A 57520-nucleotide genomic window follows, 5' to 3' on the forward strand; every position below is an offset into this window, starting at 1 on the left:
CGCTGCTGTCAACACCTCTTTTTCTCCGCTTTCGACCGAGAGGATCGAAACGTTAATAGAGCCAAACAACACTGCTCTACCAACTCCTTCTGGGCTTCGATGAACTGAAGCAACTCGCTGTCGAATCTCGCATAACTCTTTGTTTACCAAGGAGTTTTCCGTTTCGACTGCGCCGGAAGTGGGGCGAATTATAGACAGATATAAATCGCCGTCAACACTTAATTTCAGGTTTATTCGGATTTAAGCGTAATACGCGCAAATGCCTTCTTTCCAGCCTGGCAAACGTGAGTAGCACCCAGCTCGCATATAAAGGTGCGGTCTACAACCTCACCATCTATACGCACACCACCGGAACCCAACAAATCACGCGCAACCGCCGAGTTCTTCACCAAGCCCGCCTTATTAAGGACAGCAGCGATCGGCATCGCCTCGACAGCGGACAGCTCAATCTCCGGCAGATCATCCGGCAGCTCGCCATCCTTCATACGATTACCCGCCGCACGGTGAGCACTGGCCGCAGCCTCTTCACCATGGAAGCGCGCAACGATCTCTTCCGCCAGCTTGATTTTCACGTCACGCGGATTAGTGCCTGCTTCTACGTCAGCACGCAGCGCATTGATCTCATCCATCGAGCGGAAGCTCAGCAACTCGAAGTAGCGCCACATCAGCGCATCAGGAATCGAAACGAGCTTGCCGTACATCACACCCGGCGCTTCCTGGATACCGACATAGTTGCCCAAGGACTTGGACATCTTCTTGACGCCATCCAAGCCTTCCAGCAACGGCATGGTCAGAATGCACTGAGCCTCCTGCCCATACGCACGCTGCAGTTCACGCCCCATCAAGAGGTTGAATTTCTGATCAGTGCCACCCAGCTCAACATCAGCACGCAACGCTACCGAGTCGTAGCCCTGAACCAGCGGATAGAGGAACTCATGAATGGCGATCGGCTGGTTGGTGGAGTAACGCTTGTCGAAGTCATCACGTTCAAGCATGCGCGCAACGGTGTACTGGGAGGTCAAGCGAATGAAATCCGCCGGCCCCATCTGATCCATCCAAGTAGAATTGAACGCCACCTCGGTCTTGGCCGGATCAAGAATCTTGAACACCTGTGTCTTGTAGGTCTCGGCGTTATCAAGCACCTGCTCACGAGTCAACGGCGGACGCGTGGCACTCTTGCCACTTGGGTCACCGATCATCCCGGTGAAATCACCTATAAGGAAGATGACCTGATGCCCCAGCTCCTGGAACTGACGCAGCTTATTAATAAGCACGGTATGACCCAGGTGCAGATCCGGCGCCGTCGGATCAAAGCCAGCCTTAATACGCAGGGGTTGACCACGCTTGAGCTTTTCGATCAGCTCAGCTTCGACCAACAGTTCTTCCGCACCACGTTTTATCAGCGCTAGCTGTTCTTCAACCGACTTCATAACAGACCCGCAAGGCTCAGATTCAAAAGGGAACCAACCATACAAGATCAGGGACTAATTACAAGTTTTGCCCTGCGAACGGACACCGTTCAGCAAGCCCAGCGTTCGCGAGCTTGCGCCACAGATGATTTGGTTATATTTTATACAGTTATTTCATCTTCATCATGTCATTCATCTTTTCCATTTCATCTTCAAAGTCAAAATTACCTATGACCACTGAACCGTCTAAAGCGCCGCCGCTTTACCCGAAGACCCACTTGCTCGCCGCAAGTGGCATCGCCGCCCTTCTCAGCCTGGCACTCCTGGTATTCCCTTCCAGTGACGTAGAAGCCAAACGAACATCCCTGAGCCTTGACCTGGAAAGCCCAGTTGAACAACTGACACAAGATCAAGACGCTTCCGATGCGCAACAAGCCACAAACGCCCCCGCCGGCTCACCCTTCGCCCAGATAGAAAACAGCCCGAAAGACACACAGCAAGCTGGCGAGACGCCGACTGTAGAGGTGGCCAAGAGTCCTCTGCACCGCGAAATCATCGTAGGCAAGGGCGATACACTATCGACACTGTTCGAGAAAGTCGGCCTGCCTGCCGCTACCCTCAACGACGCACTGGCCAGCGACAAACAAGCCAAGCAATTCACCCAGCTCAAACGCGGTCAAAAGCTTGAATTCGAACTGACCCCCGACGGCCAACTCAACAAGCTCCACAGTACCGTCAGCGACCTTGAAAGCATCACGCTGACCAAAGGCGCCAAAGGCTTTGCCTTCAACCGCATCACCACCAAACCGGTGACGCGCTCGGCCTACGTTCACGGGGTGATCAACAGCTCCCTGTCGCAATCTGCCGCCCGCGCCGGACTGTCCCACAGCATGACCATGGACATGGCCAGTGTTTTTGGCTACGACATCGACTTCGCCCAAGACATCCGTCAAGGCGACGAATTTGATGTGATCTACGAGCAGAAAGTCGTCAACGGCAAAGTTGTGGGCACTGGCAACATCCTCTCCGCGCGCTTTACCAACCGCGGCAAGACCTACACCGCCGTGCGCTACACCAACAAGCAAGGCAATAGCAGCTACTACACCGCCGACGGCAATAGCATGCGCAAGGCCTTCATCCGTACACCGGTAGACTTCGCTCGCATTAGCTCGCGTTTCTCCATGGGTCGCAAGCATCCAATTCTGAACAAAATCCGCGCCCACAAAGGCGTCGACTATGCCGCGCCACGTGGCACGCCGATCAAGGCAGCAGGCGACGGTAAAGTGCTGCTGGCCGGCCGTCGTGGTGGCTACGGCAATACCGTGATCATCCAGCACGGCAACACCTACCGTACGCTGTATGGCCACATGCAGGGCTTTGCCAAGGGTGTGCACACTGGCGGCACCGTGAAGCAAGGCCAAGTGATCGGCTATATCGGTACCACTGGCCTCTCTACCGGGCCGCACTTGCACTATGAGTTCCAGGTCAATGGCGTACACGTCGACCCGCTGGGTCAGAAGCTACCGATGGCCGACCCGATCGCCAAGACCGAGCGTGCACGGTTCATGCAACAGAGCCAGCCATTGATGGCACGCATGGACCAGGAGCGCTCCACCCTGCTGGCTTCGGCGAAGCGTTAAAGTATGGCGCTCTACTTAGGCGTGATGTCCGGGACCAGCCTCGATGGACTGGACATTGCCTTGATCGAGCAATATCCGGCGATCAAGCTGATCGCCACGCACTACATTCCCATGCCGGAAACCCTGCGCGCCGAGCTGCTTGCTCTGTGCGCCAGCGGCCCAGATGAGATCGCCCGTTCAGCCATTGCCCAACAGAACTGGGTGAATCTTGCCGCTCAAGGCATTCACACTCTGCTCAAGCAACAAAACCTCAAGCCTCAGGACATTCGCGTAATTGGCAGCCATGGCCAGACCATCCGCCATGAACCCGCCCGGGGCTTTACCGTGCAAATCGGCAACCCAGCCCTGCTCACCGAGCTGACGGGTATCACCGTGGTCAGCGACTTCCGCAGTCGTGATGTTGCCGCCGGCGGCCAGGGCGCCCCACTGGTGCCCGCATTCCATGAAGCACTGTTTAGTGACCACACCGGTAACCGCGCAGTATTGAATGTAGGAGGTTTCAGCAACCTCAGCCTGATCGAGACCGGCAAACCTGTAGCCGGCTTCGACTGCGGCCCGGGCAATGTCCTGCTCGATGCATGGATACACCAACAACGCGGCGAACACTTTGATCGTGATGGGCAGTGGGCGGCGAGCGGCAAGGTAGAGGCTCAACTACTCAACGACCTGCTCAGTGACCCATTCTTCGTGACCAAGGGCCCTAAAAGCACCGGGCGCGAAGTGTTCAACCTGGGATGGCTGCACCAACACCTCAGCCACTTGCCCGCGTTCGAGCCTCAGGATGTGCAAGCCACGCTGCTGGAGCTGAGCGCCCTGACCATTGTCGATTCCCTACGGTCCGCCCAGCCCCAGACAGAAACGCTGCTGGTGTGTGGTGGCGGCGCTCACAACGCCACGCTGATGAGTCGGCTAGCCGCGTTGTTGCCATCAACCCAGGTCAGCAGCACCGCCACCTACGGCGTGGACCCCGACTGGGTCGAAGCCATGGCCTTCGCCTGGTTGGCCCATTGCTGCCTTGAAGGCATTGCCGCCAACCGCCCCAGCGTCACCGGTGCACGCGGGCTTCGGGTACTGGGCGCGATCTACCCTGCCTGACCGCCTCCAGAATCCGCAGACAGCAAAACGCCGCTTGGCCTATCACAGCCAAGCGGCGTTTTAACATGCCCTGTCGATCAGATCGAGAACGAAGACCCGCAACCACAGGTGGTGGTAGCGTTAGGGTTCTTGATCACGAAACGCGAACCTTCCAGACCTTCCTGGTAATCCACCTCGGCTCCTGCCAGGTATTGGAAGCTCATCGGGTCCACGACCAAACTCACGCCCTCGCGTTCAACGATGGTGTCATCATCGGCTACATCTTCATCGAAGGTAAAACCGTACTGAAACCCTGAACAACCGCCGCCCGTAACAAATACGCGCAGCTTCAAGCGATCATTACCCTCTTCATCGACCAGGCTCTTCACCTTGTGCGCAGCACCGTGGGTGAATTGCAAAGCCGTGGGGGTGAAGGATTCAACGCTCATGCTAATAATCTCCCGGCGCACCGCCGCCATATGCGTAATGGCAGGCATTATCCGCTTCTCCTAGAAAAGCGGTCAACTATTATGGGAGCAGCGGCAAGCTTCGAGCTACTAGCTTCAAGCTTGCCGCTGATGACTTGAAGCTTGCCGCTGCCCTTAAGGCAGCATGCCTGCGTGGGACAGGCCCAGCTTCTCATCCAGGCCAAACAAGATGTTCATGTTCTGCACCGCCTGGCCCGACGCGCCCTTGACCAGGTTATCGATCACCGACAGCACCACGACCAGGTCGCCATCCTGCGGACGATGCACAGCAATCCGGCACACATTGGCGCCACGCACGCTGCGGGTTTCCGGGTGGCTGCCGGCTGGCATAACGTCGACGAACGGTTCGTTGGCATAACGTTTTTCGAACAGCGCCTGAAGGTCTACCGAGCGATCAACCACCGTTGCGTACAACGTAGAGTGAATGCCGCGAATCATCGGCGTCAGGTGCGGTACGAAGGTCAGGCCCACGTCTTTACCGGCCGCGCGACGCAGCCCCTGGCGGATTTCCGGCAAGTGGCGATGCCCTTTTACTGCATAGGCCTTCATGCTTTCTGACGTCTCGGAATAAAGCGAACCGACCGCCGCGCCACGGCCAGCACCGCTCACGCCCGACTTGCAGTCTGCGATCAAGCGCGAAGCGTCCGCCAACCCAGCCTCCAGCAATGGCAGGAAACCCAGTTGAGTGGCTGTTGGATAGCAACCGGGTACCGCGATCAAACGCGCTTGCTTGATCTGCTCACGATTGACTTCCGGCAGGCCATAGACAGCTTCCTCCAGCAGTTCAGGCGCACCGTGAGGCTGGCCATACCACTTGGCCCACTCATCAGCGTCCTGCAAACGGAAGTCCGCCGACAGATCGATCACCTTGGTGCCCGCCGCCAGCAGCTCACCAGCCAAGGCATGGGCAACACCATGAGGGGTGGCGAAGAACACCACGTCGCAGGCGCCCAGGGTCTTGATGTCCGGAACGCTGAACGCCAGGCCATCGTAATGGCCTCGCAGGTTCGGATACATGTCGGCCACGGCCAGGCCGGCCTCGGATCGGGAGGTGATGACCACAACCTCAGCTTGCGGATGCTGAGCCAACAGACGCAGCAATTCGACACCGGTGTAACCCGTGCCGCCGACGATACCGACCTTGACCATAAACCTGCCCTCAACGAACCACTGGAAAGCCGTCGATAATAGGGGCCGTATCGTCCTGCGACAACCGTCAACGTGACGTACGGGCGCATGAGCCACTACTATCTTCAGTTACCGTGAACCTGGGAATAACTAGAAATGCTCTATCTATGGATCAAAGCCTTCCACATTGTCAGCATCGTCTGCTGGTTTGCCGGGCTGTTCTACCTGCCACGCCTGTTCGTCTACCACGCCCAAAGCGAGGACACCGTCAGCAAGGAACGCTTCAGCGTCATGGAGCGCAAGTTGTACCGCGGCATCATGAATCCGGCGATGCTGGCCAGCCTGGTATTCGGTATTTGGCTGATCGCCCTCAACCCCGGCATCTTTCAATCGGGCGCCTGGATCCACGCCAAGCTGACCCTGGTGGTGTTGCTGATCGGCTACCACCATATGTGCGGTGCTCAGGTAAAACGTTTCGCCCGTGGCGAGAACACCCGCAGCCATGTCTTTTATCGCTGGTTCAATGAAGTACCCGTTCTGATATTGCTGGCTATCGTAATTTTAGTCGTGGTCAAACCGTTCTAACTTCAATTACTCGGGGTACCTCCAATGTCGCTGCCCGCTCTGCTTGAACAACGTATGCGCCTGCCCGTCGTGGTTGCGCCGATGTTTCTGATTTCCAACCCGCAACTGGTCCTGGCGTGCTGCCGCAATGGGGTGGTCGGGAGCTTCCCGGCGCTTAACCAACGCGAAAGCAGCGGTTTCAAGGCCTGGCTGGAGGAAATCGAAGCGGGCCTGGCAGCGCTGGACAATCCTGCGCCCTACGCCGTCAACCTGATCGTGCACAGCAGCAACCCGCGCCTGGAGGCGGACCTGGCGATCTGCGTTGAACACAAAGTACCGATCGTCATTACCAGCCTGGGCGCTGTGAAGGAACTGGTAGACGCCGTGCACAGCTACGGCGGCCTGGTGTTCCACGACGTCACCACTCGGCGCCACGCTGAAAAGGCGGCCGAAGCCGGCGTGGATGGCCTGATCGCCGTAGCCGCGGGCGCCGGGGGCCATGCTGGCACTTGGAGCCCGTTCGCGCTGATCGCCGAGATTCGCCAGTTCTTCGACAAAACGCTGCTGCTGGCCGGCTGCCTCAACCACGGGCACGAGATTCTCGCCGCCCAACTGCTCGGCGCCGACTTGGCCTATTTCGGCACTCGCTTTATTGGCACCACTGAAAGCCATGCCCCGGATGCCTATAAAGAGATGCTGCTCACATCGCGCGCCGCCGACATCGTGCACACTCCTGCTGTCTCCGGCGTCCCCGCCAGCTTTATGCGCCAGAGCCTGGAAAACGCCGGCTTCGACCTCGCCGCCCTGCAAGGCAAAGGCGAAGTCAACTTTGGCTCCAAGCTCAAACCGTTGAGCGACGAGGCCAAAGCATGGAAGACTGTATGGTCTGCCGGCCAAGGTGTCGGTGAAATCGATGATTTGCCAAGTGTCGATGAACTGGTTGCGCGCCTCGATGCCGAATACCGCAAGGCACGCGAACAGGCAGTTCAACTGCGCTGGCCTCGCTGACCCAACCGCAAGGCCCGCCGCTTGAGCGGGCCTGCACAACCTCCCTGAACAAGTGACAAGGAAGCCCGCATGAGCGACAACCGTTTCAAGATTGTGTTTGATGGGGCCTTGCTCCCGGGCGTCGAAAGCACCACAGCAAAACTGAACCTGGCCGAGCTGTTCAAGAGCGAAGTTGAAGCCATCGAGAAGCTCTTCACCGGCCGCCCTGTTGCGCTCAAACGTGACCTGTCGCGCCCGGATGCGGAAACCTACCTCACCGCGCTGAAAAACGCCGGGGTCGACGCACGCATCGAAGCCGAACAACCCGTAGCCTTCAGCCTCGCCGAAACCCATGAGACGGATTCCGGGGCTTCCGACTTCTCCCGCCCGGACGCTTCACCCTATGCACCGCCGCGCGCTGCCGTAGGTGAAAACCTGCCGGAGTACTCCACCCTAAAAGTCTTCACTATCCACGGGCGCATCGGGCGACTGCGGTATCTCGCCTGGACACTCGTGTTGACCCTAGCGATGCTGGTCGCGGGTGGCATCATCAGCACCGTCAGCTTTGCGGTCGCCACCGCCTCGCCAACCGCAGGTACCCTCCTTGGGGTGTTGCTGGGTCTCGCGTTGTTTGTTGCGCTGGTGTGGGTCAGTGTACAAATCGGTGTGCAGCGCCTGCACGATCTGGGTTGGTCAGGCTGGCTGTACTTCCTCAACCTGGTACCGCTGGTGAACAGCGTCTTCCCGATCCTGTTGCTGGTATTGCCAGGAAATGCAGGCGCCAACCAATACGGCGCACCACCACCCCGCAACTCCACAGCGGTAAAAGTCCTGGCCACGCTGTGGTTGGCGTTTATCCCAGTCATGCTCGCCATCGTGGTGACCCTGGGCATGAACGGTTACCTGAACCAACTCGAAGCCAACATGGACAGCAGCTACGAAAGCAGCTCCATCACCGCCGATGAAGATGCCGACCAAGCCACGGCCGTAGAAGAAGACGAAGCGCAAAGTGCTGACGAAGCGGGCGAACCTGTAGACTCTCCAGAACAGTAAAGAAACGCGCCGGCCTGTGATGCCTTTGTCACAGGCGCGGCGGTGTTGCGATGGAGAAAGGCATGACCCGTTACGCTCTGATCACCGGCGCCTCCAGCGGCATCGGCCTGGCCTTGGCCGAAGCGCTGGCCCGTCGCGGCCGCAGCTTGATTCTGGTGGCCCGCCAGCGTGATCAGTTGGAAAGCATTGCAATCGAATTGACTCAACGCTTCGGTGTCGAGGTGCTGTTCCGGGCCTGCGACCTGGGCGAGCCACTGCGCTTGTCCGGCTTCCTGCTGGAGCTTGAAGAAGGCGAACGGCAGATCGACTTGCTGGTGAACTGCGCCGGCATCGGCACCAGCGGTCCCTTCCTGGCTCAGGACTGGATGACCGAGCAAGACCTCATAGAGGTCAACATCCTGGCCCTGACTCGTATGTGCCATGCCCTCGGTAACACCATGGCCCTGAAGGGCGGCGGGCAGATTCTCAATGTAGCGTCCGTCGCGGCATTCCAGCCAGGCCCGTGGATGAGCACCTACTACGCCAGCAAAGCCTACGTACTGCACTTTTCCGAAGGTCTGCGCGAAGAGTTGAAGACCTGCGGCATCAAGGTCTCGGTCCTCTGCCCCGGCCCGACACGCACTGCATTCTTCGGCACCGCGCAAATGGACACCGCCAAGCTCGACCGTAGCCAACAACTGATGAGCCCCGAAGAAGTGGCGCTTTATACCGTGCGCGCCCTGGAAAAGAACAAAGCCATCATCATTCCCGGCCGACGCAACCGCTGGATCGCCTTCAGTCCACGTTTCAGCCCCCGATGGCTGACCCGCAAGATCGCCGGTGCCATTAACAAGGCCTATTGCCCGCGCTGAACGGCTGAGTACACTCACCCTGCACATTCATAATGGAGAAACAGCTGTGGATACTCTGTTCACCAAGATCATCAACAGAGAAATACCCGCGAAGATTATCTACGAGGATGACCAGGTCCTGGCCTTCCACGATATTGCACCGCAAGCACCCGTGCATTTTCTGGTCATTCCCAAGAAACCTATCCGCACGTTGAACGACCTGACAGAAGACGACAAAGCCCTAGCAGGTCATATTCTGTTCACCGCCCAGCGCCTGGCCGTTGAGCAAGGCTGCGAAAAAGGTTTTCGTGTGGTGATGAACTGCAATGAAGACGGCGGGCAGACCGTTTATCACATCCATATGCACGTGCTGGGTCAGCGCCAGATGAACTGGCCGCCGGGCTGATCGGCCCTCGAACATGGGTCGTGACCCAGGCTGCGACCCCATGCCCTTGACGCGGCGCAAACGCTTCCCCCTCTCTTGCGGTAAACTGGCCGCCGAGATTCTTCCCGGAGGTCAGCATGACTACCCAACGTCACTACTCGCCGATTGACCGTTTGTTGCTGCAAGCCGACACGGCCATGCGCACGCTGCTGCCATTCAGCGGCCAACCGTATCGCCCCTCGCCCGCCATCGTGCGCCCCGACGCACAGATGAGCGAGACCGAGACCCGCCACGTCGCCGGCCTAATGCGCATCAACCACACCGGTGAAGTCTGTGCCCAGGCGCTCTACCAGGGCCAGGCGCTGACTGCCAAGTTGCCGCAGGTACGCGCCGCCATGGAACATGCCGCCGAAGAGGAAATCGATCACTTGGCCTGGTGCGAACAACGCATTCGCCAACTCGGCAGCCATCCCAGCGTGCTGAACCCGCTGTTTTATGGCTTGTCGTTTGGTATCGGCGCTACTGCCGGGCTGATCAGCGACAAGGTCAGCCTGGGTTTTGTCGCGGCGACCGAACGTCAGGTGTGCAAGCATCTGGATGAGCATCTGGAACAACTGCCGGCCGAAGACGAAAAGTCCCGGGCGATTCTTGAGCAGATGCGTATCGATGAAGAACACCACGCCGAAAGCGCACTGGATGCTGGCGGTTTCCGCTTCCCGGCGCCGGTAAGGTTAGGCATGAGCCTCTTGGCCAAGGTCATGACCAAAAGCACCTATCGTATCTAAGCGTATAAAATCCAAAAAAAGGGCGCCGTCACAGCGCCCTTTCTTTTTGCCGATTGAGCGATCAGCCCAATTCGATGATTTCGTAATCATGGGTGATGGCCACACCGGCCGCGCCGAGCATGATCGACGCCGAGCAGTACTTCTCAGCCGACAGCTCGATAGCACGCTTGACCTGGGCTTCCTTCAACGCCCGGCCCTTCACCACGAAATGCATATGGATCTTGGTGAATACCTTGGGATCTTCAGTGGCGCGCTCGGCTTCCAGGAAGGCTTCGCAGCTTTCCACGGCCTGGCGGGACTTTTTCAGGATGCTGACCACGTCGAAATTGCTGCAACCGCCTACGCCAAGCAGGAGCATTTCCATCGGGCGTACGCCCAGGTTACGGCCACCGGCTTCCGGAGGGCCGTCCATGACCACCACATGGCCACTGCCCGACTCTCCGAGAAACATGGCTTCGCCCGCCCATTGGATGCGTGCCTTCATCGCCCAGACTCCACTGCTAAAAAAGGGTCGCCAGCTTAGCACAGGGCCCGCACGCGTCAGCGTTTCACGCAAAAGCGATCAATAGCAGGGTTTGCGCCAAAAATGGGCTAATCGAGACAGGATGTGTCTGTTAAGCTGGCGCCAAATGGATGGCTCTTCGCCACCATTCATGCAATGTGTATCAATGCCGATACCGACGAATACAACGACTCCAACTACCTCGCGCAGTTTTTTCGGGACACAACCATGGTTGCCCTTACTCCCATATCCAAGATCAAGAATCTCGACAAACTGTTGATGCACTGCCAGCGCCGTCGCCATCCGGCCAAGCACAACATCATCTGCGCCGGCGAACGTTCAGAAACACTGTTCTTCATTATCAAAGGCTCGGTCACCATTCTGATCGAGGATGAAGACGGCCGGGAGATGATCATCGCCTACCTGAACACCGGAGATTTTTTTGGGGAGTTGGGGCTGTTCGAACAAGCCGGTAAGGAACAGAAACGCAGCGCCTGGGTACGTGCCAAGATCGAGTGCGAAGTCGCTGAGATCAGCTACGCCAAGTTCCGCGAACTGGCCCAGCAGGATCCCGACATCCTCTACGCCCTCAGCGGGCAGATTGCCCAGCGCCTGCGCGACACCACGCGCAAGGTCGGCGACCTGGCATTCTTTGATGTGACCGGCCGAGTAGCGCGCTGCCTGCTGGAGTTGTGCAAACAGCCCGACGCCATGACTCACCCCGACGGCATGCAGATCAAGGTCACACGCCAGGAAATCGGGCGCATTGTCGGCTGTTCACGGGAGATGGTCGGTCGCGTGCTCAAAGACTTGGAAGAGCGCAGCCTGGTGCACGTCAAAGGCAAGACGATGGTGGTGTTCGGCACCCGTTAACCCGGCAGGACGCTGGCCAGCATTTGACGATACAAGGTATCCAGCCGGCTGATCGCATCCGGTGCTGGGAAGGCTTCGTGCAGAGCGATATGGCTGTCGGCGCGAACCCGCTGCTCGAGACCGCAGGCTTCGTTAAAGCGGTTGACCGCCGTGATCAACGCATCGCGGTCGTTATCCAGCAACAAGGCACCGTGCACCAACCCCACCGGGCGGCCACCGCTTTGGCGCCAGCGCTGCGCGGTGCCGACCATTTTTCGACCGTTGAGGTTGACGTTGTAGCGACCGTCGCAAAATGCCCCGTCGATTTCGCCGACAGAGGCGTCGCCACCCAGCTCGATCAGCAAGTCGCAGATAGGCTGGCATAAACGCAAGTAGCCGGTTTCGATGCGGTTCTGATCGCCCTCGCTGCGCGGTGGCGCGTAGACCAGTGCGATATTGACCGTGGCACTTGATTGCGGCACCGGCTCACCGCCGGTCTCGCGTAGCAATACAGGCCAACCGGCGGCGGCCGAGACCTGGCTGGCGGTTTCGAACGCCGGTAGCCGACTTAAACGACGCGGCATCACCAAGGCTTGATCGCTGGGTTGCCAGAACAGCAGGCCGAATTCCTGCTCTCCGGCGCAAACGGCTGCCAGCAAGGCTTGCTCGGCGGCCAGCCCAGCTTCAACAGTCATCGACACCGGCTTAACCATCAAACACCTACCTATCTGAATAAACACAAAACCCAATGTGGGAGCGGGCTTGCTCGCGAATGCGGTGGGTCAGTCACTGAATATGTGTCTGATGTACCTCATTCGCGAGCAAGCCCGCTCCCACATTTAGACTGCATTTCAAATCCTGACCGTGTTCAAGTCAGTCCAATGTCGAACCACTGACCGCCGCACCACGCTCCGGGAAGAACAGACGCTGTAACTCCGCCCCCGGGTTTTCGGCACGCATGAAGGTCTCGCCCACCAGGAACGAATACACACCACTGATCTCCATCAACTCCACATCAGCACGGTTGACGATGCCACTCTCGGTGATCACCAATCGGTCGCGCGGAATTCGCGGCAGCAGGTCAAGTGTGTTTTCCAAGCTGACTTCGAAGGTGTGCAGGTTACGGTTGTTGACGCCCACCAGCGGCGTGTCGAGGGTTTTAAGTGCGCGTTCCAGCTCATCGCCGTCGTGCACTTCCACCAACACATCCAGGCCGACGCTTTTGGCCACGGCCGCCAGTTCGGCCATCTTCACGTCATCCAGGGCGGAAACGATCAGCAACACGCAGTCAGCACCCAACGCACGGGCTTCGACGATCTGGTACGGATCGACCATGAAGTCCTTGCGGATCACCGGCAACTTGCACGCGGCGCGAGCTTGCTGCAGGAACAGGTCGGAACCCTGGAAGTAGTCGATATCGGTCAGTACTGACAGGCAGGTCGCCCCGCCCTTCTCATAGCTCTTGGCAATGTCTTCAGGAATGAAGATCTCGCGAATCACGCCCTTGCTCGGCGAAGCCTTTTTGATTTCAGCAATGACGGCGGGCTGCTTTTCCTTGGCCTGCTTGATAAGCGCATTGGCGAAGCCACGCGGCGCATCAGCGATCTTTGCCTGAGCTTCCAGTTCGGCGAGGCTCACGCGGGCTCGGCGCTCGGCGACTTCTTCAGCCTTGCGCGACAGGATCTTTTCCAGAACGGTCGGCACACTCATCCTTCATTCTCCATCTTGAATACCGCGGTGAATGCTCCCAGCTCTTCCAGCTTCTCGCGAGCCAGACCGGTGTGCAGCGCATCGTGGGCCAAGGCGACCCCTTCCTTAAGACTATAGGCATGGTCGGCTGCATAAAGTGCCGCGCCAGCATTCAAAACGATCATCTCAGCGGCTTTTTGACCATTCTCGGTCTTGCGACGCCCCAGGGCATCGCGAATCAGCTCGAGGGACGCCGCCGGGCTTTCCACTGCCAGGCCGTGCAGGCTCTGGCTCTTCATGCCCAAATCTTCCGGCTCGACCCAGTACTCGGTGACGTGGTCATCTTTGAGCTCCGCCACGAAGGTCGGTGCCGCCAGGCTGAATTCGTCCAGGCCATCTTTGGAATGCACCACCAGCACATGCTTGCTGCCCATGCGCTGCAGCACTTGCGCCAATGGCCGGCACAGCGCCTGGTTGAATACGCCCACCACCTGGTGCTTCACACCGGCCGGATTCGTAAGCGGGCCGAGCATGTTGAACAGGGTGCGCAGGCCGAGGTCCTTGCGCGGGCCTGCAGCGTGTTTCATTGCGCCATGGTGGGATTGAGCAAACATGAAGCCGATACCGACGTTATCGATGCAGCGCGCCACTTGGACCGGCGTCAGGTTCAGGTAGATGCCCGCGGCTTCCAGCAAATCGGCACTGCCGCTCTTGCCGGACACTGCACGGTTGCCGTGCTTGGCCACGGTGCATCCGGCCGCCGCGACCACAAACGATGCCGCCGTCGACACGTTGAAGATATTGGCACCATCACCGCCGGTGCCGACCACGTCGACCACGCCGTCGAGGGTCTTGAGCTCAACCTTGTCCGCCAGCTCGCGCATCACCGACACGGCGCCGACGATCTCGTCGATGCTCTCACTCTTCATGCGCATTGCCATCATGAAGGCGCCGATCTGCGCATCGCTGCATTGACCCGTCATGATCTCGCGCATCACATCGCTCATTTCAGCGGTGCTCAGGTCCAGATGGCCGACGATACGGCTCAGGGCAGTCTTGATATCCATGGAAAGTCCTTAGCGCGTGCCGCCGCTCTGCTTGAGAAAATTAGCGAACAGCTCGTAGCCCTGCTCGGTCAGGATCGACTCGGGGTGAAATTGCACCCCTTCGATATTCAGTGTCTTGTGGCGCAAGCCCATGATTTCATCGACCGAGCCGTCTTCCAGCTGGGTCCAGGCGGTCAGTTCCAGGCATTCCGGCAGGGTTTCACGCTTGACCACCAGCGAGTGGTAACGGGTCACCGTCACCGGCAGGTTAAGCCCATGAAATACGCCCACATCATGATGGAACACCGGGCTGGTCTTGCCGTGCATCACCTGGCGCGCGCGCACCACGTCACCGCCAAACGCCTGGCCGATAGACTGGTGGCCCAGGCACACGCCCAGGATCGGCAGCTTGCCGGCGAAATACTTGATGGCTTCGAGGGAAATACCCGCCTCGGTCGGCGTGCATGGGCCTGGCGACACCACGATGCGCTCCGGATTCAGCGCAGCGATTTCAGCCACGCTCAGTTCATCGTTGCGCACTACCTTGACCTCGGCACCGAGTTCACCCAAGTACTGCACAACGTTGTAGGTAAAGGAGTCGTAGTTATCAATCATCAGTAACATGGGGAAACCTCAAGAATTGGGGGTCTGTTCAGCCAGCGCAACAGCGCGGAACATCGCGCGGCGCTTGTTCAGGGTTTCTTCCCATTCGAGGGCCGGCACCGAGTCGGCGACAATCCCGCCACCGGCCTGCACGTGCAGCTCCCCGTCCTTGATCACGGCCGTGCGGATCGCAATGGCCGTGTCCATGTTGCCGTTCCAGGCGAAATACCCCACGGCGCCGCCGTAGACACCGCGCTTGACCGGCTCCAACTCGTCGATGATTTCCATCGCACGGATCTTCGGCGCGCCCGACAAGGTTCCCGCCGGCAGGATCGCGCGCAGTGCGTCCATCGCCGTCAAGCCGGCTTTCAGCTCACCGGTGACGTTGGACACAATGTGCATCACGTTGGAATAACGCTCGATCACCATCTTCTCAGTGAGCTTGACCGAACCGATTTCCGAGACACGCCCGGTGTCGTTACGGCCCAGGTCGATGAGCATCAGGTGCTCGGCAATTTCCTTGTCGTCGCTCAGCAGGTCTTCTTCCAGCGCCAAATCCGCCTCTTCAGTCGCGCCACGTGGGCGCGTCCCGGCGATCGGGCGCACGGTGATCAAGTTGTCTTCGACGCGCACCAGCACTTCCGGCGAACTGCCCACCACGTGGAAGTCACCAAAGTTGAAGAAGTACATGTACGGCGTCGGGTTGAAGCAGCGCAGCGCGCGGTACAGGTCAATCGGCGCAGCCTTGAAGTCGATGGACATGCGTTGCGACGGCACCACCTGCATACAGTCACCGGCAAGGATGTATTCCTTGATGGTATCGACGGCGCGCTCGTAGTCATCTTGGGTAAAGCTTGAACGAAAGATCGGGTCAGCGGCTGGCGGACGGCTGAGGTCCAGGCCGCGACGCGGAGTGATCGGCTGGCGCAGCTTCTCCAGCAGGGCTTCGAGGCTGGCAAGGCCGCTCTCGAAAGCGTCGGCCTGGGAAGGGTCGGCGAGCACAATCGCGTGCATCTTGCCGGCGAGGTTATCGAACACGACGACCGCGTCGGAGACCATCAACAGAATATCCGGTACACCCAACGGATCCGGGTTCGGGCACTTGCCCAGGCGTTTTTCCACGTAGCGCACACAGTCGTAACCGAAGTAACCCACCAAGCCACCGTTGAAACGCGGCAGACCCGGGATGCTCGGCACATTGTAACGCGCTTTGAACGCCTCGACGAACGCCAGCGGGTCTTCAACATCGTGGCCTTCGATCTCGACGCCATCATGAGTAATGCTCACATGATGGTCGTGCACACGCAGCACGGTGCGGCACGGCAGGCCGATGATCGAGTAACGGCCCCACTTCTCGCCGCCCTGTACGGACTCGAGCAGGTAGGAATTGGGCTCGTCGGCCAGTTTCAGGTAGATCGACAGCGGCGTGTCGAAGTCGGCCAGGGTTTCGCAGGCCAAGGGAATGCGGTTGTAGCCGGCAGCGGCCAAACGCAGGAATTCTTCGCGGGTCATGATGTGCCTCGTGGCTTGAGGGTCTAACAGTCAGGTATGCAAACGTGCCGCATGGCGCGGCCAGGATCAGTCAGGCGCGCCAACGCCAGCGGGCCAGGGCCTTGATGACTTTCATCCAGAGTTTGCGAGTGACCACCACGATGGAATTTCCAGAAGGGGACGGATCGGTATCAGGCAACGTTATCTCAGCGCTCGCTCCCAAGCAACCGGGGATTAGCAGGCGCAGGTCATCAATTACCAATGAAGGCGACTCTTCGGCAATCGGCCGGCCATGGTTGTAGCCGTAACTGAGGGCCACACACTGCACGCCCGCGGCCTTTGCCGCCTGCACATCGCTGCGCGAATCACCGACAAACAGCGACTGCGAGGCCGGGATATTGGCCATTTTCATCACGAAAAACAGTGCCGCCGGGTCGGGTTTTTTCTGCGGCAAGGTATCACCACCGATGATCCAGCGGAAATACCGGCCAATTTTCATCTGGTCCAACAGCGGCGCGACGAAGCGTTCCGGCTTGTTGGTGATGAGGGCCATTTCCACGCCCTGCTTGCTCAGCCACTTGAGGGTGTCGCGCACGCCGGGGTAAACCACGGTCAATTCGTGGCCGTCTTCATAGGCGGCGTTGAACAGTTCCAAGGCGTGTTCGGCCTCGACCTCATCCACCCCTTCGGCATCAATGTTGTCGGCCAAAGCCCGGCGCACCAGCATCTGCGCGCCGTTGCCCACCCACTCGCGCACCGACTCGATCCCGGCGGGCTTGCGTCCCAGTTTGAGCAGCATCTCGTCCACCGCCGCCGCCAGGTCGGGCACCGAGTCGATCAAGGTACCGTCCAGATCGAACATCACCAGCCGTGGCAATTTGCCGGGGAACAGTTGCTCAAAGCCGCTCACGGACGTGCCAGCGCCAATTCGGCGCGCATCTTGGCGATGACTTCCTGGTAGTCCGGCGCGTTGAAGATCGCCGAGCCGGCCACGAAGGTGTCGGCGCCAGCTGCTGCGATTTCGCGGATGTTATTGACGTTGACCCCGCCGTCGATTTCCAGGCGAATGTCACGGCCAGAAGCGTCGATCAGTGCACGGGCTTCGCGCAGTTTGTCGAGGGTGCCGGGGATGAACTTCTGCCCGCCGAAACCTGGGTTGACGCTCATTAGCAGGACCATGTCGACCTTGTCCATCACGTATTTGAGCACGTCCAGCGGGGTGGCAGGGTTGAACACCAGGCCCGCCTTGCAGCCGCCTTCGCGGATCAGTTGCAAGGTGCGGTCGACGTGCAGCGAGGCTTCCGGGTGGAAAGTGATGTAGGTCGCGCCGGCTTCCACGAAGTCACCGATGATGCGGTCCACCGGGCTGACCATCAGGTGCGCGTCGATCGGCGCAGTGATGCCGTACTTGCGCAGCGCGGCGCAGACCATCGGGCCGATGGTCAGGTTGGGCACGTAGTGGTTGTCCATGACATCGAAGTGCACAAAGTCGGCACCGGCGGCCAACACCTTGTCCACTTCCTCACCCAGGCGGGCGAAGTCGGCGGAGAGAATCGATGGAGCAATGACGAAGGGCTGCATGACGCACCTTTTTTGAGCTAAATCACGATGGCGCGCATTGTATACCTCATGCTTTGCCGCGCGCACCGTGACCTGGCTCAATGACTAGTACGCGGCCCGATAGATTTTCTCGATATCGGCTGCGCTGAGCTTGCGCGGGTTGTTGCGCATCAGCCGCTCAATGCCCGCCGCTTCCACGGCCATGGCCGGGATAGCGTCCTCGGGCACCCCGAAACTGTGGAGCCCCGCCGGGATTTCGACGGCGGCACACAGCCGCGTCATAGCCTCGACGGCTTGGTCGGCGGCATCGTTGACGCTCAACCCCGTGACATTCACGCCCATGGCCTGGGCAATGTCCTGCATGCGCTCCACGCAGGCCAACTTGTTCCAGTGCATTACATAGGGCAGCAACAGCGCGTTGCTCACGCCATGGGCGATATTGAAACGTCCACCCAGCGGGTACGCCAACGCATGCACCGCGCCGACCCCGGCATTCCCAAAGGCCATCCCCGCCATCAGGCTAGCGGTGGCCATGTCGTCGCGTGCCTGCAGGTTGGCCGGGTTGGCGTAGGCCTTGGGCAACGCGTTGGCAATCAGCTTGATCGCGCCAATGGCCAATGCATCGGTAATCGGCGAGGCGTTCAGCGACAGGTAGGATTCGATGGCATGCACCAGCGCATCCACGCCGCTGGCGGCGGTGACGCTGCGCGGGCAGGTCAGGGTCATTTGCGGGCTGATCAGCGCCACATCCGGCAGTAGATAATCGCTGACGATGCCCTTTTTCAGCTGCGCGACCTTGTCGGAGAGGATCGCTACATTGGTCACTTCCGAGCCGGTGCCGGCTGTGGTGGGAATGGCGATCAGCGGCGGCCCCTTGCGCGGTACCTGATCGACGCCGAACAAGTCCGCCAGGGCGCCGTGGTAGCCGGCATAGGCGGCCACGCTTTTGGCAATGTCGATGGCACTGCCGCCGCCCAGGCCGATCAAGCCGTCATGCCCGCCGTCGCGGTAGACGCGCATGCAATCTTCGACAATGGCGATTTCCGGGTCCGGCAGCACGCGGTCGAAAATTTCGTAGCTGCGTTCGCCCAGGTGTTCGAGTGCCAGCGCCACGGTGCCGGACTTGACCAGCGCGGCGTCGGTGACGATCAGCGGGTTATCCACATCCAGTCGCGTTAGCTCAAAGGCCAGTTGTTCGATGGCGCCCGCGCCGGTCAGCAGTTTATGGGCGATCTTGAATGAGGAAATACTCATGTGCGCGGCCTCCTATCGGTGGTGGGCTGGCACAAGGATAGCTGGAGATTTTGGGTTGCCTAGCATTCAGCGACTGAATGGTCATTTCTGGTTCAACACAGGACCATGTGGGAGCGGGCTTGCTCGCCCCCACATTTTGATCGCCGTTGGCTTCAGACTTGGGCAGTGCGCAGTTTCTCGCTGCGCCCACGCAGCCATTCCAGGGTCAGCAGCAGCAAGACCGAGAAGGCAATCAACAAGGTCGCCGCAGCAGCAATCGTCGGGCTGAGGTTTTCGCGGATGCCGCTGAACATCTGGCGCGGCAGGGTCGCTTGCTCGGGGCCGGCGAGAAACAGCGTGACCACCACCTCATCAAACGAAGTGGCGAAAGCAAACAGCGCCCCGGAAATCACCCCTGGTGCGATCAACGGCAAGGTCACCCGGCGAAACGCGGTCAATGGCGAAGCACCGAGACTGGCCGCCGCCCGCACCAGGTTGTGGTTGAACCCCTGCAAGGTCGCCGACACGGTGATGATCACAAACGGCACGCCCAACACCGCATGCACCACGATCAGCGAGAAAAAGCTGTTGCCCAGGCCCAGTGGCGCAAAGAACAGGTAACTGGCCACACCAATGATCACCACCGGCACCACCATCGGCGAAATCACCAGCGCCATTACCAGCGCCTTGCCGGGGAAATTCCCACGGGTCAGGCCAATCGCTGCCAAGGTGCCGAACACCATGGCCAGCACCGTGGCCGACGGGGCAACGATGACGCTGTTCTTGAGTGCACGCATCCATTCAGCCGAGGCGAAGAAGTCCTGGTACCACTGCAGCGAGAAGCCTTGCAGCGGATACACCAGGAAACTGCCACTGTTGAACGACAGCGGGATGATCACCAGCACCGGCAGTATCAAAAACAACAGGGTCAAGCCGCAAAGGATCCGCAAGCTGTAGAACCAGACCCGCTCAACGGGCGACATATAAGGGCTCAGCATCGCAAGGTCTCCTTAGCTCAGGCGCAGGCGACTGGCGCCGACCAGCTGGTTGTAGATCAGGTACAGCACCACGGTGGCCAGCAACAGCAAGCCACCCAACGCCGTCGCCATGCCCCAGTTGATGCTGGTGTTGGTGTAGAACGCCACGAAGTAGCTGACCATCTGATCGTTCGGGCTGCCCAGCAGTGCCGGGGTGATGTAGTAACCAATTGCCAGGATGAACACCAACAGGCAACCGGCGCCCACGCCGGCGTAGGTCTGCGGGAAGTACACGCGCCAGAAGCTGGCGAACGGATGACAGCCCAGGGAAATCGCTGCACGCATATAAGTGGGCGAAATACCCTTCATCACGCTGTAGATCGGCAGGATCATGAACGGCAGCAGAATATGCACCATGGAGATGTAGACCCCGGTGCGGTTGAACACCAGTTCCAGAGGTGTATCGATCAGGCCCACGCCCATCAGTGCACTGTTGATCAGGCCGCCGGATTGCAGCAGTACGATCCACGCCGCTACTCGCACCAGGATCGAGGTCCAGAACGGCAGCAACACCAGGATCATCAGCAAGTTGCTTTTGCGCGCCGGCAAATTGGCCAGCAAATAGGCCAGAGGATAGGCCAGCAGCAGGCAGAGGGTGGTGATCACCAGGCCCATCCAGAAGGTGCGCGCAAAAATGTCCAGGTAGATCGCCTGGTCTGGCGTGGCCGGCGCCACTTCGCCGAGGTCGTCGATGCGGTGATCGACGGCCGCCAACAAATAGAACGGCGTCAGGCTGCTGGTATTGCGCCGGATCGCCTGCCAGTAAGCGGGGTCGCCCCAGCGTTCGTCGAGGTTTTCCAACGCTTCTTTATAAGAGGCCGGCGTTTCGCTGAACGGCAGCGCCCGCGCGGTTTTGGTCAGCAGGCTGCGGTAGCCGGCCAGTTCCATGTTGAGGCGCTTGGACAGGTCGCCCAAGGTCTGGTTTTTGCGCGCTTCGCCCAAGTCCTCACTGAGGGCCTGATACACCGGCTCGCCCGGCAGACCACGACCATCCCAGGCCGTCACCGCCACCACCGTGCGCGGCAAACCGCCCACCACTTCCGGGTTGCCGACGCTTTTGACCAGCAGTGCGACAATCGGCACCAGGAACACCAGCAGCAAAAACAGCACCAACGGCGCAATCAAGGCCTGGGCCTTCCAGCGGTTGAGCCGCTCGGCACGCGCCAGGCGCTGCTTGAGGGTAGGGCTATTGACCTCGTTCGAGGGAACGGCGATGGCCATGGCTGACTCCGAAAAACTGAAAAAAGACTACACCTATGGCTGGGCTCTGATTTGTATGAGCGGGCTTGCCCGCTCACTACAACAAACCTATCCACCACAGCAGGCGGTGTTACTTGGCAGCCCAGGAGTTGAAGCGCTGCTCGAGCTGCTCACCGTTATCCGCCCAGAAGCTCACGTCGATCTGCACCTGGTTGGCGATGTTTTCCGGGGTGGTCGGCATATCCTTGAGGATGTCCTTGGCCAGCAACGGTACGGCTTGGGTGTTGGCCGGGCCGTAGGCGATGTTTTCCGAGTAGATCTTCTGCTGCTGCGGTTGCACCGAGAACGCAATGAATTTCTTCGCTGCTTCGGCACGGTCCTTGGCCAAGCCTTTAGGAATGGCCCATGCGTCGAAGTCGTAGATGCCGCCGTTCCACACCACTTTCAGGTTGCTTTCTTTTTGCACAGCGGCGATGCGGCCGTTGTAGGCCGAGCTCATCACTACGTCACCCGAGGCCAGGTATTGCGGCGGTTGTGCACCCGCTTCCCACCACTGGATCGACGGTTTGAGTTCGTCGAGTTTCTTGAACGCACGGTCCTGGCCATCTTTGCCGGCCAACACTTTATAGACGTCCTTCGGCGCGACGCCGTCTGCCATCAAGGCGAATTCCAGGGTGTACTTGGCGCCTTTACGCAGGCCACGCTTGCCCGGGAATTTCTTGGTGTCCCAGAAGTCTGCCCAACTGGTGGGTGCCGTGGAGAGCTTGTCGGCGTTGTAGGCCAACACGGTCGACCATACGAAGAAGCCTACGCCGCACGGCTGGATCGCACCCTTCACGTAGTCGGCGGTGTTGCCGAACAGTTTTGGGTCCAGCGGTTCGAACATGTCCTCGTCGCAGCCACGGGACAGCTCCGGGGATTCCACTTCCACCAGGTCCCAGGACACGCTCTTGGTGTCGACCATGGCTTTGACCTTGGCCATTTCACCGTTGTACTCACCGGCGACGATCTTGCCGTTGCCCGCGCTTTCCCACGGTGCGTAGAAAGCTTTGACCTGGGCCCCCTTATTCGCGCCACCAAAGGACACGATCGTCAGGTCCGGGCCTGCCATGGCCTGTGTCGCGCCCATCAAGCTCAAGGCCAGGGCTGAATATTTAAGGGATCTCAACATTGTTGTTCTCTCCACGTGCAGGGTTGGTGAAGCCATGGGGGCGATCAGTTCGCCTCTAGAAGTGGGTCGAGTGCGCGAACGTGCTCGACTTGCCAGCCAATCGGTACCACGTCGCCGACCGCCAATGCTGGGTCCAGCTCGGCAATCGGTTGTTTCACAAAAAAATCGGCTTTGCCGCAGACTTCCAGGCGCACACGCACGTGGTCGCCCAGGTAGATGAATTCCGCCACGCGCCCGGAGAAGCGGTTGACGCAGCTTTCGCTGGAACCATTGAGGCTGACGCGTTCCGGGCGCACCGACAGGGTCACCGGGCCGCCGATCTGGCCGACGTTGACCGCCAGTGCCTCGACCTTCTCGCCACGTGCCAGCTCCACCACGCAGCGCTCGCCGGTGTGGCTGTGCAGACGACCATTGAGGCGGTTGTTCTCGCCGATGAAGTTGGCAACAAAGGTGTTCTTCGGTTCTTCGTACAAGGTGCGCGGCGCGGCGATCTGCTGGATTTCGCCCTGGTGGAACACCGCCACGCGGTCAGACATGGTCAGCGCTTCGCCTTGGTCGTGGGTCACGTACACCACGGTCACGCCGAGGCGCTGGTGCAGGTGCTTGATCTCCATCTGCATGTGTTCGCGCAGTTGCTTGTCGAGGGCGCCGAGGGGTTCGTCCATCAGTACCAGTTGCGGCTCGAACACCAACGCACGGGCCAGGGCCACGCGCTGTTGCTGGCCGCCGGAGAGTTGCGCTGGATAACGCTGGGCGAAGGCGTCGAGCTGGACCATGCTCAGCACGCGTTTGACCCGCTCGCTGACATCGGTCTTGCTCAAGCCGCGCACCGACAGCGGGAACGCCAGGTTCTCGGCGACGGTCATGTGCGGGAACAGCGCGTAGTTCTGGAACACCATGCCGATGTCGCGCTTGTGCGGCGGCACATTGTTGATGGAGCGTCCGGCCAGCTGGATCTCGCCTGCCGTCGGCGTTTCAAAACCGGCCAGCATCATCAGGCTGGTGGTCTTGCCCGAACCGGAAGGCCCGAGCAAGGTGAGGAACTCGCCCTTGCGAATCTCCAGATTGAGGTCTTTGACGATCAGGTTCTCGCCGTCGTAGCTCTTCTGCACGCCACGAAAGCTGACCAGCACATCATTTGAATCCACCTCGCTCATACCCGCACCTTTGTGTTTTGGACTGCTGTGAGACAAGCGTAGTCCAGGCGCGAGCCCCCCGGAAATCGGGGGCCAGGAGAGAATCGCATCAGCCGGATGGAAGGTTTGGGGTAGGGATTGCCCTACAACGATGGCGCGCACTGGACAGTGCAGCTACAAGGGGCGAGCCGCAAGCGGCAAGAATGGGCTCGGCGGGGGTTTCGAGGTGTCGTAATTAGATATGTGATTAGAGCAGCTTGTGTTCCATGGCGTACTTCACCAGCTCGGCCAGGGAGGTGATATGGAGTTTTTGCATCAACCGCGCCTTGTGGGTGCTGATGGTCTTGCTGCTCAACGCCAACTGCTGGGCGATGTCGTTGACGTTGGCGCCCTGGGCCAAGCGTTCGAATACCGAGAACTCGCGCTCCGACAGCAACGAATGCAGCGGCCGGGTATCGGTGAGGCCCACTTCGAAAACCATGCGGTCCGCCAGGTCCGGGTCGATATAACGCCCACCGGCCGCCACCTTGCGAATTGCCGTGAGCAACAGCGCCGGGTCGCTGTCCTTGGTGGCATAGCCGGCGGCGCCGACCTTCAAGGCACGGGCGGCCATTTGCGCTTCGTCGTGCATCGACAGCACGAGGATCGCCGGCGGATTGTTCAGCGCACGGATGCGTGCAATCGCCTCCAGGCCGTTGACGCCAGGCATTGAGATATCCAGCAGCACCACTTCACACGGCACATGGCGCAAGGTCTCCAGCAGTTGCTCGCCATTGCTCGCTTCGCCAACGACCAACAGGTCTTTGGCCAGGCCGATCAATTGCTTGATGCCTTCACGAACGATGGTGTGGTCTTCGGCTACCAGTACGCGGATCACAGGGACTTCCTCTTGGTGTTATGCATCCAACGGCACCGTGACACTCAGGGTGGTGCCCTCCCCCAATTCGCTGTCCAGGCTCAGTTGCCCGCCCATGATCAGCACCCGCTCGCGCATGCCCACCAGGCCAAACGACACAGGGCGCCCCTGAACCTGGACGAAACCGACGCCATCATCGCTGATGGTCAGCCGCAAACCGGCGCCCTCGACGGCGAGGGTCAGCTCCACAGTATGCGCCTGGGCATGACGCATCACATTGGTCAGCGCCTCCTGCAGGATCCGGAACAGGCCAATGGCCTTGGCATCGCTGAGGGCCGGCAGGTTATCCGGGACTTGTACCAGACAGGGAATTTGCGTGCGGGCTTCGAAACGCCGGGCCTGCCATTCAATGGCCGAGGCAATGCCGGCATCGAGAATCGGCGGGCGCAGCGCCGTCGCCACATCGCGCACCAGCTGGAATAGCTGCGCGATCAGGCGCTTCATGCTGTTCAAGCGGTCGTGCAAACCGGGGTCGAGTTGCGCATAGCTCAGCTCGCACATTGAGGTCTCGAGCTTGAGCACCGTGAGCATTTGCCCAAGCTCGTCGTGCACCTCACGGGCGATCCGCGCCTTTTCTTCTTCGCGCACGGTTTCCAGGTGGGCGGACAGCTCGCGCAATTGCGCTTCACTTTGCAGCAAGGCCGTCAGGGTACGGCGTAGCTCAGTGACATCGTTGAGGTAGACCACCAGGTATTCGGCCTCGGCAAAACGCAGGAAGCTCAAGGACACGTTGGTCGGCAGGATGCTGCCGTCAGCACGCTGGCAATCGGTGGCGAAATTCTGCGGACCGTCTTCGCTGGCCCGCGCGCGCTTCCACAGGTTGAGCCAGCGGTCCATATGCAGGCTTGGATCAAGGTCAACCAGCGGCCGCTCGATCAGCGCACCGGGGCCGTAGCCGAGCATGCTCTCGGCCGCACGATTGGCGTAGCGCACATGGCTGTCCCAGTTGACCCAGAGGATGCCGACAGTGCTTTGGTCGATAGAAAATTGCGTCAACCGCAAGGCTTCGGCACCGGCGGCGCGGGCCGTGCTTTCTTCGCGGGCGGCCAACAAGCCGTGTTCCAGCACACGCTGCTGGCGACGCTGCCAAAACACGACAGCCAGGCTGGCGAGCAGCAACAGCCCCAGCAACAGGCAGAGGTTTTGCCACAGCCCTGGGGATGCTGTGAGGTGTGGGTATTTAGGTTGCAGCCAGCGGCTGTGCAGTTGGTCAAGGTCGCGTGCGGGGATGGCGCGCAAGGCGCTTTCCATGATGCTGGCCAATTCTGGCCATTCCCGCCGCGTAGCCACCCGCAGCAATTGCGGCAGACCAATATCGCCCACCACCGCCAGCCCGGCGAATTCCGCTTCGCCGGACAGACGGCTCAATTGCGCTTCGTCCACCACCGCGTAGCGTGCCTGCCGGCTCACCAGCAACTGCAGAGCCTGGCGCTCCATGGGCACGCCTTGAAGGTTGAGGCCGGGGTAGGTGCTGCGCAGGTAATCGGCCACAGCGCTGGGCATGCGCACGGCGACGCGGGATTGCTCATCGAGTTTCTCCAACTCCACGGCCCCACCGCCATCGCGGATACCGACAATGTGCTGCGGCACGCGCATATAAGGGTCGGTGAACAACCACAGACGCAAACCGGCAGGGGTTTGTTGCAGGCCGGGGGCGATGTCCACTTCGCCATCGCGTACGGCGGCTTCCAATTGCTCCTGGTTGGGGAAGTTGCGCCAGGTCAGCTCGATGTTCAGCGCCTTGGCTAACCATTGCATCAACTCGACATTGGCCCCGGACAGCCGCTGCAAACGCCGGTCGTATTGCGCGTAAGGTGCCTGCAACACCAGGCCCACCCGCAGCTCCGGGTGCTGGGCCAGCCATTCGCGTTGCTGTACATCGAGCTGCGCCTGGGGAACGGCGGGCGCAGGGGCGGCGTTTGCCATCAAGGCAAGGCACATACAGCCGATAACCAGCAGACAGCGAAAACCCATGATCCACGCCTCACATCACTGACAAACACTGACCAACCCATTAGGCTGCTGGAATCACTTCTGGCCGGGAATTAACGATGCCCTTTTTCCACCGTTCGGCACTGCCAGCATTGTGCCTGTCGCTGCTTTTTACCAGTGCCTTTTCTGTACAGGCCGCTGACGCCCCAGAGCCTGCCGCAGAAAAACCCGTCGAGCGCCAGCCTCTGCCTGAGCGCAGCCTGGCAGAAGCCAGCGCCCTGGAACGCAAAATCCCGCAACAGGAGCAGCAACAATTACAGGCCGGCAGCGATTCATTCCTCGCCCTGTGGAAACCGGCCAACAGTGCCGAACCCGAAGGTGTGGTGATTCTCGTACCGGGCGCCGGAGAGAATGCTGACTGGCCTCAAGCGATCAGTCCGTTGCGGCACAAATTGCCGGATGCCAACTGGGGCAGCCTCAGCCTGTCGTTGCCGGACGTGAGCGTGGACACCCTGCCGCCGCGTGTGATGGAAGCGCCCAAGGCCACCGTCGATGCCAGCAGCAAGGAAGCGAGCACCGCCGACAAACCCATCGAGCAGGCTGCCAGCGCTGAGGCCGAGGGCACTGACCCGGCAGTGGTTCCTGGGGCCGACGAGCAGGACAAGACCGATGCTTCGCGCATCTTTGCCCGCATCGATGCCGCCGTGGCCTTCGCCCAGACCCAGAGTGCGCGCAGTGTGGTGCTGCTCGGCCATGGCACCGGCGCCTGGTGGGCGGCGCGCTATTTGAGCGAGAAGCAGCCGTCCCAGGTGCAGAAGTTCGTCATGGTCGCGGCGCAGACGCCAACCGGGCGCCATCCGGACATCCAGCAACTGGCCCCCGGCCTGAAGCTGCCGACCGCCGACGTGTTCTATCAAGACGACCCTCAGACACGCAAAAACGCCCTGGCCCGCGCCCAGGCGGCCAAGCGTTTGAAGAATGACGGTTATAAACAGGTGTCGCTGAAAACCTTGCCCGGTAACAGCGCGGCTGAGCAGGAGCAGTTGTATCGACGGGTTCGCGGGTGGTTGAGTCCGCAGGCGACGACTGACTGAAACCGGATTGGCAACCCGGTCGAAATGTGGAAGCGGGCTTGCCTGCGATGGCGGACTATCAGTGCCAAAGGCATTGCTGACCCGCCGCTATCCCAGGCAAGCGAGCGCCCACAGTAGATCGGGTTTTCACGCAAAAATAATCAGCGGAAATCCCGCCGCTCGCGAATCAACGCATAAGCGCTATGCAATTCGCGAGTACGTTCGGTCGCCTCACGCACTTGCGCAGCGCTCGCGCCACTGCCGGCAACCTTGTCCGGGTGATGGCGGCTGAGCAGGCGGCGATAAGCCTGCTTGATCACCGACGGTTCGGTGGTGGCCGTCACACCCAGCACGCGCAACGCGTCCTGATAGGTAGGCCCCCGACTGACCAGCGGCTTACGCTCCGGTGTGTAGTCGGCCGCCAACGCCTGGAGCTGTTGCGGCGTCCAGCCCAGCCATTTGCCCCACAAGTCGATCAAGTCACGCTCGGCGTCATCCGCCTTGCCGTCTGCCCAGGCCATGCGCCAGCACGCACGCAATACACCTTCGGCCGCGTGGGGTTGCGCCTTGAGCACCCGCAGATAGCGGCGTACCCGGTCGGAGCCGGACTTGCCACGATTGAACGCTGCGATAGCACGACGTTGGGCTGACTCGGTCATGTCCAGCGAGCGCATCTCCTGGCGCGCCTGTTGAATATGGCCGTCCACCACGCGCCCATTGCTCTTGGCCAAACGCCCCAGCAACACAAACAACAGCTCGTCATTGCGCAACGCCGGGCGCCCGCCCAGCCGCTCGCGCAACTGCGCCCAGCTTTGCAGTTGCAGGCGACGGTCCAGCGCCTGCCCCAACAGCGCACCCAACAAGGCCCCCGGAATACTGGCTATGGCAAAGCCAGCCCCCGCGCCGATCAGCGTCCCTGGCCACAGCATGTTACTGCCCCGCTGTCAGCAGGGTTTCGACTTGCGCCAGGCGCTCCAGCGTACCGACATCAATCCAGCGTCCCGCCATGTGCTCCCCCGTTACCAGACCTTTAGCCATGGCCGCCCGCAGCAGCGGCGCCAGCTTGAAGGCACCCGCACTGCAACCCGCGAACAACGTGGGGTCGAGCACTGAAATGCCACTGAAGGTCAGGTTATCGGCACCGGCCGCAGCATCATGAAGCAAACCTTGATCAAGGTAGAAATCGCCACCTGAAGGGTGATGCGCCGGGTTGTCGACCATCACCAGATGGGCTAGGCCCTTGAGCGGTCGCTTGAGTGGGGTGAAGTCGTAGTCGGTCCAGATATCGCCATTGACCACCAGGAAGGGTTCGTCGCCCAGCAACGGCAATGCCTGGAAAATCCCACCGCCGGTTTCCAGCGGCTCGCCCTCGGGGGAGTAACGGATGCGCAAGCCAAACTGCGCGCCGTCCCCCAGATAACATTCAATCTGCTGGCCGAGCCAGGCATGGTTGATTACGATGTCAGTGAAGCCGGCCTTGGCCAGCGCCTCCAAGTGATACTCGATCAGACGCTTGCCGCCGGCCTGCACCAGCGGCTTGGGCGTGTGCAACGTGAGCGGACGCATCCGCTCACCTTTGCCAGCGGCCAGGATCATCGCCTTCATACGCTCACCTGCGCAGGTGGGCGCAGACTGGCCAGCAATTCACCCAGCTCGCTCAACTCCGAACGGTCCGCCAACACCGCGTCTATATAAGCAAAGAAGCGCGGCACATCGGCCAGGTAGCGTGGCTTGCCGTCACGATGGCAGATGCGCGCGAAGATACCGATGACCTTGAGGTGGCGCTGCACGCCCATCAGGTCGCTGGCACGCAGGAAGTCTTCGAAATCGGCCTGCACCGGGATGCCCAGTCTTACCGCGCGCTCCCAATAGCCGCGCTGCCATTCCCGCACGCGGGCCTGGGGCCAACTGAGGAAGGCGTCCTTGAACAGGCAGGTGATGTCGTAGGTCACCGGGCCGTAGACCGCATCCTGAAAATCCAGCACGCCGGGGTTCGGCTCGCTGATCATCAGGTTGCGTGGCATATAGTCGCGGTGCACCAACACCTTCGGCTGCGCCAGGGCACTGTTGATCAGGTGGTCACTGACGCGCTGCCAGAGCGCTTGTTGTTGCGTATCGAGTTCGATACCCAGATGGCGACGCACGTACCACTCCGGAAACAATTCGAGCTCACGACGGAGTAAGGCCACGTCATAGCTTGGCAATGGCGCGTCCATCGGCAACTGCTGGAACGCCAGCAAGGCATCGATGGCTTGGACAAACAATGGGTCGGCGTTTTTGTCGTCAATCACGTCCAGATAGGTTTTTCTGCCCAGGTCATTGAGCAAAAGAAAGCCTCGCGGCAAATCTTCTGCATAAATTTTTGGAACATTTATCCCTGACTTCGCCAGCAAATGTGCGATATCGACGAAAGGTTTGCAGTTTTCCTGGGGGGGTGGCGCATCCATTACCACGAATGTATGACCACCGCCTTCCCAACGGAAGTAGCGCCTGAAACTCGCGTCGCTGCTGGCCGCGGTCAATGTGGCCGGGGGTACAGCACCCCAGCCTTGAGCGTTGAAAAGGATCGGCAACTGCTCATCCAGCCAGACTTCCAGCTGTTGTAAACGTAGATCTTGCTCTGGCATTACAAGGGTCTCCGACGGCGCTAGCCGTCAAGCGGGGCATGCTTTATTATCACGCATCTTTTTCAGACCATCGAGAGGCGTGCGGCCCAAACCGCGGGCAGATGGCACGCAGGAAGCCCGGACTAATAAGATGGCATTGAAATCCCCCGCGTTTCGTAGAAAATTTCCGTTGCTGGTAACCGGCAGTCTGCTGGCCTTGCAACCCTTCGCCACCTCATTCGTGGTCGCCGCGGAACAGTATGACTGCTCAGTCTCTGCTTCGGGTGCCTGGGATTGCGCGCCGAAAACCGCCGCAGCCCCTCTGCCACCACGCCCGGTGCATGACGGCGCAGCCGTCAGCTCCGCCAACAGCACGGCGCAAGCCGAGGCTGGCGGCAAAGCCGAGGCCGTGCCGCAGACCGCACTGGTCACCGACTCCAAGGGCCGTGGCCTGCGCTCGCGCAGCGCCGACTACAGCCACCTGGACTGGGTACCGCGCGACAAGCTGACCGCAGCGCAGTTGGCCGAAACCGGCCCGTATTGCGGCGGTGCGTACATCGAGCCGATTCGTCCTGGCATGAACGACAAGACGAACAAGAGCGATGCGCCCACCTTCATCGGTGCCAAAGCCTCGCGTTACGAGCAGGAGTCGCAAGTCGCGACCCTGGCCGGTGACGTCGTCATGCGCCAGGGCAGCATGCAGATGGAGTCCGAAGAAGCCAGCCTGTACCAGGCCGAGAACCGTGGCGAGCTGAATGGCAAAGTCCGTCTGCGCGACAACGGTGCACTGATCGTCGGCGACCATGCCGAAGTGCAACTCGACACCGGCGCCGCCCAGATCGACAACGCCGAATACGTGCTGCACAAGTCGCGTATCCGCGGTAACGCGCTGTACGCCAAGCGTGCCGAAAACGCGATCATCCGTCTCAAGGACGGCACGTACACGACGTGCGAGCCAGACAGCAACGCCTGGCAGCTGCGAGGCAACAACATCACGTTGAACCCGGCAACCGGCTTCGGTACGGCGACCAACGCGACATTGCGGATCAAGAACATCCCGATCCTGTACACCCCTTACATCTATTTCCCGATCGACGACCGTCGTCAATCCGGCTTCCTGCCACCGAGCTTCAGCAGCGGCAGCGAAAACGGCTTTACCCTGGTTACGCCTTACTACTTCAACCTGGCGCCAAACTACGACGCCACGTTGTACCCGCAATACATGACCAAGCGCGGCATGATGATGGAAGGCGAATTCCGCTACCTCACCAAGTCTAGCGAAGGCCAGTTCGGCGGCGCGTACCTGAACGACGACAACGACGAGCGCAGCAAGCAGACCGATTACGAAAAAACCCGCTACATGCTCAACTGGCAACACAAGGGCGGGTTGGATTCGCGTGTAATGACCCAGGTCGACTACACAACGATCAGCGACCCTTACTTCTTCCAGGACCTCAAGTCCAACCAGGAAGGCGTCGAAAGCCGAGACTACGTCAACCAGCAGGGTTCCGTGACGTATCGCGGTGACACCTTCCAGGCTCGCCTGAACCTTCAGGCCTACCAGTTGGCAACGATCTCCCAGATCACCCCGTATGACCGCCTGCCGCAGATCACCTTCAACGGTCAGCTGCCATACCACCCTGGCGGCCTGAACTTCAGCTACGAGACCGAAGCCGTGCGCTTCGACCGTGACCTGGAGAACGGATTCTTCAAGGATCAGGATGGCGTAGCAACACGCCGCCTGGATACCTACGTCACGGGCCTGACCCGCGCGAACGGTACTCGCCTGAACGTAGCGCCGGCCGTCGAATACCCGATGAACTGGACCTACGGCTTTGTTACGCCGAAACTCAAGTACGTCTACACCAAGTACGATCTGGACCTGGACAGCATTGGCAAGAACGACATCATTGCCGCTCAAGCTGCAGCCACCCCGGCCAACCCGTACGCAGGCGGCACGTTCAAAAGCTCCCAGGACCGTGCGGTTCCGGTGGCCAGCGTCGACAGCGGCCTGTACTTCGACCGCAATACCAACTGGTTCGGCAAAGACTACCGCCAGACCCTCGAACCACGTGCGTTCTACCTGTATGTGCCGAACAAGGACCAGGCTGACATCCCGGTCTTCGACACCAGCGAGTACTCGTTCAGCTACGCGTCGTTGTTCCGCGACAACCGTTTCAGCGGCTCCGACCGTATCGGCGACGAGAACAAGCTGTCGCTGGGCTTGACCAGCCGCTGGATCGAAGACAACGGTTTCGAGCGTCAGCGCGTAGCCGTGGGCCAGGCGCTGTACTTCAAGGATCGTGAAGTTCAACTGCCGGGCATCCTCGCCGCCGACCGTGCCGATGCACAGTCGGACGTATCGCCAGTCGCCCTGGACTACGAGTTCCGCTTCAACCGCGATTGGCGCGCCACGGCCGACTACAACTGGGACACCGAGGAACACAGTCCTCGTTCCGGCAGCGCGATGCTTCACTACCAGCCGGAAGACAACCCGAACAAGATCATCAACGTCGGTTATCGCTATCGTAACGACCAGGTCGTCTACAACCAGCTGACCGGCAAATGGCAGTTCGGCGGTGACTACGGCCAGCCAGGCGACGCGAACTTCGTGAAGGATTACTACAAAATCCAGCAACACGACTTCTCGATGATGTGGCCGATCATTCCTCAGTGGAACCTGATCACCCGCTGGCAGTATGACTACGCTCGCAACCGTACGCTGGAAGCCTTCGGTGGTTTCGAGTACGACAACTGCTGCTGGAAACTGCGCGTCATCAACCGCTACTGGGTTTCCAACGACGAATACAGCCAGATCGCCCCGCTTAACGAAAAGGGTGACCACGGGCTCTTCCTGCAGATCGTCCTCAAAGGACTCGGCGGCCTGACCGGCGCCAAGGTAGAGAGCTTCCTCGACAAAGGCATTGAAGGTTATCGTGAACGTGAAAACCAAGCTTTCTGATTGTCTGCGCCCGCTAGTGCTGGGCGCGCTGTTCCTGGGGACCGCATCGGCACACGCTGCGGTTCAACAGCTGGATAAGGTAGTGGCCATCGTCGATAACGACGTGATCATGCAGAGCCAACTGGACCAACGCGTCAAGGAAGTCCAGCAAACCATCGCCAAACGTGGCGGTGGCGTGCCACCGACCAGCGTCTTGGACCAACAGGTTCTGGAGCGCCTGATCGTCGAAAACCTGCAATTGCAGATCGGTGATCGTTCCGGCATCCGTATTTCGGACGAGGAACTGAACCAGGCGGTAGGCACCATTGCCCAGCGCAACAATATGAGCATTGATCAGTTCCGTGCAGCACTGGCCCACGACGGTTTGTCCTATGAGGACGCCCGTGACCAGATCCGCCGTGAAATGATCATCAGCCGTGTGCGTCAGCGCCGTGTCGCCGAGCGGGTTCAAGTGTCCGAGCAGGAAGTGAAGAACTTTCTGGCGTCGGACCTTGGCAAGATGCAGCTTTCCGAAGAACTGCACCTGGCCAACATCCTGATCCCGACACCGGACAGCTCGAACTCCGAGCAGCTCAATGCAGCCGCCGCTAAAACCCAGGCTATTTATGATCGTTTGAAGGCCGGTGCTGACTTCGCCCAAATGGCGATCGCCCAGTCGGGCAGCGACAACGCCCTCGAAGGCGGTGATATGGGCTGGCGTAAGGCTGCTCAGTTGCCTCCACCGTTCGACCGCGAGCTGAGCGCTATGGAAGTGGGTGGCATTACTCAGCCAGCCCGTACCCCAGGCGGTTTCATCATTCTCAAGTTGCTGGAAAAACGCGGTGGCGAGACCTCGCTGAAAGACGAAGTACACGTTCGTCACATCCTGGTCAAACCAAGCGAAATCCGCACCGAAGCCCAAACCAAGGAACTGGCCCAGAAGATCTATGACCGCATCGAAAGCGGTGAAGACTTCGCCACCCTGGCCAAAAGCTTCTCGGAAGACCCGGGTTCTGCTCTCAACGGCGGCGACCTGAACTGGATCGACCCGAAAGCCTTGGTGCCAGAGTTCCAGCAAGTGATGGCCGATACTCCGCAAGGTGTGCTGTCCAAGCCGTTCAAGACCCAATATGGCTGGCATGTGCTGGAAGTCCTTGGCCGTCGCGCCACCGACAACACCAGCCAGGCCCGCGAGCAACAAGCACTGAACGTATTGCGTAACCGAAAATACGACGAAGAGCTGCAAACCTGGATGCGTCAGATCCGCGACGAAGCCTACGTTGAGAACAAGCTGCCAGGCGCCGAGCAAACAGGCACCGACCAGGCTACTCAGTGAAACCCCAGCGTTTCGCGGTGACACCCGGCGAGCCGGCCGGCATTGGTCCTGACCTGTGCCTGCTGCTCGCCTCGCAATCCCAGCCATACCCCCTGATCGCCATTACCAGCCGCGACCTGCTCCTCGAGCGGGCCGCGCAACTGGGTGTGGCCGTCAATTTGCTGGACGTGGCGCCGGGTTACTGGCCCGACCTGCCCGCTCCCGCCGGCAGCTTGTATGTGTGGGACACGCCGCTGCAGGCCAAGGTAGTGGCCGGGCAACTGGACAAGGCCAATGCGGCGTTCGTGCTGGAAACCCTGACTCGCGCAGGGCAAGGCTGCATCGACGGCGACTTCGCCGGCATGATCACCGCCCCAGTGCACAAGGGCGTGATCAATGAGTCTGGCATCGCCTTTTCCGGCCATACCGAATTCCTCGCCGATCTGACCCACACCGCTCAAGTCGTCATGATGCTGTCCACGCGCGGCCTGCGAGTCGCCTTGGTGACCACGCACCTGCCCCTGCGTGAGATTGCGGACGCCATCACTGCCGAACGTTTGGAGCGTGTGACGCGCATCCTGCATGCCGACCTGCAACAGAAATTCGGCATTGCCCAACCGCGCATCCTGGTCTGTGGGCTCAACCCCCACGCGGGTGAAGGCGGCCACTTGGGCCATGAAGAAATCGACATCATCGAACCAACCTTGGAGCGTCTGCGCCAAGAAGGCATGGACCTGCATGGCCCACTGCCTGCGGACACTCTGTTTACCCCCAAATATCTGGAGCACTGCGACGCAGTGCTGGCGATGTACCACGACCAGGGGCTGCCGGTGCTTAAATACAAAGGCTTCGGCGCCGCCGTCAACGTGACACTGGGCCTGCCGATCATCCGGACGTCCGTCGACCATGGCACTGCCCTGGACCTGGCGGGCAGCGGCAAGATCGATACCGGCAGCCTGCACGTGGCCCTGGAAACCGCCTATCAGATGGCCGAGACCCGTATATGACCGAGCATTACCAACACCGGGCGCGTAAGCGCTTCGGGCAAAACTTCCTGCATGACGCTGGCGTGATCGACCGTATCCTGCGCTCTATCCATGCCAAGCCCGAAGACCGCCTGCTGGAAATCGGCCCGGGCCAGGGCGCACTGACCAAAGGTCTGCTTAACAGTGGCGGCCAACTGGATGTGGTTGAGTTGGACAAGGACCTGATCCCGATCCTCAACCAGCAGTTCGCCGACAAGCCGAACTTCAACCTGCACCAGGGCGATGCACTGAAGTTTGACTTCAACAGCCTCAACGCAGCGCCCAACAGCCTGCGGGTGGTGGGCAACCTGCCATACAACATCTCCACGCCGCTGATCTTCCACCTGCTGAACAACGCCGGGATCATCCGCGACATGCACTTCATGCTGCAAAAGGAAGTGGTCGAGCGCCTGGCTGCAGGGCCTGGTGGTGGCGATTGGGGTCGTTTGTCGATCATGGTTCAGTACCACTGCCGCGTCGAACACCTGTTCAACGTCGGGCCCGGCGCGTTCAACCCACCGCCGAAGGTCGACTCGGCCATCGTGCGCCTGGTGCCTCACGCCGTGCTGCCCCACCCGGCCAAGGATCACAAATTGCTGGAGCGCGTCGTACGCGAAGCGTTCAACCAGCGCCGCAAAACCTTGCGCAATACACTCAAGAACCTCTTGAGCACCGCTGAAATCGAAGCTGCTGGTGTCGACGGCAGCCTGCGCCCCGAGCAACTGGACCTCGCGGCGTTCGTGCGCCTGGCCGACCAGCTTGCCATCCAGCCTGCGCCAGCCGCGGGCTGAAGTCGGCCGTACCTGGGCCAGACACCATGTCTGGCCTAGTGCCCCGCTCTTGGCCTAGACTGACCCGCATCTGCTGTCCTCCGCTTTTGCTTTTAAGGCCTCTTGCATGTCCGATCCTCGCTACCAGATCGACGTCAGCGTCGTCACCCGCTTCCTGGCGGACCAATCGCAACCTGAACATAACCGCTTCGCCTTTGCCTACACCATCACGGTGAAAAACAACGGGCTGGTGCCGGCCAAGCTGCTGTCCCGCCACTGGGTGATCACCGACGGTGACGGCCAGGTCGAAGAAGTACGCGGCGCAGGCGTGGTAGGCCAGCAACCGCTGATCGACATCGGCGCGAGCCACACCTACAGCAGCGGCACGGTGATGACCTCCAAAGTCGGCACCATGCAGGGCTCCTATCAGATGAAGGCCACCGACGGTAAATTGTTCGACGCCATCATCCCGCCCTTCCGCCTCGCCGTGCCGGGAGCCCTGCACTGATGGCGACCTATGCGGTCGGAGACCTGCAAGGGTGCCTGGAGCCCCTCAAGTGCCTGCTTGACCGCGTGGCCTTCGACCCAGCGAAAGATCGCCTGTGGCTGGTCGGTGACCTGGTCAATCGCGGCCCCGAGTCCCTCGAGACGTTGCGCTTCTTATATAGCCTGCGCGATTCCCTGGTGTGCGTATTGGGCAACCACGACCTGCATCTGCTCGCGGCCGCCCATAACATTGAGCGTCTGAAAAAGGGCGATACCCTGCGGGAAATCCTCGAAGCACCGGATCGCACCGAGTTGCTCGACTGGCTTCGCCGGCAAAAAATCCTGCATTACGACGAAGGCCGCAATATGGCCTTGGTCCATGCTGGCATCCCGCCCCAGTGGACACTGAAGAAAGCCCTCAAGTGCGCCGCCGAAGTCGAAAGCGCGCTGGCCGATGACACTCTGTACACCGCCTACCTCGAAGGCATGTACGGCAACGAGCCGGTGAAGTGGGACAACGACCTCACCGGCGTTGCACGCCTGCGGGTGATCACCAACTACTTCACGCGCATGCGCTTCTGCACCGCCGAGGGCAAGCTGGACCTCAAAAGCAAGGAAGGCGCCGACACCGCATTGCCGGGTTACAAGCCCTGGTTCGCGCACAAGGACCGCAAGGCCCGCGACACCCAGATCATTTTCGGTCACTGGGCGGCACTTGAAGGCCAATGCGATGAGCCCGGCGTGTTCGCCCTCGACACCGGTTGCGTGTGGGGCGGCGCCATGACCCTGATGAATATCGATACCGGCGAGCGCCAGAGCTGCCAGTGCGAACCGCCCCAACCTATCACCGCCAAGCCCTAGGAGCCCGCCATGAGCGAATTCAAACGTATCCCTCCCGAACAAGCCCAGGCCCTGCGCGAGAAAGGCGCCGTAGTGGTCGACATCCGTGACCAGCCGACTTATCTGGCCGCCCACATCCGTGGCGCCCAGCACCTGGACAACGTCAACATCGCCGATTTCATCCGCGCCGCCGACCTCGACGCGCCCGTAATCGTGGCCTGCTACCACGGCAACTCCAGCCAAAGCGCTGCGGCCTATCTGATCAGCCAGGGCTTCTCCGACGTCTATAGCCTGGATGGCGGCTTTGAACTGTGGCGTGCGACTTATCCTGCGGAAATTTCTTCAGGCAATTCGCAATAATTTTTTTAACACCCCGCTACCCCGCGTGACGCTTGGGCTCGCGCCGTTTCTGACGAACGGCGCCGCCAAACTAATTGCGCATCGCGCCTTGACCTCTCCGATTCCGAACTATCCTTAAGCGCAGGCCATCCGAATCAGGGGAGAGCCGGTACACCGGCGTGCGGGTCATCGGTAGTGTTTCAGGGTGTTTGGGGGGAAAACAGTCATTGGCGTCTGCCAATGTCTGCCAGCATCGACTGATTGATCCGGCGTCGGCTCCACGTATCGAGCGAGGTGACGACGTCATGAGTATCTTTAGCCACTTCCAACAACGCTTCGCGTCCACACAGCAAGAAGAACTCACACTGCAAGAGTATCTCGAGCTGTGCAAACAGGACCGCAGCACCTACGCGTCTGCCGCCGAACGCCTGCTACTGGCAATTGGCGAGCCGGAGCTGGTGGAAACCGCCAACAACTCGCGGCTGTCGCGAATATTCTCCAACAAGGTGATCCGCCGTTATCCGGCCTTTGAAGACTTCCACGGCATGGAAGAGTGCATTGACCAGATCGTCTCCTACTTCCGCCACGCCGCCCAGGGCCTGGAAGAGAAGAAACAGATCCTCTACCTGCTCGGCCCCGTCGGCGGCGGTAAGTCGTCCCTGGCCGAAAAACTCAAACAACTGATCGAGAAGGTGCCCTTCTACGCCATCAAGGGCTCACCGGTCTTCGAGTCGCCCCTGGGCCTGTTCAACGCCACGGAAGATGGCGCAATCCTCGAAGAAGACTTCGGCATCCCGCGTCGTTACCTCAACACCATCATGTCGCCCTGGGCCACCAAGCGCCTGGCCGAATTCGGCGGTGACATCAGCCAGTTCCGCGTGGTGAAACTCTACCCGTCCATCCTCAACCAGATCGGCGTGGCCAAGACCGAACCGGGTGACGAGAACAACCAGGATATCTCGGCACTGGTGGGCAAGGTCGATATCCGTAAACTCGAAGAATTCCCGCAAAACGACGCCGACGCCTACAGCTATTCAGGCGCACTGTGCCGCGCCAACCAGGGCCTGATGGAGTTCGTGGAGATGTTCAAGGCGCCGATCAAGGTGCTGCACCCACTGCTTACCGCGACCCAGGAAGGCAACTACAACAGCACTGAAGGGCTGGGCGCGATTCCGTTCACCGGAATCCTGCTGGCCCACTCCAATGAATCGGAATGGCACACCTTCCGTAACAACAAGAATAACGAAGCCTTCATCGATCGGATCTACATCGTCAAGGTGCCGTACTGCCTGCGCGTCAGTGATGAAATCAAGATCTACGACAAACTGCTGTTCAACAGCTCCCTGGCCAAGGCCCATTGCGCACCCGACACCCTGAAGATGCTCGCCCAGTTCACCGTGCTGTCGCGCCTCAAGGAGCCGGAGAACTCGAATATCTATTCGAAGATGCGCGTGTACGACGGTGAAAACCTCAAGGACACCGATCCCAAGGCCAAGTCGATCCAGGAATACCGCGACACGGCGGGTGTGGACGAGGGCATGAACGGCCTGTCGACACGCTTCGCGTTCAAAATCCTGTCCAAGGTCTTCAACTTTGACCCCCACGAAATCGCCGCCAACCCGGTGCACCTGCTTTACGTGCTGGAACAGCAGATCGAACAGGAGCAATTTCAGGCGGAAACCCGCGAGCGCTACCTGCGTTTCCTCAAGGAGTACCTGGCGCCGCGCTACATCGAATTCATCGGCAAGGAAATCCAGACCGCGTACCTGGAGTCCTACAGCGAGTACGGCCAGAACATCTTCGACCGTTACGTGCTGTACGCCGACTTCTGGATCCAGGACCAGGAATACCGCGACCCGGAAACCGGCGAGATCCTCAACCGCGTCGCACTCAACGAGGAGCTTGAGAAAATTGAGAAACCGGCCGGCATCAGCAATCCGAAGGATTTCCGCAACGAAATCGTCAACTTCGTGCTGCGCGCCCGGGCCAACAACAATGGCAAGAACCCGACTTGGCTCAGCTACGAGAAGCTGCGAGTGGTCATCGAGAAGAAAATGTTCTCCAACACCGAGGATCTGCTGCCGGTCATCAGCTTCAACGCCAAGGCCAGCAAGGAGGATCAGCAAAAGCACAACGACTTCGTCACACGAATGGTCGAGCGCGGCTACACCGACAAACAGGTACGGCTTCTTTCGGAATGGTACCTACGGGTCCGGAAATCGCAGTGAAGCAGCTGCAAGCTTCTAGCTGAAAGCCGCAAGAGAAAAGCTATTGAACCCGTGGTTGCGCGGAATTGATGGGCTTTGACTTGCGGCTTGTAGCTTACGACTTGAAGCTCCCCGGAGGGGCCTATGAGCTATGTGATCGACCGACGCCTCAATGGCAAGAACAAGAGCACGGTAAACCGCCAGCGTTTCCTGCGGCGTTACCGTGACCACATCAAAAAAGCCGTCGAGGAGGCCATCAGCCGCCGCTCCATTACGGATATGGAGCATGGCGAGCAAATCAGCATTCCCGGACGGGACATCGACGAACCGGTGCTGCACCACGGCCGGGGCGGCAAACAGACCGTCGTGCATCCGGGCAACAAGGAATTCACCACCGGCGAGCACATCCAGCGCCCACAAGGCGGTGGCGGCGGTAAAGGCCCTGGCAAGGCGGGCAATTCCGGCGAAGGCATGGACGAGTTCGTGTTCCAGATCACTCAGGAAGAATTTCTCGAATTCATGTTCGAGGACCTGGAGCTGCCTAATCTGGTCAAGCGTAACCTGACCGGCACCGACACCTTCAAGACCGTTCGCGCCGGGATCAGCAACGAGGGCAACCCTTCCCGCATCAATATCATCCGTACCCTGCGTTCGGCCCACGCGCGGCGCATCGCACTGTCTGGCAGCAGCCGCGCCAAACTGAGAGATGCCAAGGAAGAGCTGGCGCGTTTGAAACGTGAGGAACCGGACAACTTCGGCGACATTCAGCAAATCGAGGCGGAAATCGAGAAACTCAGTGCGCGCATTCATCGTGTGCCATTCCTAGACACCTTTGACTTGAAATACAACTTGCTGGTCAAACAACCCAACCCCAGCTCCAAGGCAGTGATGTTCTGCCTGATGGACGTATCCGGCTCCATGACCCAGGCCACCAAGGACATCGCCAAGCGCTTCTTTATCCTGCTTTACCTGTTTCTCAAGCGGAACTACGACAAGATCGACGTAGTGTTCATCCGCCATCACACCAGCGCGCGGGAGGTCGACGAGGAGGAGTTTTTCTACTCACGGGAAACGGGCGGGACCATCGTCTCCAGTGCCTTGAAGCTGATGCAGGAGATCATGGCCGAGCGCTACCCCGCCAACGAGTGGAACATCTACGCGGCCCAGGCCTCGGACGGTGACAACTGGAACGACGACTCGCCCATCTGCCGCGACATCCTGATCAACCAGATCATGCCGTTCGTGCAGTACTACACTTACGTTGAAATCACCCCCCGTGAGCATCAGGCCCTGTGGTTCGAATACGAGCGCATTGGCGAAGCCTTTGCCGACACATTCGCCCAGCAGCAACTGGTCTCGGCCGGCGATATCTACCCGGTCTTCCGTGAACTCTTCCAGCGCAGGTTAGTGACATGACCGCCAAAAAAGAGCATAAGCGCCAACCCATATCCACGGGCTCCGAGTGGACCTTTGAACTGATCCAGGCCTATGACCGGGAAATCAGCCGCATCGCGGCGGGTTATGCCCTGGACACCTACCCCAACCAGATCGAAGTGATCACCGCGGAACAGATGATGGATGCCTACGCCTCTGTCGGCATGCCGTTGGGATATCACCATTGGTCCTACGGCAAACACTTTCTCAGCACCGAGAAGTCCTACACCCGAGGCCAGATGGGCTTGGCGTACGAGATCGTGATCAACTCCGACCCGTGCATTGCCTACCTGATGGAAGAAAACACCATCTGCATGCAGGCGCTGGTAGTGGCCCATGCCTGCTACGGACACAACAGCTTCTTCAAGGGCAACTACCTGTTCCGCACCTGGACCGATGCCAGCTCAATCATTGATTACCTGGTGTTCGCCAAGCAGTACATCATGCAATGCGAGGAACGCCACGGCATTGATGCGGTGGAAGACTTGCTCGACTCTTGCCATGCGCTGATGAACTACGGGGTCGACCGCTACAAACGGCCCTACCCGATTTCCGCCGAAGAAGAACGCCTGCGCCAGAAGGAACGCGAGGAGCACCTGCAAAAACAGATCAACGACCTGTGGCGCACCATTCCAAAACGTGCCGGGAAAAACAGCGACAAGGACAATGCGCGCTTCCCCGCCGAACCTCAGGAAAACATCCTGTACTTTCTGGAAAAACACGCACCACTGCTGGAGCCCTGGCAACGGGAAATCGTGCGCATCGTACGTAAGATCGCCCAGTATTTTTATCCACAGCGCCAGACCCAAGTGATGAACGAAGGCTGGGCGACGTTCTGGCACTACACGCTGATGAACGACCTGTACGACGAAGGCCTGGTCACTGACGGTTTCATGATGGAGTTCCTCACCTCCCACACCAGCGTGGTGTTTCAGCCGGGGTTCGACAGCCCGTATTACAGTGGTATCAACCCCTACGCACTGGGCTTCGCCATGTACCGCGATATCCGGCGTATGTGCGAACACCCTACCGAAGAAGACCGCCGCTGGTTCCCGGAAATCGCTGGCACCGATTGGTTGTCCACCATCAAGTTCGCCATGAGCAGTTTCAAGGACGAGAGTTTTATCCTGCAGTACCTGTCACCCCAGGTGATTCGGGACCTCAAGCTGTTCAGCATCATGGATGACGACCTCAAGGATGACCTAGTGGTACCGGCCATCCACGACGAGCCCGGCTACCGCACCATCCGCGAAACGCTGGCGGCGCAGTACAACCTGGGCAATCGCGAGCCCAATGTGCAGATCTACAGCATCGATGTGCGCGGCGATCGCTCGTTGACCTTGCGCCACCAGCAACATGACCGCAAACCCCTGGGCGAATCCACGGAGGAAGTACTCAAGCACCTGCACCGCCTATGGGGCTTCGACATTCATTTGGAAACGCTGCAGGGCGACCAAGTGATGAAGACTCACCATGTACCGCCGCGCGGCGAGCATGGCGACAACGACTACGGCCGACTGGACCTGGCCGTCGTTCATCTCTGAAACAGCAAAGCCTCCATTGGCTAGGCACAGGCGGTATCCTGTGCGGCTAATGGAGGCTTTTTCATGAAAATCTACAAAGTCGGCGGTGCCGTGCGTGACCGCCTGCTGGGCATCAAGGTCACCGATGTTGACCGCGTCGTCGTGGGGGCGACCACCGAAGAGATGCTGGCCAAAGGTTTCAAACCCGTCGGCGCTGACTTCCCCGTGTTTCTCGACCCGAAAAATGGCGATGAATACGCCCTTGCCCGCACAGAGCGCAAGAGTGGCCGGGGTTATGGCGGCTTTGTGTTTCATGCGAGCCCAGAGGTGACGCTGGAAGAAGACCTGATCCGTCGCGACCTGACCATCAACGCCATGGCGGAAGACGATGAGGGTAATTTGACCGACCCTTATCATGGCCAGCATGATCTTGAAGCGCGCATCCTGCGCCACGTTTCCCCGGCGTTCGCCGAAGATCCGCTACGAGTACTCCGCGTTGCGCGCTTTGCTGCACGTTACGCGCACCTGGGTTTTACGGTCGCTCCGGAAACACTGGCGCTGATGCGTCAACTCAGCGAATCCGGCGAACTGGAAGCCCTGACGCCTGAGCGCAGCTGGAAAGAAATCTCCCGAGCGCTGATGGAAGACCAGCCCCAGGTGTTTATCCAAGTACTGCGCGACTGCAATGCATTGAAAACCTTGATGCCCGAAGTCGATGCACTGTTCGGCGTACCGCAACCTGAAGCCCATCACCCCGAAATCGACACGGGCATACACACTTTGAGCGTGCTGGAACAGGCCGCCCTGCATAAACAGCCGCTGACCGTACGTTGGGCCTGCCTGCTGCATGACTTGGGCAAGGGCCTGACGCCGGTGGATAAGTTACCGCAGCATATTGCTCACGAACACACCGGCTTGAAGCTGATCAAGGCCGTCAATGAACGCTTCAAAGTACCGAAGGACTGCCAGGAGCTGGCGCTGCTGGTGGGCCAATATCACACCCACGGCCATCGGGCGCTGGAGTTGAAAGCCTCGACGCTGCTGGAATTGCTGCAAAGTTTCGACGTTTACCGGCGGCCGCAGCGCTTTGAAGAGTTTGTGGTTGCGTGCGAGATGGATGCCCGAGGCCGAAAAGGCTTAGAGCAGCGAAGTTATCCACAGGCGGATTATTTGCGCGGGGCGGCGAAGGCGGCGCGCGAAGTGCCGGTGGCACCACTGCTGGAAAAAGGCTTCAAAGGCCCGGAACTGGGTGAAGCGCTCAAACGCGAACGCCTGAAAGCGCTGAAGGCCTACAAAGAACAGCCTATTTCCTAGACGCGGCCCTCCTGTGGTGAGGGCGCTTGCTCCCTCACCACAGCAAGCTCGGCGCCTACAAGAGCGCGTCTGGGGTGAGTTGCTGGCCTTGCCATTCAAACCCGACAGGCGCGAGCACTTGGTCGATTTGCGCATTGCGCCATAACTCAGCCAGGGTCTTGCCCACTTCAGGATGCACACGCTCTGGCGCCATCAACGACAGCGGCCACAGCACAAACGCGTTTTTCAGGATCTCTGCACGCGGCAGGACCAAACCATCGAAGTTACCCACCAGCTCGCCGTACAGCAGCACATCGATATCCAGCGGCAGGCCCTTGCGGTCCGGTGCATAGCGACCATTATCGGCCTCGATGAATTTCAACCGGCGATCCAGCTCCATCAGCGGCAGGTCGGTGTAGGCCGAGACCACCAGATTGAAGAACGGACCGCTCTTGATGCCCACCGGCTGGCTTTCGAACACTGGCGAGCAGCGCACATCCGTCAAAAAGCTCGCCAGCGCGTCAAGGCCGGCGCGCAGATGAGATTCGCGCTCGATATTGCTGCCTAGGCCAAGGTATACCTGAGTTAGCGACATCCGCGCTCGATCTCCACGCCCACACCCTTGGCAGCCGGCACGGCCCCCGGCTTGGTCAACTTGAGGTGCAGCCAAGGAATCTGGAACTCACTCATCAGTACTTGCGCCAGGCGCTCGGCGAAGGTTTCCACCAACTGGTACTGGGATTGCTCGGCAAATGCCTGGATGCGAGCGGACACGCTGGCGTAATCCAGTGCCAGGGTCAGGTCATCGCCAGCGGCGGCCGGGCGGTTATCCCAGGCGAAGCTCAGGTCCAGGCGCAGGCATTGGCGTATTCCGCGCTCCCAGTCGTAGGCCCCGATGACGGTGTCGACTTCCAGGCCTTCGATAAACACTCTGTCCAAGCACTCTTCTCCGCAGCACGACAAGGGCGCAATGCCCCGTTAGAATCAGGGCGTCCTCGCCCGGAATAGTTAGCATGTTTTGGTCACTGGCGATCCTCGCCTACCTGCTCGGCTCGCTGTCCTTCGCCATTTTGCTCAGCCGCCTGACGGGAAATCCCGATCCGCGAATGAGTGGCTCAGGCAATGCCGGCGCCACCAATATGTTGCGCCTGGCAGGTAAGAAGCTCGCCGTACTCACGCTGCTGGGCGACGTGTGCAAGGGCTTGCTGCCCGTGCTGATCGCCAGCCTCGCCGGCCTTACCCTGCAACAACAGGCCTGGATCGGCATATGCGCCGTCCTCGGCCATCTGTTTCCACTGTACTTCCGCTTTCGCGGTGGCAAAGGCGTCGCCACGGCAGCCGGCATGCTGCTGGGGATTTACCCACCGGCGGCGTTGCTGGCCGTACTTGCCTGGCTCCTGACGTTCTACCTGACCCGCACCAGCTCACTCGCCGCGCTGATCGCCACCCCGCTCACCCTTCCGCTGTTGGCCTGGCAAGAACCGGCGGCGTTGTTGCCGATGAGCGCACTGACACTGCTGATCGTCTGGCGCCACCGGGGCAATTTACGCGACCTGTTTGCCGGGCGCGAACGGCATTTTTAAATACGTTCGATGAGCCCGGCTCACGTTGCGGCCCTACAGCGGCGACAACTGCTCCATCGGCCAGCGCGCCTGCACACTGATCGCCAGGCTTTCGTGCTGACCCGCCTGTAAGCGTTGGCAACCGGCATAGGCGATCATCGCGCCATTGTCGGTGCAAAACTCTGGCCGCGCGTAGAAAACGTCGCCCTTCATCTCGCCGAGCATTTTTTCCAGTGACGTGCGCAACGCTTTGTTGGCGCTGACGCCGCCTGCGATCACCAGGCGCTTCATGCCCGCCTGTTTCAGGGCGCGCTTGCACTTGATGGTCAAAGTCTCCACCACCGCCTGCTGGAACGCCAGCGCGATGTCGCAACGGGCTTGCTCACTGTCGTCCCCGGCGCTGACGCTTTGCTGCCAGGTGTTCAGCGCAGAGGTTTTCAAACCACTGAAACTGAACATCAGGCCAGGCCGATCGCACATCGGGCGTGGGAAGGTATAACGGCCGGCAACGCCTTTTTCGGCAAGACGGGCGATTTCCGGGCCGCCGGGATAATTGAGGCCCATCATCTTCGCGGTCTTGTCGAACGCCTCACCGGCGGCGTCATCCAAGGACTCACCCAAAAGGGTGTATTGGCCGATTCCATCCACCTGAACCAGTTGCGTATGGCCGCCGGAAACCAACAAAGCGACGAACGGGAACTCAGGTGGCGTTTTTTCCAGCATGGGCGCCAATAAATGGCCTTCCATATGGTGCACACCGAGGGCTGGAATACCCCAGGCAAAAGCCAGCGCCTGGGCGCAAGAGGCCCCAACCAGCAGGGCTCCGACCAATCCAGGGCCAGCGGTGTAGGCGATCGCGTCGATCTCGGTCGGCACGCAACCGGCCTCATCCAGCACCTGGCGAATCAGGGGCAGCATGCGTTTGACGTGATCACGGCTGGCCAGCTCCGGCACAACGCCGCCATAGGCGCGGTGCAGGTCGATCTGACTGAACAGCGCATCGGCCAAGAGCCCGCGTTCACTGTCGTAAAGTGCGACACCGGTTTCGTCGCAGGAGGTTTCAAGTCCCAGTACTAGCATGGGTTTGCGCCTTGTAGAGGCTAGATTCGAAGGCGCGCATAATAGTCGCCACTCCCCCTCCCGACTAGCGGTTTTCGATCAGAGGCTTTGCATTCCGGGCAATGAGGGGTTAACATCCGCAACCCTTAAAAACCGACGACCTCAGCCGCGAATTTTTTGCGACGAGAACGTTGATCCCGGTAATGAAAGAAGGTAGCTCTGGATGCCAGCCGTCAAAGTTAAAGAGAACGAACCCTTCGACGTAGCTCTGCGTCGTTTCAAGCGCTCCTGCGAAAAAGCCGGTGTACTGGCTGAAGTTCGTAGCCGCGAATTTTATGAGAAGCCAACTTCTGAGCGTAAGCGTAAAGCAGCAGCCGCTGTTAAGCGTCACGCCAAGAAAGTTCAGCGCGAACAGCGCCGCGCCGTTCGTCTGTACTAATACACAGACGTCCGTAGCAAGCTTCTGCCAAGCCCGGCCCTCAGCCGGGCTAATGGCATTTGCGGATATCGCTTGATGCTTCACTGTTGACGCCGCACATGCGACTGAGACAACTGCTTCACACGTCAGGACTGGCTCTTTTGCCAGCGGTGCACGTCTCTTCTGACGAGCCTAACAAGGCTACTGACGCGCACACTTATTATTCAAGCAGGCGATCAACTGTATCGACTGTGCCCGACAATGCGCTTCCGAGGCCCGCCATTGGCCAAGACTGGAGGCCAGGGCAACATTTCCATGCCGAAAACCTGATTGAAATTAACGTCAGTGAATGATCGGCAGATACACTTCCTGAAAGCCCAAGCAGACAACCGATGATCGAGCCACACGATACGTGCGCTTGAGCACTTAGCGGGCCCTCACTTACACGCAGTGATGACGAGAACGCCATGGCCGGGCTAATTCCCCAGAGCTTTATTGACGACCTTCTGAACCGCACCGACATCGTCGATGTTGTCAGCTCGCGCGTGCAACTGAAAAAAGCCGGCAAGAACTACACCGCCTGCTGCCCGTTCCACAAAGAGAAAACCCCATCGTTCAGCGTCAGCCCCGACAAACAGTTCTACTACTGCTTCGGTTGCGGCGCAGGCGGTAACGCCCTGGGCTTTCTCATGGACCACGACAACCTGGATTTCCCCCAGGCGATCGAGGACCTGGCGAAAGCTGCCGGCATGGAAATCCCTCGCGAAGAAAGTGGCCGACCGCACAAACCGCGGCAACCCACTGATTCGCCGCTGTACCCACTGCTGACCGCCGCTGCCGACTTCTACCGTCAGGCGCTTAAAAGCCATCCGCAGCGCAAAGCCGCCGTCGACTACCTCAAGGGCCGCGGCCTCACCGGTGAAATCGCCCGTGACTTCGGCCTCGGCTTCGCCCCGCCCGGCTGGGACAACCTGTACAAGCACTTGAGCAGCGACACTCTCCAGCAAAAAGCCATGATCGACGCCGGCCTGCTGGTGGAAAACGCCGAAACCGGCAAACGCTATGACCGCTTCCGCGACCGCGTGATGTTCCCGATCCGCGACAGCCGTGGCCGCATCATCGCCTTTGGTGGTCGAGTACTGGGGGATGACAAGCCCAAGTACCTGAACTCCCCGGAAACCGCGGTATTCCACAAAGGCCAGGAACTCTACGGCCTGTTCGAGGCGCGCAAGAACAACCGCAACCTCGATGAGATCATCGTGGTTGAAGGCTATATGGACGTGATCGCGCTCGCCCAACAGGGCCTGCGCAACGCCGTGGCCACACTCGGCACCGCCACCAGCGAAGAGCACATGAAACGCCTGTTTCGCGTGGTGCCCAGCGTATTGTTCTGCTTTGACGGTGATCAGGCCGGCCGCAACGCCGCCTGGCGCGCGCTTGAAGCAACGCTGTCGAGCCTGCAGGACGGGCGTCGGGCACGCTTCCTGTTCCTGCCTGAAGGCGAAGACCCGGACACCTTGGTGCGCTCCGAAGGCACCGACGCGTTCCGCGCGCGCATCAATCAACATGCACAGCCCCTGGCAGACTATTTTTTCCAGCAACTGACCGAAGAGGCCGACCCGCGCTCCCTCGAAGGCAAGGCCCACATGGCCACCCTCGCGGCGCCGCTGATCGATAAAGTCCCAGGCGCCAACCTGAAATCACTGATGCGCATGCGCCTGCTGGAAATTACTGGACTGAGCGGCGAAGCCGTCAGCCAGCTGGTGCACAACGCACCGCAGGAGGCGCCGCCGACCTATGACCCAGGCATGGATTACGACGCTATGCCGGACTACTCCGACTTCCACCAACCGCAGGAGGCCTACACGCCCCAGCAGGAGTGGACACCGAAGAAGCCCGGCGCCGGCGGCAAGAAATGGGACAACAAACCCTGGAGCAAGAACGGCAAACGCGGTGATCGCGATGAGGCCTTCGCCCCGCGAACGCCTGTGGCCGTAGAAGCGCCAACGCTCATTGCGTTGCGTACGCTCATCCATCACCCGCAACTGGCGGGCAAGGTCGAGAGCGCCGACCATTTTGCCAACGCGAGCAACACCTACGCTCAGGTGCTGATCGCCTTGATCGAGGCGGTACAGAAAAACCCTAAGCTAAACTCAATTCAGCTGATGGCTCGTTGGCATGGCACCGAACAAGGCCGCCTATTGAAAGCACTCGCGGAAAAGGAGTGGCTAATTGACGGCGATAACCTTGAACAACAGTTTTTAGACACCATTACTAGGTTATCTGCGGGTCAGCACACGCAGACCCTCGATGAACTCATCAAGAGAGCAAGGCAGCCTGGATTATCGGCTGAAGAGCAAAATCAGATAGCAAAACAGATGCGCGACCTCTTAAAACAGAATGTTTCCGCATCAAACCCGACCTCAGCTGGCGTGTGAGGTCATAGCTCGGGTATAATCCTCGGCTTGTTTTTTGCCCGCCAAGACCTTCAGTGGATAGGGTGTTATGTCCGGAAAAGCGCAACAGCAGTCTCGTATCAAAGAGTTGATCGTTCTCGGTCGTGAGCAGGGTTACCTGACTTACGCGGAGGTCAACGACCACCTGCCTGAGGATATTTCAGATCCAGAGCAGGTGGAAGACATCATCCGCATGATTAACGACATGGGGATCAACGTATTCGAAGCTGCGCCAGATAAGGATTCTCTTATGCTGGCGGACGCCGATACCGACGAGGCTGCAGCTGAAGAAGCTGCTGCCGCGCTGGCTGCTGTGGAGACCGATATCGGTCGAACCACCGACCCTGTGCGCATGTATATGCGTGAAATGGGTACCGTCGAGCTGCTGACACGCGAAGGCGAAATCGAAATCGCCAAGCGTATCGAAGAGGGCATCCGTGAAGTGATGGGCGCAATCGCGCACTTCCCTGGCACGGTTGACCATATTCTCTCCGAGTACACACGCGTCACCACCGAAGGTGGTCGCCTGTCCGACGTGCTGAGTGGCTACATCGATCCGGACGACGGCATTGCGCCGCCTGCCGCCGAAGTGCCGCCGCCTGTCGACCCGAAAGGGGCGAAAGCCGACGACGATTCCGAAGACGACGATGCCGAAGCCAGCAGCGACGACGAAGATGAAGTTGAAAGCGGTCCGGATCCGATCGTGGCTGCCCAGCGTTTCGGTGCGGTTTCCGATCAAATGGAAATCACCCGCAAGGCGCTGAAAAAGCACGGTCGCAGCAATAAGCTGGTTATTGCCGAGCTGGTGGCGCTGGCCGAACTGTTCATGCCGATCAAGCTGGTACCGAAGCAATTCGAAGGCCTGGTTGAGCGTGTTCGCAGTGCCCTTGAGCGTCTGCGTGCACAAGAGCGTGCGATCATGCAGCTCTGTGTCCGTGATGCGCGCATGCCGCGTGCCGACTTCCTGCGCCAGTTCCCGGGCAACGAAGCTGACGAAAGCTGGTCCGACGGCCTCGCCAAAGGCAAAGGCAAATACGCCGAAGCCATTGGTCGCCTGCAGCCGGACATCATTCGCTGCCAGCAAAAGCTGATCGCACTGCAGACCGAAACCGGTCTGACGGTTGCCGAGATCAAGGACATCAACCGTCGCATGTCGATCGGTGAGGCCAAGGCCCGCCGCGCGAAGAAAGAGATGGTCGAAGCGAACTTGCGTCTGGTGATCTCCATCGCCAAGAAGTACACCAACCGTGGCCTGCAATTCCTCGACTTGATCCAGGAAGGCAACATCGGCTTGATGAAGGCTGTGGACAAGTTTGAATACCGTCGTGGCTACAAGTTCTCGACTTATGCCACTTGGTGGATCCGTCAGGCGATCACTCGCTCGATCGCCGACCAGGCCCGCACCATACGTATTCCGGTGCACATGATCGAGACCATCAACAAGCTGAACCGCATTTCCCGGCAGATGTTGCAGGAAATGGGTCGTGAACCGACCCCGGAAGAGCTGGGCGAACGCATGGAAATGCCTGAGGACAAAATCCGCAAGGTATTGAAGATCGCGAAAGAGCCGATCTCCATGGAAACGCCGATTGGTGATGACGAAGACTCCCATCTGGGTGACTTCATCGAAGACTCGACTATGCAGTCGCCAATCGATGTCGCCACCGTTGAGAGCCTTAAGGAAGCGACTCGCGACGTACTCTCAGGCCTCACTGCTCGTGAAGCCAAGGTACTGCGCATGCGTTTCGGCATCGACATGAATACCGACCACACCCTTGAGGAAGTCGGTAAGCAGTTTGACGTGACCCGTGAACGGATCCGTCAGATCGAAGCCAAGGCGCTGCGCAAGTTGCGCCACCCGACGCGAAGCGAGCATCTGCGCTCCTTCCTCGACGAGTGATACCAAAACCCCCGGCCCAGGCCGGGGGTTTTGTTTTGTATCGATAAAACCTTCCGTAATCCCCCTCCCCCGTAATGCCCGTCTACACTCGAAACATTCCCCGTGCCATAACGAGACCGTTATGCCCAGACTGCCGGCTGTGTTTTTACTGTGGCTGCTGACCTGGACCGCAACGGCTGGCGCGTTGAGTCTTAGCGATGATGAGCGCGGCTGGCTGGCGGACCATCAGGAGTTGCGCCTGGGAGTGGACGCGTCATGGCCACCCTTTGAATACCATGACGAAGATGGCCGCTACCAAGGCCTGGCGGCGGATTACGTGCGCCTGATCCAGGATCGCCTCGGCGTGCGGGTCAAGTTGATTGAGCCGGCGAACTGGAGCGCCTTGCTGGAGCAGGCCCGGAACAACCAAATCGACCTGCTGCCTGGCATCATGTCCACGCCGGAACGCCAGCGCTACATGGCGTTTACCCGCCCGTACCTTGATTTCCCCATCGTCATCCTGGCCCACGAAGGCGGCGCGAAACCACGCACCCTTAAGGACCTCTACGGATTGAAGATTGCCGTTGTGGAAAACTACGCGCCCCATGAGTTGCTCCGCACCCAACATCCCGACCTCAACCTGGTGGCCATGCCGAATGTCAGCTCGACCCTGCAAGCCTTAGCCACCGATGAGGTGGATGCGGTGGTCGGCGACCTGGCCTCAAGTGTCTGGAGCCTGCGCCAACTCAAGCTCGACGGTTTGTACGTCAGCGGTGAAACGCCCTACCGTTACCAACTGGCGATGGGCGTACCGCGCGACAACAAAGTACTGGTGGGCATCCTCGATAAGGTACTGGCCGACCTCAGCCCGGACGAAACCGATGCGATCCAACAACATTGGGTCGGTAGCTTTACCGACCACCGCACCTTCTGGAGGGATCTGCTGACTTACGGCCTGCCTGCGGTACTGTTGCTGAGCACCGTGCTGGCCGTGGTGATTCGGATCAATCGTCGGCTCAGTTCGGAAATTTCCCGACGCGTCGCCCTCGAACAGCAACTGCGCAGCAGCGAATATCACTATCGCGGCTTGGTGGAAAGCCTGTCCGCCATCGCCTGGGAAGCCAGTATCACCGACTTCACCTACAGCTATGTTTCGCCCCACGCTGAGGAATTACTGGGTTATCCGCGCGCCCACTGGCTGATCCCGGGGTTCTGGCGCAACATCATTCACCCTGCCGACCTGATCCGCACCGAAGCCTACTGCTACCAGGAAACCCGGGCCAATCGCGACCACAGCGTCGACTACCGGGTGATCACCGCAGATGGGCGCTGCTTGTGGGTGCGCGACATCGTCAGCCTGATCGAGCACGGCCATGAGCCCGTACTGCGCGGCTTGATGATCGATATCAGCGAGGCCAAGCGCACTGAAGAAGCCTTGCAACTGTCCGAGCAAAAATTCGCCTCGGTGTTCCAGCAATGCCCAGACATGCTAGTGATCGCACGGCTGTCTGATGGCTGCTTGCTGGAGGTGAACAAGGCGTTCGAAGACCAGATTGGCCTGACGGCGGAACAGGTCGTCGGCAAAACCGCCACCGAACTGAATATCTGGGGCATCCAGGGTGTCGGCCCCGACCTGCTGCAACGGGTGCAGACCACCAGCATCCGCAACCTCGAAATGCCCTTTCTGCGCAGCAATGGCCAAGCCTTCATCGGGCTGATTTCCGCCGAGCCGTTCCAATTGGACACCACCGAGGCCATCGTGGTGGCGGTGCGAGACATCACTCAACTCAAGGAAACCCAGCAACAACTGCAAACCTCCGAAGAGAAATTCGCCAAGGCCTTCCACGCCTCGCCCGACGGCTTGCTGCTGAGCCGACAGAGCGATGGACTGTTGATTGAAGTGAACGATGGTTTCAGTCGAATCACGGGCTTCACCAGCGCAACATCCCTCGACCAATCAACCCTGGACCTAGGCATCTGGGTCGACCTCAACGAACGCAAACACATGCTGGAACTGATGCAGCGCGATGGCTTTGTGCGTGATTTCATCTGCCATATTCGTCGCAACGATGGGCAGATTCGCCTGTGCGAGTTGTCCAGCCGCCCACTGCCTATCGGCGACGAAGACTGCATGCTGACCATTGCGCGGGACATCACCGAACGCCAACTGATGCAGGAAAAACTGCAACAGGCCGCCACGGTGTTCGAAAGCACGGCCGAAGGCGTCTTGATCACTGATATCCGGCAGAACATCAGCGCCGTCAACCGCGCCTTCACCGAGATAACCGGCTACAGCGAGGCCGAAGCCCTCGGCCATACGCCGCGCCTGCTTGCCTCCGGCCTGCATGACAGCGCCTTCTACGCGGCGATGTGGCACCAACTGACAGCTCAAGGGCATTGGCAGGGCGAGATCTCCAACCGACGCAAGAACGGCGAGCTGTACCCCAGCTGGCTGACGATCAGCGCCGTGCGTAATCGCGATCAGTTGATCACGCACTTCGTCGCGGTGTTTGCCGACATCTCCAGCCTCAAGCTTGCCCAGGCCCGCCTCGATTACCAGGCGCATCACGATCCATTGACCGGCCTGCCCAACCGCACTTTGTTCGAAAACCGATTGCTGGTCGCCCTCAATGGGCATCAAGAAACCGGCAAACAGGGCGCCGTACTGTTTCTCGATCTGGACCGTTTCAAACACATCAACGACAGCCTCGGCCACCCGATCGGCGACTTGCTGCTCAAAGACGTCGCGGCGCGCCTCAAGGAACAACTGCGCGACATCGACACCGTTGCTCGCCTGGGCGGCGACGAGTTCATCATCCTGCTCCCCGGCCTGCAGCACCCCAGCGACGCCCAATACCTGGCCAATAAACTGCTGGCCTGCTTCACCCCACCCTTCCAGGCAGGTGAACACGAGTTCTTCATCAGCGCCAGCATCGGCACCAGCCTGTACCCGCAGGACGGTACCGACGTCGCGACGCTGGTCAAAAATGCCGACGCTGCGATGTACCGCTCCAAGGCCAAGGGACGTAACCGGGTCGAAAGCTATACCCGCGACCTTACTGCGCAGGCCAACGAACGCGTGGCGCTCGAACATGAACTGCGCCGCGCCATCGAGCGCGATGAACTGACCCTGTACTACCAGCCAAAACTGAGCCTGAATACTCAAGCACTGATCGGCGCCGAAGCGCTGATCCGCTGGCGCCATCCCACCTTTGGCGACGTGCCGCCCGAACACTTCATTGCCCTCGCCGAAGAGAACGGCATGATCCTGCAGATCGGTGACTGGGTGCTGGAACAGGCCTGCCGACAAATGCATGCCTGGCAAGGCACTTTCGACGCATTTGGCCCGCTGTCGGTCAACCTGGCCGGCGCCCAACTGCGTCACCCCGGCTTGCTGGCTCGCATCGAACAGCTATTGCACGACTACCGGCTCGACCCAGGCTGCCTGCAACTGGAGATCACCGAGAACTTCATCATGAGCCAGGCCGAAGAAGCGCTGGAGGTACTGCACCAGCTCAAAGACCTGGGCGTACAACTGGCCATCGATGATTTTGGCACCGGCTATTCATCCCTCAGCTACCTCAAACGCCTGCCGCTGGACTTCCTCAAGATCGATCAATCCTTCGTCCGCGGCCTGCCCGACGACCCACACGACGCAGCGATCGTGCGCGCCATTATCGCCCTGGGCCACAGCATGCAATTCACTATCATCGCCGAAGGCGTGGAGAACCCGGCACAGCAAGCCTTCCTGGCTGCCGAAGGCTGCGAACAGATGCAAGGCTACATCGTCAGCCTGCCGCTACCGCCCGAGCTTTTTGCCGCGACCTTTCTTCGTATGAGCATTAAGGATTTTTCGGATAGCACAGCGGGGAAACCATCGCTATAATCCGCGACCTACTGAGGGCCTATAGCTCAGTTGGTTAGAGCAGGGGACTCATAATCCCTTGGTCGTAGGTTCGAGTCCTACTGGGCCCACCACTTTGAAAGCCACGCACTGCGTGGCTTTCGTCGTTTCTAGGGCTTGGAAAACTCAAGCCGAAACATTGCAAAAAAGTGGTTCCGTCCAAGATTCGTCCAATCTCATTTTTCGACGGCTGAATTCTCGGCCACTTTTTAATCATGATCCTTCTCGAAAATGCCCGCTAAGGGTTTAACGAAACGACCTCTGCCATGTGTCCAGGGCTGAAGTGCGCGTACTGTTGAGTCATGGCCAAGGTCGAATGCCCAAGCACACGCTGCAGCGTCAGGATGTCGCCACCATTCATCATCTAGTGACTGGCGAAAGTATGGCGTAACACACCTAACGTCTCCAAAACCGACGCGCTCGATGTGTTGTTAACGGGGAGTTGGCTTGCTGGCGATGAGGCCCGTGCAGACGTCAAATTCCCCGGGGCCTTACATCAAAGACCATTTGCATCTTAGTCACCGCGTGTAGAAAATCATCGTCTTTTTGCACGAATGGATACGCGCATGAAGTTTGAGAAGACCACGCAGTACAGGTCCGCGGAAGGGATCGTCTTCAATCTGTCTCAAATCACCCTCATGGAAAGCGACCGAGGTCGCCTGCGCGAGTTGCACTTTGGCGAAGCGAAACGCGCCCATTACCAAGTTAACGGCATGGTCGTCGATATGTACGACCGAATGCAGGCTCGAAACCTGCCATGCCTGCTGAAAGTCTGCATTTCCAATCCCCTCACCCGGCAGCAGGCCGATGCTATCAGCACTATGCGGGGCAACGTCGCCAAGGGAATTGCTGCGGCCTCAGGTGGCGTTGCCGGCAAGGTAGGTGCGTTGGGCGGGCCGCTCATTGGCTGGGCTTCAGGTGCAGTGGTGACGACAGGTGTCAACTGGTACCTCAAAGGGGCCCTGCCGAACCTGCATGCAGGTGACGTGCTGGTCAGCATCGAGGGAGAGGTCCATGGCGGGATTGGCCCACAGCGCTCTGTCGTGACGCTGGTCATCAAGGTCTGAGGAAGTGCACATGCCCTACATCATGCAAACTGTCGTCCTTCTGGTGCTGGGCGCGATCCTCGTTCAGTTTCTGAAACCATACATGCTGCGCAAGTGGCTGGGTTTGGCCCTACTGGCAACGGGCTTGGTCAGCATCTTCAAGGTTGGTGAGCAGCAGGTGCTGGGCTTTGACCTGGAGCTGCTAGCACTGCTGGCCGTGCCGCTGGGCGTGGTGCTATTCCTGACGCGGCGGCGGTTCACGGAGGGGGACTGAAGCCCCGGCACGATTTCTCGGTGCCGTCTCTGACCCAAATCAGATGGGATAACAGTCGATCAACAGCGCGTTGATCGATGATCTTAGCGTTGGACCTTGCCGGCGGATTGGGGGTTACTTTGAACATACTGGTAACGCCTAACGTAGGTTAGATGCCGCCAAAATCACTGCTAAATGATGAATGGCGGCTGTAACGCAGGCCAGGTGCAGTCGTAAATGTGTAATACCACATTGACCAGCCTCGCGAACTCAGCGGACGCGTCCTAATTCTGATCCTAGACAGCACGGATCTAGCGCACATGAAAGGTCGCCGCAATCGCCAACCTTTAAAGTCAGACTATAGGCATGCCCCGGGCCAA

52 protein-coding genes, 1 tRNA gene and 1 pseudogene are annotated in these 57520 nt (G+C 59.7%); 29 read left to right on the top strand and 25 right to left on the bottom strand.

Going from position 1 to position 57520, the window contains the following annotated elements:
- Window positions 1–230: 230 nt before the first annotated feature.
- Entirely contained in the window at window positions 231–1430 is a 1200-nt protein-coding gene (gene tyrS, locus AACY30_RS20985) for a tyrosine--tRNA ligase (protein WP_339469836.1), read from the bottom strand.
- 209 nt (window positions 1431–1639) lie between these two features.
- Between tyrS and AACY30_RS20990 the strand changes: the two genes are divergently transcribed.
- Together AACY30_RS20990 and AACY30_RS20995 are read left to right on the top strand one after the other, a co-directional pair.
- Window positions 1640–3049: a peptidoglycan DD-metalloendopeptidase family protein gene (locus tag AACY30_RS20990; protein ID WP_339541076.1), complete on the top strand. Its 1410-nt coding sequence runs from the start codon at window positions 1640–1642 to the stop codon at window positions 3047–3049.
- Between the two features lie 3 nt (window positions 3050–3052).
- A complete protein-coding gene (locus AACY30_RS20995; RefSeq protein WP_339469827.1) occupies window positions 3053–4144 on the top strand; it encodes an anhydro-N-acetylmuramic acid kinase in 1092 nt (363 codons plus the stop codon).
- Window positions 4145–4221: 77 nt separating this feature from the next.
- Here AACY30_RS20995 and erpA read toward each other — a convergent pair whose 3' ends face one another.
- Entirely contained in the window at window positions 4222–4572 is a 351-nt protein-coding gene (gene erpA / locus AACY30_RS21000; RefSeq protein ID WP_003176443.1) for an iron-sulfur cluster insertion protein ErpA, read from the bottom strand.
- Between the two features lie 153 nt (window positions 4573–4725).
- Complete coding sequence (argC, locus tag AACY30_RS21005) at window positions 4726–5760, bottom strand: N-acetyl-gamma-glutamyl-phosphate reductase (protein WP_010206935.1); 1035 nt, start codon at window positions 5758–5760, stop codon at window positions 4726–4728.
- Window positions 5761–5895: 135 nt separating this feature from the next.
- Between argC and hemJ the strand changes: the two genes are divergently transcribed.
- From hemJ to coq7, 6 genes are all read left to right on the top strand, one after another.
- On the top strand, window positions 5896–6324 hold the full coding sequence (gene hemJ / locus AACY30_RS21010; RefSeq protein WP_339415443.1) for a protoporphyrinogen oxidase HemJ: 429 nt from the start codon (window positions 5896–5898) through the stop codon (window positions 6322–6324).
- A gap of 24 nt (window positions 6325–6348) precedes the next feature.
- Window positions 6349–7311, top strand: a complete 963-nt coding sequence (locus AACY30_RS21015) for an NAD(P)H-dependent flavin oxidoreductase (protein WP_339469826.1) — start codon at window positions 6349–6351, stop codon at window positions 7309–7311.
- Between the two features lie 69 nt (window positions 7312–7380).
- Entirely contained in the window at window positions 7381–8343 is a 963-nt protein-coding gene (locus tag AACY30_RS21020; protein WP_339469825.1) for a DUF805 domain-containing protein, read from the top strand.
- 62 nt (window positions 8344–8405) lie between these two features.
- Complete coding sequence (locus AACY30_RS21025; protein WP_339541077.1) at window positions 8406–9194, top strand: SDR family NAD(P)-dependent oxidoreductase; 789 nt, start codon at window positions 8406–8408, stop codon at window positions 9192–9194.
- 46 nt (window positions 9195–9240) lie between these two features.
- Window positions 9241–9579, top strand: coding sequence for a histidine triad nucleotide-binding protein (locus AACY30_RS21030; protein WP_003194682.1), 339 nt, complete (start codon window positions 9241–9243; stop codon window positions 9577–9579).
- 116 nt (window positions 9580–9695) lie between these two features.
- Entirely contained in the window at window positions 9696–10343 is a 648-nt protein-coding gene (gene coq7, locus AACY30_RS21035) for a 2-polyprenyl-3-methyl-6-methoxy-1,4-benzoquinone monooxygenase (protein WP_339415439.1), read from the top strand.
- A gap of 61 nt (window positions 10344–10404) precedes the next feature.
- Here the strand turns inward: coq7 and AACY30_RS21040 are convergent, their stop codons facing one another.
- On the bottom strand, window positions 10405–10827 hold the full coding sequence (locus AACY30_RS21040; RefSeq protein WP_005792019.1) for an OsmC family protein: 423 nt from the start codon (window positions 10825–10827) through the stop codon (window positions 10405–10407).
- A gap of 246 nt (window positions 10828–11073) precedes the next feature.
- Between AACY30_RS21040 and crp the strand changes: the two genes are divergently transcribed.
- Window positions 11074–11718, top strand: coding sequence for a cAMP-activated global transcriptional regulator CRP (gene crp, locus AACY30_RS21045; RefSeq protein ID WP_065871978.1), 645 nt, complete (start codon window positions 11074–11076; stop codon window positions 11716–11718).
- Here the strand turns inward: crp and AACY30_RS21050 are convergent.
- From AACY30_RS21050 to AACY30_RS21115, 14 genes are all read right to left on the bottom strand, one after another.
- Window positions 11715–12410, bottom strand: coding sequence for a lipoate--protein ligase family protein (locus AACY30_RS21050; protein ID WP_339469823.1), 696 nt, complete (start codon window positions 12408–12410; stop codon window positions 11715–11717). The two genes, crp and AACY30_RS21050, sit on opposite strands and share 4 nt — an antisense overlap.
- Window positions 12411–12570: 160 nt before the next feature.
- On the bottom strand, window positions 12571–13407 hold the full coding sequence (gene trpC / locus AACY30_RS21055) for an indole-3-glycerol phosphate synthase TrpC (RefSeq protein ID WP_339469822.1): 837 nt from the start codon (window positions 13405–13407) through the stop codon (window positions 12571–12573).
- Complete coding sequence (trpD, locus tag AACY30_RS21060) at window positions 13404–14453, bottom strand: anthranilate phosphoribosyltransferase (RefSeq protein WP_339469821.1); 1050 nt, start codon at window positions 14451–14453, stop codon at window positions 13404–13406. The genes trpC and trpD overlap by 4 nt, the downstream gene beginning before the upstream one ends.
- Before the next feature lie 9 nt (window positions 14454–14462).
- A complete protein-coding gene (locus AACY30_RS21065; RefSeq protein WP_339415434.1) occupies window positions 14463–15056 on the bottom strand; it encodes an aminodeoxychorismate/anthranilate synthase component II in 594 nt (197 codons plus the stop codon).
- Between the two features lie 9 nt (window positions 15057–15065).
- Complete coding sequence (gene trpE, locus AACY30_RS21070; RefSeq protein ID WP_339541078.1) at window positions 15066–16547, bottom strand: anthranilate synthase component I; 1482 nt, start codon at window positions 16545–16547, stop codon at window positions 15066–15068.
- 70 nt (window positions 16548–16617) lie between these two features.
- A complete protein-coding gene (locus AACY30_RS21075; RefSeq protein WP_339469818.1) occupies window positions 16618–17436 on the bottom strand; it encodes a phosphoglycolate phosphatase in 819 nt (272 codons plus the stop codon).
- On the bottom strand, window positions 17433–18107 hold the full coding sequence (rpe, locus tag AACY30_RS21080; RefSeq protein ID WP_034101050.1) for a ribulose-phosphate 3-epimerase: 675 nt from the start codon (window positions 18105–18107) through the stop codon (window positions 17433–17435). The genes AACY30_RS21075 and rpe overlap by 4 nt, the downstream gene beginning before the upstream one ends.
- 84 nt (window positions 18108–18191) lie before the next feature.
- Entirely contained in the window at window positions 18192–19340 is a 1149-nt protein-coding gene (locus AACY30_RS21085; protein ID WP_339541079.1) for an iron-containing alcohol dehydrogenase, read from the bottom strand.
- Between the two features lie 152 nt (window positions 19341–19492).
- Complete coding sequence (locus AACY30_RS21090) at window positions 19493–20317, bottom strand: ABC transporter permease (RefSeq protein WP_339469816.1); 825 nt, start codon at window positions 20315–20317, stop codon at window positions 19493–19495.
- A gap of 12 nt (window positions 20318–20329) precedes the next feature.
- Window positions 20330–21577 carry an ABC transporter permease gene (locus AACY30_RS21095; RefSeq protein WP_339415429.1) on the bottom strand — a complete coding sequence of 416 codons (1248 nt, stop codon included), beginning with the start codon at window positions 21575–21577 and terminating at the stop codon, window positions 20330–20332.
- A 109-nt stretch (window positions 21578–21686) separates the two neighbouring features.
- Entirely contained in the window at window positions 21687–22727 is a 1041-nt protein-coding gene (locus tag AACY30_RS21100; protein ID WP_339541080.1) for an ABC transporter substrate-binding protein, read from the bottom strand.
- Window positions 22728–22771: 44 nt separating this feature from the next.
- The gene (locus AACY30_RS21105; protein WP_049711272.1) at window positions 22772–23884 is read right to left on the bottom strand and encodes an ABC transporter ATP-binding protein; all 1113 of its coding nucleotides are present in this window, start codon (window positions 23882–23884) and stop codon (window positions 22772–22774) included.
- Window positions 23885–24110: 226 nt separating this feature from the next.
- Complete coding sequence (locus tag AACY30_RS21110; protein ID WP_049711271.1) at window positions 24111–24740, bottom strand: response regulator; 630 nt, start codon at window positions 24738–24740, stop codon at window positions 24111–24113.
- Window positions 24741–24758: 18 nt separating this feature from the next.
- On the bottom strand, window positions 24759–26753 hold the full coding sequence (locus AACY30_RS21115; protein WP_339469814.1) for a PAS domain-containing sensor histidine kinase: 1995 nt from the start codon (window positions 26751–26753) through the stop codon (window positions 24759–24761).
- Between the two features lie 77 nt (window positions 26754–26830).
- Here AACY30_RS21115 and AACY30_RS21120 point away from each other — a divergent pair, with 77 nt between their 5' ends.
- Entirely contained in the window at window positions 26831–27805 is a 975-nt protein-coding gene (locus AACY30_RS21120; protein WP_339469813.1) for an alpha/beta hydrolase family protein, read from the top strand.
- A gap of 140 nt (window positions 27806–27945) precedes the next feature.
- Here the strand turns inward: AACY30_RS21120 and AACY30_RS21125 are convergent, their stop codons facing one another.
- The 3 genes from AACY30_RS21125 to AACY30_RS21135 are packed head-to-tail and all read right to left on the bottom strand — an operon-like array spanning window position 27946 to window position 30411.
- Window positions 27946–28713 carry a TerB family tellurite resistance protein gene (locus tag AACY30_RS21125; protein ID WP_339469811.1) on the bottom strand — a complete coding sequence of 256 codons (768 nt, stop codon included), beginning with the start codon at window positions 28711–28713 and terminating at the stop codon, window positions 27946–27948.
- A 1-nt stretch (window position 28714) separates the two neighbouring features.
- The gene (gene murU / locus AACY30_RS21130; RefSeq protein ID WP_339469810.1) at window positions 28715–29389 is read right to left on the bottom strand and encodes an N-acetylmuramate alpha-1-phosphate uridylyltransferase MurU; all 675 of its coding nucleotides are present in this window, start codon (window positions 29387–29389) and stop codon (window positions 28715–28717) included.
- Window positions 29386–30411: an aminoglycoside phosphotransferase family protein gene (locus AACY30_RS21135; RefSeq protein WP_339469809.1), complete on the bottom strand. Its 1026-nt coding sequence runs from the start codon at window positions 30409–30411 to the stop codon at window positions 29386–29388. Before AACY30_RS21135 ends, murU begins: the two co-directional genes overlap by 4 nt.
- A 130-nt stretch (window positions 30412–30541) precedes the next feature.
- Here AACY30_RS21135 and AACY30_RS21140 point away from each other — a divergent pair, with 130 nt between their 5' ends.
- The 11 genes from AACY30_RS21140 (at window position 30542) to AACY30_RS21190 (ending at window position 44584) form a co-directional block, all read left to right on the top strand.
- Window positions 30542–33352 (top strand): LPS-assembly protein LptD, encoded by a 2811-nt coding sequence (locus AACY30_RS21140; protein ID WP_339469807.1) that lies wholly within the window; start codon window positions 30542–30544, stop codon window positions 33350–33352.
- Window positions 33327–34667, top strand: a complete 1341-nt coding sequence (locus AACY30_RS21145) for a peptidylprolyl isomerase (RefSeq protein WP_339541081.1) — start codon at window positions 33327–33329, stop codon at window positions 34665–34667. The genes AACY30_RS21140 and AACY30_RS21145 overlap by 26 nt, the downstream gene beginning before the upstream one ends.
- A complete protein-coding gene (pdxA, locus tag AACY30_RS21150; protein WP_339541082.1) occupies window positions 34664–35653 on the top strand; it encodes a 4-hydroxythreonine-4-phosphate dehydrogenase PdxA in 990 nt (329 codons plus the stop codon). Before AACY30_RS21145 ends, pdxA begins: the two co-directional genes overlap by 4 nt.
- A complete protein-coding gene (gene rsmA / locus AACY30_RS21155; protein WP_339469802.1) occupies window positions 35650–36462 on the top strand; it encodes a 16S rRNA (adenine(1518)-N(6)/adenine(1519)-N(6))-dimethyltransferase RsmA in 813 nt (270 codons plus the stop codon). Before pdxA ends, rsmA begins: the two co-directional genes overlap by 4 nt.
- A gap of 106 nt (window positions 36463–36568) precedes the next feature.
- Window positions 36569–36949 carry a Co2+/Mg2+ efflux protein ApaG gene (apaG, locus tag AACY30_RS21160; protein ID WP_339415418.1) on the top strand — a complete coding sequence of 127 codons (381 nt, stop codon included), beginning with the start codon at window positions 36569–36571 and terminating at the stop codon, window positions 36947–36949.
- Window positions 36949–37788 carry a symmetrical bis(5'-nucleosyl)-tetraphosphatase gene (locus AACY30_RS21165; RefSeq protein ID WP_339541083.1) on the top strand — a complete coding sequence of 280 codons (840 nt, stop codon included), beginning with the start codon at window positions 36949–36951 and terminating at the stop codon, window positions 37786–37788. The genes apaG and AACY30_RS21165 overlap by 1 nt, the downstream gene beginning before the upstream one ends.
- Before the next feature lie 9 nt (window positions 37789–37797).
- Window positions 37798–38127, top strand: a complete 330-nt coding sequence (gene glpE, locus AACY30_RS21170; RefSeq protein WP_065871790.1) for a thiosulfate sulfurtransferase GlpE — start codon at window positions 37798–37800, stop codon at window positions 38125–38127.
- 284 nt (window positions 38128–38411) lie between these two features.
- Entirely contained in the window at window positions 38412–40334 is a 1923-nt protein-coding gene (locus AACY30_RS21175) for a PrkA family serine protein kinase (RefSeq protein ID WP_003194732.1), read from the top strand.
- Window positions 40335–40457: 123 nt separating this feature from the next.
- Window positions 40458–41729 (top strand): YeaH/YhbH family protein, encoded by a 1272-nt coding sequence (locus AACY30_RS21180; protein ID WP_339415415.1) that lies wholly within the window; start codon window positions 40458–40460, stop codon window positions 41727–41729.
- Entirely contained in the window at window positions 41726–43291 is a 1566-nt protein-coding gene (locus tag AACY30_RS21185; protein WP_339541084.1) for a SpoVR family protein, read from the top strand. The genes AACY30_RS21180 and AACY30_RS21185 overlap by 4 nt, the downstream gene beginning before the upstream one ends.
- 63 nt (window positions 43292–43354) lie before the next feature.
- The gene (locus AACY30_RS21190) at window positions 43355–44584 is read left to right on the top strand and encodes a multifunctional CCA addition/repair protein (protein WP_339541085.1); all 1230 of its coding nucleotides are present in this window, start codon (window positions 43355–43357) and stop codon (window positions 44582–44584) included.
- A gap of 55 nt (window positions 44585–44639) precedes the next feature.
- Here AACY30_RS21190 and folK read toward each other — a convergent pair whose 3' ends face one another.
- Both folK and folB read right to left on the bottom strand, forming a co-directional pair.
- Complete coding sequence (folK, locus tag AACY30_RS21195; RefSeq protein ID WP_065909925.1) at window positions 44640–45158, bottom strand: 2-amino-4-hydroxy-6-hydroxymethyldihydropteridine diphosphokinase; 519 nt, start codon at window positions 45156–45158, stop codon at window positions 44640–44642.
- Complete coding sequence (gene folB, locus AACY30_RS21200; RefSeq protein WP_032883867.1) at window positions 45149–45502, bottom strand: dihydroneopterin aldolase; 354 nt, start codon at window positions 45500–45502, stop codon at window positions 45149–45151. Before folB ends, folK begins: the two co-directional genes overlap by 10 nt.
- Window positions 45503–45576: 74 nt before the next feature.
- Here folB and plsY point away from each other — a divergent pair, with 74 nt between their 5' ends.
- Window positions 45577–46146 (top strand): glycerol-3-phosphate 1-O-acyltransferase PlsY, encoded by a 570-nt coding sequence (gene plsY, locus AACY30_RS21205; protein WP_339469797.1) that lies wholly within the window; start codon window positions 45577–45579, stop codon window positions 46144–46146.
- A gap of 33 nt (window positions 46147–46179) precedes the next feature.
- On the opposite strand, the gene tsaD is transcribed toward plsY, so the two are convergent.
- On the bottom strand, window positions 46180–47205 hold the full coding sequence (gene tsaD / locus AACY30_RS21210) for a tRNA (adenosine(37)-N6)-threonylcarbamoyltransferase complex transferase subunit TsaD (protein ID WP_065871797.1): 1026 nt from the start codon (window positions 47203–47205) through the stop codon (window positions 46180–46182).
- 202 nt (window positions 47206–47407) lie between these two features.
- Between tsaD and rpsU the strand changes: the two genes are divergently transcribed.
- From rpsU to AACY30_RS21235, 5 genes are all read left to right on the top strand, one after another.
- Window positions 47408–47623, top strand: a complete 216-nt coding sequence (gene rpsU, locus AACY30_RS21215; protein WP_002551877.1) for a 30S ribosomal protein S21 — start codon at window positions 47408–47410, stop codon at window positions 47621–47623.
- Between the two features lie 446 nt (window positions 47624–48069).
- Window positions 48070–50040, top strand: coding sequence for a DNA primase (gene dnaG, locus AACY30_RS21220; RefSeq protein WP_339415410.1), 1971 nt, complete (start codon window positions 48070–48072; stop codon window positions 50038–50040).
- Between the two features lie 67 nt (window positions 50041–50107).
- Window positions 50108–51958, top strand: a complete 1851-nt coding sequence (rpoD, locus tag AACY30_RS21225; protein ID WP_339541086.1) for an RNA polymerase sigma factor RpoD — start codon at window positions 50108–50110, stop codon at window positions 51956–51958.
- 121 nt (window positions 51959–52079) lie between these two features.
- A complete protein-coding gene (locus AACY30_RS21230) occupies window positions 52080–55823 on the top strand; it encodes an EAL domain-containing protein (protein WP_339541087.1) in 3744 nt (1247 codons plus the stop codon).
- A 15-nt stretch (window positions 55824–55838) separates the two neighbouring features.
- Window positions 55839–55915, top strand: a tRNA-Ile gene (locus AACY30_RS21235).
- A 164-nt stretch (window positions 55916–56079) separates the two neighbouring features.
- Here AACY30_RS21235 and AACY30_RS21240 read toward each other — a convergent pair.
- Window positions 56080–56235: pseudogene (locus AACY30_RS21240) on the bottom strand (tyrosine-type recombinase/integrase); the annotation flags it as partial.
- A gap of 172 nt (window positions 56236–56407) precedes the next feature.
- On the opposite strand from AACY30_RS21240, the gene AACY30_RS21245 reads away from it, so the two are divergent.
- Window positions 56408–56908, top strand: coding sequence for a hypothetical protein (locus AACY30_RS21245; RefSeq protein WP_339415392.1), 501 nt, complete (start codon window positions 56408–56410; stop codon window positions 56906–56908).
- A gap of 10 nt (window positions 56909–56918) precedes the next feature.
- On the top strand, window positions 56919–57161 hold the full coding sequence (locus AACY30_RS21250; protein ID WP_339469791.1) for a hypothetical protein: 243 nt from the start codon (window positions 56919–56921) through the stop codon (window positions 57159–57161).
- The last annotated feature ends 359 nt before the right edge of the window (window positions 57162–57520 follow it).

It is taken from the genome of Pseudomonas sp. RA_5y_Pfl1_P24 (assembly GCF_963970945.1).
GTDB classification, from domain to species: Bacteria; Pseudomonadota; Gammaproteobacteria; order Pseudomonadales; family Pseudomonadaceae; genus Aquipseudomonas; species Aquipseudomonas tritici.

What these genes read in the sequence shown, in the direction of transcription:
- tyrS (WP_339469836.1), bottom strand. Translation starts at nt 1,430, where the DNA reads ATGAAGTCGGTTGAAGAACAGCTAGCGCTGATAAAACGTGGTGCGGAA.
- AACY30_RS20990 (WP_339541076.1), top strand. Translation starts at nt 1,640, where the DNA reads ATGACCACTGAACCGTCTAAAGCGCCGCCGCTTTACCCGAAGACCCAC.
- AACY30_RS20995 (WP_339469827.1), top strand. Translation starts at nt 3,053, where the DNA reads ATGGCGCTCTACTTAGGCGTGATGTCCGGGACCAGCCTCGATGGACTG.
- erpA (WP_003176443.1), bottom strand. Translation starts at nt 4,572, where the DNA reads ATGAGCGTTGAATCCTTCACCCCCACGGCTTTGCAATTCACCCACGGT.
- argC (WP_010206935.1), bottom strand. Translation starts at nt 5,760, where the DNA reads ATGGTCAAGGTCGGTATCGTCGGCGGCACGGGTTACACCGGTGTCGAA.
- hemJ (WP_339415443.1), top strand. Translation starts at nt 5,896, where the DNA reads ATGCTCTATCTATGGATCAAAGCCTTCCACATTGTCAGCATCGTCTGC.
- AACY30_RS21015 (WP_339469826.1), top strand. Translation starts at nt 6,349, where the DNA reads ATGTCGCTGCCCGCTCTGCTTGAACAACGTATGCGCCTGCCCGTCGTG.
- AACY30_RS21020 (WP_339469825.1), top strand. Translation starts at nt 7,381, where the DNA reads ATGAGCGACAACCGTTTCAAGATTGTGTTTGATGGGGCCTTGCTCCCG.
- AACY30_RS21025 (WP_339541077.1), top strand. Translation starts at nt 8,406, where the DNA reads ATGACCCGTTACGCTCTGATCACCGGCGCCTCCAGCGGCATCGGCCTG.
- coq7 (WP_339415439.1), top strand. Translation starts at nt 9,696, where the DNA reads ATGACTACCCAACGTCACTACTCGCCGATTGACCGTTTGTTGCTGCAA.
- AACY30_RS21040 (WP_005792019.1), bottom strand. Translation starts at nt 10,827, where the DNA reads ATGAAGGCACGCATCCAATGGGCGGGCGAAGCCATGTTTCTCGGAGAG.
- crp (WP_065871978.1), top strand. Translation starts at nt 11,074, where the DNA reads ATGGTTGCCCTTACTCCCATATCCAAGATCAAGAATCTCGACAAACTG.
- AACY30_RS21050 (WP_339469823.1), bottom strand. Translation starts at nt 12,410, where the DNA reads ATGGTTAAGCCGGTGTCGATGACTGTTGAAGCTGGGCTGGCCGCCGAG.
- trpC (WP_339469822.1), bottom strand. Translation starts at nt 13,407, where the DNA reads ATGAGTGTGCCGACCGTTCTGGAAAAGATCCTGTCGCGCAAGGCTGAA.
- trpD (WP_339469821.1), bottom strand. Translation starts at nt 14,453, where the DNA reads ATGGATATCAAGACTGCCCTGAGCCGTATCGTCGGCCATCTGGACCTG.
- AACY30_RS21065 (WP_339415434.1), bottom strand. Translation starts at nt 15,056, where the DNA reads ATGTTACTGATGATTGATAACTACGACTCCTTTACCTACAACGTTGTG.
- trpE (WP_339541078.1), bottom strand. Translation starts at nt 16,547, where the DNA reads ATGACCCGCGAAGAATTCCTGCGTTTGGCCGCTGCCGGCTACAACCGC.
- rpe (WP_034101050.1), bottom strand. Translation starts at nt 18,107, where the DNA reads ATGCAGCCCTTCGTCATTGCTCCATCGATTCTCTCCGCCGACTTCGCC.
- AACY30_RS21085 (WP_339541079.1), bottom strand. Translation starts at nt 19,340, where the DNA reads ATGAGTATTTCCTCATTCAAGATCGCCCATAAACTGCTGACCGGCGCG.
- AACY30_RS21090 (WP_339469816.1), bottom strand. Translation starts at nt 20,317, where the DNA reads ATGCTGAGCCCTTATATGTCGCCCGTTGAGCGGGTCTGGTTCTACAGC.
- AACY30_RS21095 (WP_339415429.1), bottom strand. Translation starts at nt 21,577, where the DNA reads ATGGCCATCGCCGTTCCCTCGAACGAGGTCAATAGCCCTACCCTCAAG.
- AACY30_RS21100 (WP_339541080.1), bottom strand. Translation starts at nt 22,727, where the DNA reads ATGTTGAGATCCCTTAAATATTCAGCCCTGGCCTTGAGCTTGATGGGC.
- AACY30_RS21105 (WP_049711272.1), bottom strand. Translation starts at nt 23,884, where the DNA reads ATGAGCGAGGTGGATTCAAATGATGTGCTGGTCAGCTTTCGTGGCGTG.
- AACY30_RS21115 (WP_339469814.1), bottom strand. Translation starts at nt 26,753, where the DNA reads ATGGGTTTTCGCTGTCTGCTGGTTATCGGCTGTATGTGCCTTGCCTTG.
- AACY30_RS21120 (WP_339469813.1), top strand. Translation starts at nt 26,831, where the DNA reads ATGCCCTTTTTCCACCGTTCGGCACTGCCAGCATTGTGCCTGTCGCTG.
- AACY30_RS21125 (WP_339469811.1), bottom strand. Translation starts at nt 28,713, where the DNA reads ATGCTGTGGCCAGGGACGCTGATCGGCGCGGGGGCTGGCTTTGCCATA.
- murU (WP_339469810.1), bottom strand. Translation starts at nt 29,389, where the DNA reads ATGAAGGCGATGATCCTGGCCGCTGGCAAAGGTGAGCGGATGCGTCCG.
- AACY30_RS21135 (WP_339469809.1), bottom strand. Translation starts at nt 30,411, where the DNA reads ATGCCAGAGCAAGATCTACGTTTACAACAGCTGGAAGTCTGGCTGGAT.
- AACY30_RS21140 (WP_339469807.1), top strand. Translation starts at nt 30,542, where the DNA reads ATGGCATTGAAATCCCCCGCGTTTCGTAGAAAATTTCCGTTGCTGGTA.
- rsmA (WP_339469802.1), top strand. Translation starts at nt 35,650, where the DNA reads ATGACCGAGCATTACCAACACCGGGCGCGTAAGCGCTTCGGGCAAAAC.
- apaG (WP_339415418.1), top strand. Translation starts at nt 36,569, where the DNA reads ATGTCCGATCCTCGCTACCAGATCGACGTCAGCGTCGTCACCCGCTTC.
- AACY30_RS21165 (WP_339541083.1), top strand. Translation starts at nt 36,949, where the DNA reads ATGGCGACCTATGCGGTCGGAGACCTGCAAGGGTGCCTGGAGCCCCTC.
- glpE (WP_065871790.1), top strand. Translation starts at nt 37,798, where the DNA reads ATGAGCGAATTCAAACGTATCCCTCCCGAACAAGCCCAGGCCCTGCGC.
- AACY30_RS21175 (WP_003194732.1), top strand. Translation starts at nt 38,412, where the DNA reads ATGAGTATCTTTAGCCACTTCCAACAACGCTTCGCGTCCACACAGCAA.
- AACY30_RS21180 (WP_339415415.1), top strand. Translation starts at nt 40,458, where the DNA reads ATGAGCTATGTGATCGACCGACGCCTCAATGGCAAGAACAAGAGCACG.
- AACY30_RS21185 (WP_339541084.1), top strand. Translation starts at nt 41,726, where the DNA reads ATGACCGCCAAAAAAGAGCATAAGCGCCAACCCATATCCACGGGCTCC.
- AACY30_RS21190 (WP_339541085.1), top strand. Translation starts at nt 43,355, where the DNA reads ATGAAAATCTACAAAGTCGGCGGTGCCGTGCGTGACCGCCTGCTGGGC.
- folK (WP_065909925.1), bottom strand. Translation starts at nt 45,158, where the DNA reads ATGTCGCTAACTCAGGTATACCTTGGCCTAGGCAGCAATATCGAGCGC.
- plsY (WP_339469797.1), top strand. Translation starts at nt 45,577, where the DNA reads ATGTTTTGGTCACTGGCGATCCTCGCCTACCTGCTCGGCTCGCTGTCC.
- tsaD (WP_065871797.1), bottom strand. Translation starts at nt 47,205, where the DNA reads ATGCTAGTACTGGGACTTGAAACCTCCTGCGACGAAACCGGTGTCGCA.
- rpsU (WP_002551877.1), top strand. Translation starts at nt 47,408, where the DNA reads ATGCCAGCCGTCAAAGTTAAAGAGAACGAACCCTTCGACGTAGCTCTG.
- dnaG (WP_339415410.1), top strand. Translation starts at nt 48,070, where the DNA reads ATGGCCGGGCTAATTCCCCAGAGCTTTATTGACGACCTTCTGAACCGC.
- rpoD (WP_339541086.1), top strand. Translation starts at nt 50,108, where the DNA reads ATGTCCGGAAAAGCGCAACAGCAGTCTCGTATCAAAGAGTTGATCGTT.
- AACY30_RS21230 (WP_339541087.1), top strand. Translation starts at nt 52,080, where the DNA reads ATGCCCAGACTGCCGGCTGTGTTTTTACTGTGGCTGCTGACCTGGACC.
- AACY30_RS21245 (WP_339415392.1), top strand. Translation starts at nt 56,408, where the DNA reads ATGAAGTTTGAGAAGACCACGCAGTACAGGTCCGCGGAAGGGATCGTC.
- AACY30_RS21250 (WP_339469791.1), top strand. Translation starts at nt 56,919, where the DNA reads ATGCCCTACATCATGCAAACTGTCGTCCTTCTGGTGCTGGGCGCGATC.